Origin of the sequence: Spirosoma validum, from assembly GCF_014699035.1 — a bacterium.
Lineage (GTDB): Bacteria > Bacteroidota > Bacteroidia > Cytophagales > Spirosomataceae > Spirosoma > Spirosoma validum.
The window spans coordinates 287,495-345,165 of sequence record NZ_JACXAA010000007.1; the positions used below are offsets into that span (position 1 = coordinate 287,495).

Consider the following 57,671-nt stretch of genomic DNA (forward strand, 5'->3'; position numbering starts at 1 on the left):
CAACTGTATGAATGCCGTTCCCCAAGTTTGCCTCGTAGATGATACCGCTGATTACCGCTTTCTGGTGGAATCGATCTTTGAGCGGTACATACCCGCCTATTCGTTACGTTTGTTCGTGAATGGCCAGGCTTTTTTGGATACCTTGCCACTAATGGATGAAAAACCTAATCTAGTACTCCTTGACCAGCATATGCCCCAGTTAAGCGGGTATCAAACCCTGGTTGCCTTAAAGCATCAAACCAACTATTGGTCTATCCCTGTGGTGATGATGAGTGCGGATGCGTCTCATTCGGAAATCAGTAGTTTTTATGAAGCCGGGGCAACGAGCTTTTTGACAAAATCTACGGATTTTAATGCCCTTACCGAGACGCTATTAGCCGCCTGCCAACATGCCAGCAAATCCTAATCGTTTACAATCCTGCAAGAGTAATTGTATAGCGTATAATAGATTGCTTGCGGCTACGTCCGGCGTGTGTTGGTTATGTAAGCCGGGTTCATGTTGCCAACAGGTAGCTATCGGTACTTACCCACTGTCGGTAATGCTTCAAAAAAATGCTTGGCCTAGTGCTGGATTCTGTTGAAGTTACTTGCCGAAGCGATTCCTAGCCGCCCTCATTGTCCTATTTTGGAAAATTTGGTAGATAGAAGAGGCAGAGATGCGGATGAGACCCAGCTTCCAGACAATAAAGAAAGGCGATCATGCATGGTATCTTTAGCCCATGGTCTGGTTAGTTTAAATCGCAACATCGTAAAATCTGCGTTCTATGTCAATTCAATCCGAAGAGCTGACGCTTAAACTGCCTGGGGGATATATGCTCGATTGAACGGAAGGCATTGCTAAAATGCGTTAGGCTGTTGAATCCTGATTCGTAGCAAGCATCTGTAATACTTTTAGCGGGATTACTTAGAATTGCCTTAGCCAGACGAATGCGCTCAGTCAGAACGAATTGCACCGGCGATACACCCAACTCGCTTTTGAAAAGCCGGAAGAAATGGGATTTAGACAAGCAGGCTTTATCGCAAAGCTCTTCAACTGAAAGTGCCCGAGTCAAATTCTCGCGAATGTAAGCGACTACGTAAGCCAGCCGGTTCTTCGTTAGGTGCTGGCTTGTCTGCTGGAGTAGACCCGTACGTACCTGCGTTTGCGAAAGCCGGACAATCAACTCACGAAGGGTATTCTTGACAAAAAACGGCTTAAACGGATTATTCTCGCGAAACAGACGAATCAATTTATCGATAAGTGAGCTTATCTCAGGATCGTTTTGTAGTAAATAATTATCTGTATCCAGCTGCCATTGGTCGGACGTTTCAACGCGGGGTACCTGTTCGTTGAGTTCGGAAACGACTTCCTGAATGAACTCGTCCGAAATTGTCAGCGCCAGACAGCGGGTAGGATCTTCGAACGTAGCGTCGGGAAAATCGATCTGCATCAGCCGATCTGAGGGTAACAGCAGTGACTCACCGGGTTGATAATTAAACGGGGCCATCTCCCGTAAATGCATCACCTTACGGCCGCTTAACATGCTGGTCATTACGGGCGCATTAAAACGCAATTGAATAAGTTGAGCTTGCTGAAACGTCTCGTACAGGTGCAATTCGGCTTCATCATGGGTCAGCGTTAATTTATTCTCAACAAGCGTATCCAGGTGGGCGCCCCAGGCACTAACAGCTTCATTCTTAACTACTTTTCCTGCTTTTTTCATTCGTTAGAAGATAAGACGATTTCGCAAGTATTTAAGACTATAACGCAACTATGTTTGTACAATTACAGCAAAATTTGTAAAAAAACCTATTACCTCACATAAACTTGTTTCACAAATGCAGACTGCAGAAGCACCGAGCAAGATTTTGCCCCGTCCAATGTTCAAGACCCAATATGAAAACTACATTGGTGGCAAGTGGGTAGCCCCGGTCGACGGAGAATATTTTGCGAATCATTCGCCGATGGACGATAGTTTGATCGCTAAAGTACCTCGTTCCAAAGCGGCTGATATCGAATTGGCACTCGATGCCGCTCACAAAGCGTTCCCTGCCTGGTCGCGCACGTCGGCAACCGAACGGAGTAACATGCTATTGAAGATTGCAGATGTCATTGAGCAGAATCTGGAGTTCCTGGCCCGCGTCGAAACCGTTGAGAATGGGAAAGCCGTTCGCGAAACGGTGGCGGCCGACTTGCCGCTGGTCGTCGATCACTTCCGCTATTTTGCCGGTGTGATTCGAGCTGAAGAAGGCAGTCTGGCTGAATTAGATGCCGATACAGTATCACTCATTGTTAAAGAACCCATTGGTGTCGTTGGGCAAATTATACCCTGGAACTTCCCGTTGCTAATGGCTACCTGGAAACTAGCGCCTGCGCTGGCGGCTGGCTGCTGCGTAGTGATGAAGCCAGCCGAGCAAACGCCTACGTCTATTCTGGTTCTGATGGAAATCCTCGAAGGATTAATTCCGCCAGGCGTGGTCAACATTGTCAATGGATTCGGCCCTGAAGCGGGTAAGCCGCTGGCCCAGTCGAAGCGGGTTGCAAAAGTTGCCTTTACGGGCGAAACCACGACGGGCCGGTTAATTATGCAGTATGCTTCGGAAAACCTGATTCCCGTTACGATGGAGCTGGGGGGCAAATCGCCGAACGTATTCATGGAGTCGATTGCCGATGCCGACGACGAGTTCTTCGACAAGTGCGTAGAAGGTGCGGTCATGTTTGCCTTGAATCAGGGGGAAATCTGTACCTGTCCATCGCGATTGCTGATTCACGAAAAAGCATACGACCGGTTTATTGAACGCGTTATCCAACGTACCAAAGCCATTAAAGTCGGACACCCGCTCGATCCCGAAACGATGATGGGAGCCCAGGCCAGCAACGATCAGTACGAGAAAATCCTGTCGTACATCGACATCGGCAAAAAAGAAGGGGCTGAAGTACTAACGGGCGGTGGCGCTTTCAAACAGAACAGTGGCCTCGAAAACGGTTATTACATTGAGCCGACCATTTTCAAGGGTAACAACAAAATGCGGATTTTCCAGGAAGAAATCTTCGGTCCCGTGGTTTCCGTCACTACGTTCAAAGACACCGACGAAGCGATTGCCATGGCCAACGATACGTTGTACGGTCTGGGTGCAGGTCTGTGGACGCGTGATGCCCACGAGCTGTATCAGATTCCCCGTCAGATCCAGGCGGGCCGCGTATGGGTCAACTGCTACCACAACTACCCAGCGCACGCACCGTTTGGCGGCTACAAGAAATCAGGCTTCGGACGAGAGAATCACCACATGATGCTCAACCACTATCGTCAGACCAAAAACATCCTGATTTCGTACAGCAAGAAAAAACTAGGATTCTTTTAATTAATTGGGAAGAGAGGGAGGAAGGGGAGTAGAGGGACGAAAGGGAGAAAAAATTTAGATTGTTTTCCTCTCCTCCCTTTTACCCCTCTACTCCCCTTCCTCCCCTCCTATCTATGGATCGTATCGACCTTACTCCGGCGGCTGCCGAGGTTATTGACAAACTCCGCCAACAGCATGGGCCACTGATGTTTCATCAGAGTGGCGGTTGTTGCGATGGCTCCTCGCCTATGTGCTACGCGGTCGGTGATTTCATCATCGGCTCGTCGGATGTGTGGCTGGGACAGATTTATGGCTGTGACTTCTGGATGTCAGGTGATCAGTTCGAGTACTGGCAGCATACGCATCTGACCATCGATGTAACGCCCGGACGCGGGGCCAGTTTCTCGCTCGAAATTCCGATGGGTGTTCGGTTTCTGATTCGCTCGCGGTTATTCGAGCCGGAAGAAATGGAAAGTCTGACACCGGTGCATATCGGCCCGCTGGAAGAGGTGTAAGCAAAAACCCCTAAATCTCCTAGAGGGGACTTTGTCTACTTTTGAGCAAAGTCCCCTCTAGGAGATTTAGGGGTTTGTTTTACTTGGCCGTCGCTCCCCGCCCGCACAAGTCCATAAACTCTTTGTCATTCTGCATGATTGTCTGCATGTCGGACCGTAGGCCAATAGCCTGTTCTCTGGCCTGGTTTGCCTCCGACGATCTACCCATCGCGCAATAAACGCGGGCTAAATCAAAATAAGCCCATGCATAGTTAGGGTCTGCTTTTGTCGCCGATAGAAGCGTAGTAACAGCCTGATCATATTGTCGGAGCTTGAACTGCGAGTATCCTTTCAAATTCAGTACGTAAGCATTATTTGGGTTATTCGCCAGAAACTGATCATACAACGTAATGGCTTCGACGTATTGACCGCGTCGGTAGGCGTTAATGCCGTTTTGTAGGGTTTCGTCTTTCGTATTCGCCGATTCAACTCGTAAGTTATCCGTTGCCGACTGAATGGGTGTCTGCACGGCCATATTCGTCTGACTTATATTCGGGTTATAATCATTTCCGGTCGGAGCCGTTTGCTGTAAAGGGTTTGCTTTAGCTGCTTTGCTTTTGGATGGGTTAGGTGGTGTATACCGGCTAAAACTCGCGCTTTGAACGAGTTTGTTGAAATAAACCTGCCCTTGTGACCCATTGAGTTGGTTCGTATTCAGGTCAACAATGGCTAGATTGCAGGAAGTACGACCAACGCTTCGAAAAACAAGTGTCCTTCCTATACGACTTGCCAGATTCACTAAATACACACCATTGGATCGACAGATACTTTCAACACTTCCAAGCTGCCCTTGACCAAGTGCGCTGGAGCCAATTGTAGAGTTAATGGGAGACTCGGCGTTCATAGTGACCATATTTCCTGAAACGTAAAGCGTATACGTATATCCATTAACTCCCGCCTGCCATCCATTAAATTGATTAACCCAACTTGTTGAAATGGTTTGACACGTGAACCGCTGCGAAGCAACGCCATTATTCACCCACACCTCCAGATGAGTAAGGGGTGAGCGTTTGTCTTTCGTTAGCTGGGTGCCTACCGGTATTCCCAATGCCCGACTGGCCCGTAAAGCCAACGCCTGTGCTGCGGGCTGGTCGCTGGATCGGAAATAACGAACCTGCGAACGACCGGTAAAAATGGCTGGCTTCAGAGGTCGTATAAACTGATACGTAGTGTCAGCCTCTAACGAGTTCATAAACGCTTGAATTCTGCCGAAATTAGCTGCAGTCGGATTCGTATATTCTACCGAGACCCGGAGTCTGGATGTAGTAGCGCTGGTACTGGTCGTGTTGGAAACTACCGTTGCTGGTACCGGGCAAGTTATTCGCACCTGCAACGTATCGCGCGTTAATGGCACCGATGTAGTTTGCTCCCCTCCTGTTGTATCTTTTACAGTTACACTTGCGCGTAAATGGGTTACGCTTGTTTTGCCGTCAAAATCTGTGAACATGCCCGACGCCAGATTATTGAGCGAAAATGAGCGCGTTGCGTACAGATTGCTGATGCTATAAAGCGAATCGTTGAGAAAGACTGTCCATCGAGGCTGGTCGGTAACGCTCGTATTCCGAGCGGTTATACAGGCATTCGGTTCAAGAACAATGGTGATAGGAATCGACTGATTCACGTCCTGAACCTGGTTTTGCGGTTGAGACGATACGTACCACACACCTGCCAGTGTAAGTAACGCCAGCAAAATTGCTCCCAGCAAATATATCCGCCTGGGATCGCGCTTGATCGGTTTATTAACAGGTTGGTCAGGTTCGTCTGATTGGGAAACTGACAGATTATCAAAGTACGACTGAAGCGATGTGCTCTCAGGTGATTTTGTGGTTATCGACTTCTTTTCGGCAGGGAGCAGTGTTGTCCAGTTATTGTCAGGATTTTCGAGGTAACGTAGTGCGGCTCCATCGGGGAAAAGTCCCTGTTCGTAGAGTTTTTTAAACGCTTCCTGCGCAGGTTGGTAATCGGCGAACGTATCGGCGTTATGGGCGTAGAGCGTGAATTGATTAATGGTTTGAAGCAGGTATTTCTCGCCGTCATAAAAGCGCTCGCCCGGAAAATACTGTTCTGCGTATGTAAGCATACGTAACAGCGTCTGTCGGGCTTTCGCTTCGTTTTCCGGACGTAATGCTTTGAGCAGTTCCAGCCGTGTATAATCAGGAAAACTGCCCTCATGCATCCAGCTGATACGGGCCAGCTTAAGCAGGTTTGTGAAGTTAACCGCTTCCGGCGGCAGAAGCGCCCGTCCCATTTCAACAACAACTTCCCACCGTATCCGAGGATAAACGGCTACCGCTGCCAGCCACTGAAACAGATCGTCGCCTAAGTAATCACGCAGCTCGTCTATTTCCTGGAATTCAACGTATTCCGTCGAATACAGCTCATCTTTTTGCTGACTCAGATACGAATTTTGATACGTTTGTTTTTCGTTAAGCGCCTGAATCAGCCGAAGTTGGCCGGTCAAATCAGCGGGCAGCAATAAAAAATCGGTCTGTAACGCCCGTTCTTTTGATCCCCAGTCAGCAAAGGGAATGGGCGTCAGAATAGCCCGAGACTCCCAGTCGGTCAGCGCTTCCCGAATGGCAGGTTCCACCACGGGATAGGGCGGGTACAGCAGCGGATATCCATTGCTCCAGATGATCAGTGTATGCTGACGATACGTATTGGCCAGTTGACGTAACGTTAGGCCCTTTGTCTGCTTTTCATTGGTAAAGAGGTCAAAAGTTTTCTGGAAGAAGAACCGCTCGACACAAACGTTTTCCTGGACAAATGTCCGAAACAGGTAGTCGAACAAAGCCACCTGCTGACTACGTATCTGGCTCCGATCAATCAGGAACAGGTATTCCGTTTCCATCATGTGGGGCTGAAAAACCAGCGTCGGGAAGCCCCCTTCGCGCATGGTTGCCTGCATGGTCCGGCTAACGTGCAACCGCTGGATTTCACCTTCGGTCGGTTGGCGAAGCGTACGTACTAGTTGATAAAACGACTGATCACGGGTAATTAAGTCAGCATCGCGGTTTTCGAGCGGGATTTCTAAAGGCGGCTTGTCGCTGGTAAACCGCGCCAATGGGTTGTCGGGATCGGGTGATTCAGGCTTTTCGGAATCTTTATTCATCCGATCACGAACAACCATCCAGAGGTAGTAGCCGATTAGCAGAACGATTAGTATACCCAGTGCCCAGAGCGCCCAATAATATCGCCGGTCAAGCTGTGTTTGTGGAACGATTAATTTCCCTGTCTGCCGCACATCAAGTGTAAAGGGCGGTTCGCTTGTCCCCAGAATGCCAACCGTCAGTTTAGCTTCTCCAAAACAAAGTCGTTGCGACGTATCGGGAATGGCTTCAAAACTTATACCATGATAAACAGGCGTTTTACCGATCGAAAAGGTACGTTCCCATTCCGTCTGGTTTTGAGCAACTACACTTCCATCAAACCGCCATTGTGTGAGTTGAACCGCCGATGATGACTGAACTATCCGCGCCCTGAACCGGTAACTAGCCTTACCCGATGGGCTCTTTAACCGGACACTATCAATCTGAATGACGGGCAGTTTATCGCAAATCGGATGCTCCACTCCGCGCAGGCTATCCGTCCAGGTCGTGAGCCAAAGGCCCGTACCGCGCTGGCTTCGCAGATTTACCACAAGCGGACCGCTACGTTGGGCGATAACGGGCAATTCCGGTTCGTTCGCCCGTGGGTACGGTTTGCCATCCGGCATTTCCCATTGCCAGCGCGCCCTAGGTCCAGCCGCCTGACGTAAAGATGAATCGACGCCGAAAACAAGCGTATCACCTACCTCGATAGGTCCTGTCGATTCAGAAACCAGTCGTATGTCAGACCGGAACGCCGGGCCAGGCCAGAGAAACGCTACGTATACAGCAATCAGCGAACTTAGCAGCGCGACTGCTACCCAAAGCCAGGGGATGTTTCCTTCGGGCTTAACGTTTTCCGGTTTCGGTTCAACAGCATGCGGTTTTAGGCCTTCCTGCTGCCAGACCTGCTCGAAAATCCGATCAAACTTCTCCTGCTCTTCATCGCTAACGACAAGCAGGGGAGCAATCAGCGCCTGTAAATCTGTATGTGACTGGGGTTGAAACGTATTGAGCACCTGAACAATTTCCAGGTAATCATCAGGGCGCAGTTGAAACCCTTCCCGGCGTAAAGCCTCGAAGAGGTCAGCCAGCGGCCAGACCGTTACGTTTCGGTTGGTTTCGGCGGGTATCACGCCAGTAAGGGATTGGTTTTATCCGTAACCGGTCCATCCTTTTGGAGAACCACCAGCGACGATTCGTAAAGCGCCCGATTGGGGTGGGTCGGTGCCGGGGGAAACGTACCATCGGTTAGCACTCCATCGGCATTAAGTACGCGCAGCCAGTCAAGAAACTCAGCTGTAGACGGCACCCGGCTCGACGCTTGCCGCGCCTGGTCGCGAAAAGCCCGAAAACGACGCAGTGCTTCTCGCACCACGGGCGACTGACTAAGTCCCAGCCGTAGGTTGACAATGTCTAACAGCTGGTCGTCGTCGGGAAATGGGATGTGATAAAACACGCAACGTCGCAGGAAAGCATTGGGCAAACTCTTCTCAAAATTAGAGGTCAGAATCACCACAACCCGCGCGTCGTTTTGCGCTTTTTTCAGCGAAAAATCGAGTTCCCGAATCCGGAACGCCCCTGATTCCATCTCGTTAAGTAAATCATTCGGAAACTCGCGGGGAGCCTTATCGACCTCATCAATCAGCACGACACTGCTACGTGGTTTGTCGTCTAATCCAACGCAGCGATCCAATAACGGCTGGATACGTGGATTACGTAGCGATACACTGGTACGTCCGTGCGCCAGTACCCGGGCACGACCCAGCGCGGTGAAATCCATAAAGGCACTGGTGTCGGTCAGCTCTTTGCTTCGAAAGTGACTCACCGCATCATAGGTATAAAATAAATCCGTTGCCGCCGAAGTCGATTTGGTATAAAACTCAATTGGTTCGGGTAAGAAAGCCGCTTCGGTTCCCTGCGTCTGTTCGGCCAGTACATGTGCTACGTGGCGGGCCAGCTGCGTTTTGCCCGTTCCGGGTTCGCCACTCACCAGCAACGGTTTGTCCAGGGCAATGGCCAGCTCTACCGCCCGTTGCAGACGGCTATCCATCAAATAATTCGATGGGTTCAGATCAACAGGAATACGGCGGAGTGTAATCGGCATCGGGTTTATTGGGTTTCGGAATGGAATAAAGTCATCAGGACTTTACGGAAATAAATCCAGTAAAGGTTTATCGTTCGTTTTGCGCCGGAAGTTGAAGCGGTTGATAAATTCTCTGATTTGTTGCTGTATCTGACGCATCGTAAAGGAATCCGTATTGAGCGTATCCGGGAAGCAGAGTTCCTGCAAATCCAGCACCGTTCCGTCGTCGCTAGTTATGTACGTACGGAGCCAGTTCTCAATGTCGGTCCCGGAAAGCATCGTCAGTTTAGGCGCCAGAACGATCTCTACTGATTGTACTTGCTGTTGTAGAGCATCCGGTACGTCGATTACGATAAACCAGTACACCCGTATGCCCCCGACAGCCAAACAGGCTTGTCCGAACTCCTGAAGAATTGTATCCAGAAATTGATAACCCGTTTGCCATTGCAATGTATTGCTCACAATCGAGACCAACGCCAGCGCTGACGTGTCATTCGATTTGAGTCGGGTCAGTAAACCAGCCGGGTCCGTCGGCAAGTCAGGATCGTTGGGAACCAGTCTGTCGCAAAGCTCATTGATCAATCGTCGGCGGAAGTTCACATACGACGCATCACTAATGAATTCGTGGTAACTCACCAGCGTCGGATCAGGAATACCGAGGTAATATTTACTCAGACGATCCACCAGGCTTCGGCCCAGGTCCATCCGGTTTCCCTGAATCAGAAACACATTGAGCGGCTGTTTTTTTCGGATCAGGTCATAAAAATCATACACCTGATTGGCCCGGTCGCAGAAGATTTTTCGATCTTCCGGAAACTCCCCGTCGAAATCGACCTGCGGACTACGTACGAGAGCTTCCATGACTTGCAGAGCCAGGTGATATTCCGACGTAAAGCCCTCGGGAGGGATCAGATACGTTTTGCCAATAGCTTCTTTCAGCGCTTTCAGCCTGAGTTGTTTGTCGGTCGACGACGGTTGGTCCGGTTCATCGGCATCGGGAGGAAATCGTCCATCGCGATTCTCGGCCTGAAAAATCAGGATTACCTTGCCCAGACTCTTCGCTTTCAGATATTCCAGATGAGTTATCGACTCCGTTTGCCCATTGATGACGTAGCCATACCGGTTTGCCAAAATGAGAATATAGATGTCGCAGTCAGCCACATCCTGCAGGCACCGATCAAGTGGCTGGGCATCTTCGGCCGTATAATATTCCATACCAACGACCTTAAAGTTAGGCACCTTATGCAGCGATTCCATCACCGCTTTTCGGTACGGCGCCAAATCGCGAAAGGTCGATGAGATATAAACGTTATAGAAGGCCACGGCAAAAAAGAGAATATCGCTTAAAGTAGCCGCCCACAGACTAATAATCAAGTTTTAGGTCTGAGTTTTTAGAAAACGGTTAGTTATAGACGATTCTTAACCTCCTGCCATAATCCTGATCGCCTATTGTATAGTCCAACAAACAAGCACCCGCGTCTGCATGAGATAAGCTAAACCGGTCGAATAACAGCGCTTTAAAACCGGATGCAGACCGCTGAAAAAAGCAAAGCGACCAATCAAGTAACAGCCTGACATTCAGCTTGCTTTTCACAAAAAAGAGAACTACATTCGGTTAGTCTTTTCTAAACACTTATAGCCATGAATGTTTTACATCGTATTGAGCATTGGGGCGACACGCATCACCCCGCCTGGACGGATGCCCTGCGGATTATGCTGGGAATTATTCTGGTGCTAAAAGGAGTCAGTTTCATTAGCGATACGGCCTATCTTCATAACTTGGTTGGCGGTATACACTTTGGTTTGTTTCCGGTGATGGCTGTTCATTACGTCGCCTTTGCACACCTGATGGGCGGTTTTTTGATAGCGCTGGGTTGCCTCACCCGGTTGATGTGCATTCTGCAATTACCGATTCTGATCGCTGCCGTTTTCTTCGTCAATATTCGCCAGGGGTTTTCACCTCTGAATTCGGAGTTGTGGCTGTCGCTTATTGTGCTGATCCTGTTGTTAACCTTTATGGTGATCGGCTCCGGACGCTTTTCAATGGACGAATATGTTAAACAACACGCTCGTTGATGGGTTATGCATCCAGTGATTAACTAATCAACGTTATGGCGAACAAAACCTTAGAAAAAGTCGAAGAAGAGTACAAAGACCAGAAGGTCGGTTCCGGCGATAACGGCACGGATCATGGTAGTACAGGTACGGGTGGCAGCTCAACCTCGCACAAGAGCAGTAAAAAGTCGAAAGGCTCAAGCAGCGCCGGAAGCTCAACCGGCGGCAGCAAAGGCGGACATAGCAACTAGTCCTAACAAGCAGGGGCCGTTACGTAGCGGCCCCTGCTTGTTAAAATATATACCGAATCTGGCACCAGGGAATTTCTTCCCTTACCAGACCCTCAAAGACTTCAATCATTTTACGCTTCATTTGATGGTTGTAGCGAATATTCCAGCCGCCAAACTGGCTGACTTTACTCTCCTGCAATTCCGGCACCCACAATAGCTCTTCCGCTTTTGGGTTGATAGCCAGGTTGGCCTGATGCTGCCACTGGTTATGCGTCAGAAAAATCACTTCACATTTAAGCTGTTCTCTTACTTCAGGACGTAACGCGGTATCAAGCTGTCGGAACAAATCCCGGTAGTCGTTACGCCACTGCTTTCTACCGTAGACAATTACTGGCGAAAAATTCACGTGTACTTCGTAACCCGCATCGTAGAAGTCGTTAATGGCCGCAATACGTTTCTCAATGCTGTCCGTACGCACATCAACTAATTTACTTACGTGAGTCGGCATTAAACTAAGCCGAATACGGATTTTCCGCTGCGGATCAAATTTCAGCATGGCCGGATTAACGAACTTCGTAGCAAAGGTGGCTTTCGCGCGTGGATGAGCGCGGTAAAATTCGAATACCTGCCGGATGCCATCCGTCAGGCTATAATCGATCGAAATATCTGAGTTACAGCCAATGTCGTACGTGTAGAACTCGGGATCAGTTTGATTGGTCGCCTTGGGCCAAGGCAAACTCATTATGTGTCGGTCAACGGAGGCTATGTTCTCTTCTACGTTGGTAAACAACGTAATAGGATTCACATTTTTGTGCCGATCGACGTAGCAGTACGCACAACCGCCAAAGCAGCCATTGGCCAGACTGGGGGCGATATAATCGGCGCTACGTCCACTCCACTTGATATCCTGTGTTTTGAGTCTGCCTAGAACCAGTACGTCGGATTTGATCTTAAAGTGATTCATGCCCAGCTCAGGTAGGCGGTTGTGCTGCTTCACTTCAAGCGTTTCGGCTTCCGGGAATTTCGACAGAATAGTCTCCCCTCTTCCGTTAAGCGCGTCGGCCGTGTAGAGAATTAGTGACGGATTAAAATCGGGCATGAATCAGACGTTGAGTATACACTAAGTAAACGTCTACCAATACGTCTTAGTTCAAATAAAATCCTCCACAAAGAACTCATAATCAATTTGATACATAATAGTAGTGACAGTATTTTGTCATCCCGACCGGTCCGCCGGTGCGGCAGGAGGGATCTCAATATGATGCATGAGATCCCTCCTGCCGCACCGGCGGACCGGTCGGGATGACAAAATCAACGTGATTATTTTATTCAATCAGCGATTTTCAGCCAGATTCGTCGAATCAAAATTATCCTCGAAAACAACCTTGCCGTCTGGCTGTGTAAAGCGAACGAAATCGACGGAGCCGGTCCCTTCGAAATCGTAGCTGATGCCAATAATATCTTTGGCCTCCGTTGGCAGAACGGCTTCGTACGCCTTTTTACCTCCGACAAATAACTGTGCTTTTTTATTCCGAACGTCGCAACGCATGTCTACCCATTTCGATAAATCAGCGCCAAAGCCCGATAAATTCTTGGTTTTAGCTTCCGCAAAATGTCCGGCCAGATAGAGATTCAGATCCCCAACACACCCTTTCGCCGACAGGGGAATGGCGAAATACTGATTTTTGCAGAGGATCATGATCGTAACATGCTGGCAAACGGATGATCCCTGTTTAAAGTCGCTCTTCACGCGCGTTTCCAACGTAAAATTATCGTTACGCAGGCCGTCAAATTCCTGCACGTAGCGATACTGAACCATTGGCAGTTTGGGCTGCATCGAAATATTCTGGTGCTGAATCAACGTAACGGGTATGCCCAGTGAGCCATTGTGAATTACCTCCTTCGGTTTAACGTAAACCGGCACAGGCTCCTGCTCGATGGCTACGTTCCAGCCTTCTGACGGAATCAGTAAATCCTGCTCCTGAACGATTTGCTTGCCAACAACCAGTTTCGCCCGGAAATAACCCGGATAGTAATAAATAGAGGTGTGCTCATGACCCTCTTTCGGAACGAGCTGCCGACGTCTTGGGTCCCACGATTGCTGAATAAAGACCGAATCGGTTGGTGAGGCTGTGGCGTCGTAATGAAATACCACTGAGTTTGGAATTCCTTTCGCTACGTACTGACTGCTGAACGAAAACAGTTCAGGTGAAAGTGGCCGGTGATTGACGTAATTCAGAAAAAAGACCGATAGACCAACCAGCCCGACCAGAAGACCCGCGCCAATCCACCAACGACGTAATACAGGTTTCTGGAGAGGTTCTGGAGCAGATACCGTAACAACGTCAGGAGAAATACCCGGTGCTACGTATTGAAGCTGAGACGTCGTTTTGAACTGTTGCCAATTTTCATAACCCGCAAACTGAACCAACGTATTTAACGTCGTTGTCGTGGGTGCAGAATCGTACTTCACCCGCCCCCATACGCGCTTAAGTGTCGTTATGCTCAGCGATACGCTCGTTTGTTGGGCAATGAGTTCGCTTAGTCGTTCAAAATCCTGCGTTGCCCAGCTCTCGCCACTTCCCCACCCTACTTTTTCCTCGATCAACTGGCGACAGCGGGCAAGTTGACGATCTTCCTGTTGACTTATCATTTCTACTCTCTATCAGTCCATTACGTATTTGTACAAACTTGAATGCAAGTTGAACGCGCTTGAATCATTCAGCTAGTTGCCAGATCACAACTTTGTTTCTGTTCGATCAAATGTACTGAAACAAACGATGAAAAACTGGCTGTTCATGTTCGTCTGCTGGCTTATTTCCCAGGCTGATACGGCCCGGGCGCAGTCCAAAATTCCTTACGGTAACAATCCGAAAGCAGGTCATTACCACAACGTAGGAGACGACACTATTTATTATGAACGCTACGGTCAGGGAAAGCCTGTTGTGCTGCTGCACGGCGGTTTGTTTGGCTACATTGATGAATACGAATTTCTGATTCCCAGGCTCGCCCAGACGCACGAGGTAATCGCTATTGGTACGCGCGGTCATGGTAAATCAGCGATTGGCACAAAAGCGTTTTCGTACGAACAACTGGCTGAAGATGCGTATCAGGTGATTCGGAGTATCACGAGCGATAGCGTACTTGTCATTGGCTTCAGTGATGGCGGCATTACGGGCTATAACCTCACGGCAAAACATCCCGAACTGGTCCGAAAACTTGTTGCCATTGGCGCGCCAAGACGCCCCTCCGATCGAACATTGACTGCGGAGAAAGAAGGCAAAATGACCGCCAAACGTCTGGACAAGATGGCACCCGATTTTGTGAAATTCCGAAAACAGATTATGCCTGACCCGAGCCGATGGCCTGAATTTCTGGATAAACTGGACGTATTGTGGAATCAGCCGACGTTCATTTCCGACGAAGCCATTCATCAGTTCAAATGCCCCGTTCTGTTACTGGCTGGCGATCAGGACCCGTATTTCAAGCTTGAAAAAGTGACGGAAACTTATCGGCTTTTCCAGCACGGCCGACTTTCATTAATTCCGGGCTGCGGACACGTAGTACTCTACTGCAATTTTCCGGCAGTCTGGGAAGCAATCGCTCCATTCATCGACTAAATTCTCAAACTCACTATTCCATGAAATCAATACTGCTTACCTCCGGACTTTTCGCCACTCATTACATTGCCGCGCAAACGACAGTTCCTTTCGATACTTCGCATTGGGAAATCACGGGCAAGATGGAACACGAAACCTTCCAGGGAAAGGCTTGTATTCGCTTACTGGACGCATCGCTTTACCTCAAAGACACTACGTTCATGAATGGGATCATCGAATTTGACATGACCCTGTCGAAAGATCGTTATTTTCCCGGCTGTGGTTTTCGCCTTCGGGATAAGGAAAACTTTGAACAAGTGTATGTACGGCCGCACCAGTTGGGCAACCCCGACGCGATTCAATACACGCCGGTTTTCAACATGCAGGCCGCCTGGCAGCTTTACTACGGCGATGGGTATTCAACAGCCGTTACGTATCCGCTGGAGGAATGGGTACATATCAAACTGGCGGTTCGTGGCACACAGGCGGAGGTGTACGTGGGCGACCCAAACAAACCTGCCCTGGTAATTCATCAACTCAAACGCCCTGTAAAGCCGGGACGTATTAGTCTGGATAACCGAGGTCCCGTCATGACGCGCTTCGCCAATTTTCAATACACGAAAACAGATAACCCAACTTTACTGGGTACGTTTAAACCGGAAGCGCCACCAAAACCAGGAACCATTATGCATTGGGACGTTTCCAATACGTTTGACGAAAAGCGGCTTGACAATAGCGTTACCATTCCACCCGATTTGGCCAGCCGATTAACCTGGACGACACTCGCTGCTGAAAAGTCTGGCCTTGTTAATTTCTCCCGGATTAGCAAACTCGGCGACGGCAGCAACGCGATTTTTGCCAAAGTGACGCTGATGTCCGATAAGCCCCAGATCAAAAAACTCCAGTTGGGTTTTAGCGATCGGGTCAACGTGTACGTCAACGGAAAGCTGGTGTATGGTGGGCAGGACGTATTTATGTCCAGGGACTACCGGTTTTTAGGAACCATCGGCTACTTCGACACTATTTACCTTGACCTGAAGAAAGGAAAAAACGAACTCTGGCTGGGCGTATCGGAAACCTTCGGCGGCTGGGGAATCCAGGGTATGATTGCCGATCCAACTGGTATTACGTACTAGCGAAAATAATGTAGACAACGCCCTAAAGATTCTACGAGATATATTTAGTTACTTAGAGAACGGCGAATGACCGAAAAATCAAAAGAGTTGGCTGCTGAATTCGTTTTTAGCTATTTTTCTTGAAAGTCGCCATTTATGAAGCAAGGTCCATTACTAGTCTCACTCCTATTCGCCTGTAGTCTATTTCTTGCAGTAGCTAGTTATACAAATCGACAGGACGGTGAGCGTGCTAACCAATCGATTCCGTTCAGACCTGACATTCCACGCACCTGGGACAGCACAGCAATGGCTGATTTTGAGATGCCGCTGGCAACGGTAAAAGCTTCCCCTAAACACGTATCAACCGATTATTATTATAAACTGCCGGAACGGGTCATCTACAAAAGCTATCCCGTTTATGCGCCGGGCCGTGAACCGAAAGGGTACTGGGAATGGCTGCAAAAACAGGAGCCAGAGGTAGTCTTTGATCCATCAAAACTCAAAACAGAAGCCGACTGGATTAAGGCAGGCGAACTACTTTTCGATGCGCCTATCGACATTGATGGGGCAATCATATCGAACGACGATGTGCGGGACCCAGCCTTTTATAAATACACCAACATGCCGTTGACCAAGGACGGAGTGATGCCGTATGCCCGTTACGTTGTTTCCCAAAAAGGAAAAGTTCTGCTCGGCAATTTGGCTTGTGGTATGTGCCACACCCGGGTTAATCCAGACGGGTCAGTACTAAAAGGGGCTCAGGGTAACTTTCCAGGCGACCGGGCAACAGCCTGGCTGGTTCGAAGGGCTGACTTTCCGGAAAAAGCTGCACAGTTCTTAACAGGCGCTTTGTTTAATGCGCCTTTTGTGAAAGATGATCCCAATAGTCAGCTTAGTCAACGATCAAAAGACGAGATCGCTAAAGCGTTTGATGCTGTTCCACCGGGTACGTTTGGTCGTCAGGGAACCAGCATTTTGTTTCCTCCCTCGGTCCCAGACCTGATTGGGGTGAAAGACCGTACCTATCTCGATCATGGTGGTCTGGCTCGTCACCGAAACATTGGCGATATGATGCGTTACATCGCGGTCAACCAGGCGCTGGATTTTCTGGGTAATTACGACGGTTACATTCCGGTTGGCATCAACAACAAAACTTTACCCGAAGCCGGTAAAAGTCGCTTTGTCGGTACGTTCGATCGGCATAGTGAAGCGCAGTTGTACGCCATTGCTAAATACGTGTATTCGCTGAAGCCGCCCGTTAATCCAAATAAACCCAACGACGTATCGAAGCGTGGGGAGACGATTTTCATTGAGCAAGGTTGCGTGAGTTGCCATACGCCACCGCTCTACACCAACAACATGCTGACGCCCGTCGATGGCTTCACGGTGCCCGAAGACCATCCTAAGAAATACGACATTTTCGATATTTCCATCGGCACCGATCCGGGCTATACCCTGAAAACCCGGCGCGGCACGGGCTACTATAAAGTTCCGTCGCTGAAAGGGCTCTGGTATCGAGGTCCTTTTCTGCACGATGGGTCATTAGCGAAACTAGACGATATGCTTAATCCGAAACGCCTGCGCGATGACTACGTACCAACCGGCTTTAAAGGTGCCGACGTAACAACGCGGGCGGTTCGGGGGCATGAGTTTGGTCTGGACTTATCAGCCACCGACCGGAATGCTTTGCTGGCGTTTCTGAAAACCTTGTGACCCGTGATGAAGCTGCTACTCTGGTGTCAATTGCTCTACCTATTTGTCAATCCAATCCTCGTTGGGCCTAAGGTAGAGGAATCGGAAATTCGCTTCCAGATCGTTAATGCCGGACTTACTGTCAACGGAACACTGTCGGGCATGGAAGCCGATATTCTGTTTGACCCTCAGCATCCTGAGCAGGCTTCTATTCGGGCGTCGGTGCCTGTTAAGACGATCCAAACGGGAATTTCGCTACGTGATAAACACCTCCAGAAACCCGATTATTTCGATGCAGAGAAAAATCCGACGATTACATTGACCTCAAAGACAATCCGAAAAACGGGGTCCGGCACCTATGAAGGGATTTTTTCTCTGACGATGAAAGGGATTCAGCACGATGTAAAGCTACCCTTTACAGTTTCTCCCAAAAATGAGTTCATCGGCAATCTGAAAGTAAATCGGCTGGATTATAGTCTTGGCAAATCCAGTCTGATTCTGGCCGATGAGGTTGCAATTACCATTCGTGCCAAACTGGCTGAAGGTTCCTAATTTACTTTATTTTGGCTGTACCTGAATGGTTTCCGGGAGCCACCTGTATCAGATCACCTACATTCCACTGCTCCCAGTCCGGATTAGTGGATTGCAATTTCATCGAAGCGGTTTCAATAAGCCAGTGCTGCTGATTTTCATCGTACTCAATCCGGATAATACGTTCCGACCCGGTCAAATAGGAATTTGTACTACCGATTCGTTCGTCCGATTCAACGCGTCCCTGCACAAGTTGGATAACCCGATCAGCTAAAGCCTGAACATCTATTTCGTGATGGCTAACCAGCAGTGTCGTTGTTCCCCAGCGTTGATGAAGTTCAAGTAAAACTTGACGTAACATCTGACTGGCTTTGGCATCCAGCGCAGCGAACGGCTCATCCAGCAACAAGAGTTGAGGCCGACGAACCAGCGCCCGCGCAAGCGCCACCCGTTGCCGTTGTCCTCCCGACAACCGAATAGGTTTTTGATTCACGAACGACTCCAGACCTGTCGCTTCGATCAGTTCATCCACAAGCGTTTGCTGGTCTTTCGGAGCGGCATACTGAATATTTTCACGAACGGTCATATTTGGAAACAGGGCTGTGTCCTGAAAAACGTACCCAATCGATCGTTGTTGAGGAGAACGATTTATACGCCGATACGTATCTAACCATACTGATTCGCCAACGACAATACGTCCCTGACGAGGTATTTCTAGACCAGCAAGCAAGCGTAGCACTGTCGTTTTCCCCGAACCAGATGGTCCTACCAAAGCAGTTAGACTACCCGATTGAAGTTCAAGTTTAACTTGAAGATCACTGGCTCCTTCCGTAAACAAACGCGACATAACGACGTCGATCTGAATCATACCGTTACGCGTTTGTTAATGGCATAGACCAGCAAAAGGATGGCAAACGACAAACCCAGTAGTAGTACCGCATAGGCATGAGCCGTTTCGAAATGCAGTAGTTCAACCTCGTCATAGATGGCAATCGACGCGACGCGGGTCTGTCCCGGCAGGTTTCCGCCAATCATTAACACCAGTCCGAACTCGCCAATGGTATGCGCAAAGGTTAAGACAATTCCGGTTAGTAATGCTGGTTTGCAGTTGGGTAATAAAACCCGCCACAGTGTTTTAGTAGGTGATTGTCCCAGCGTATAGGAAGCTTCGCGCCAGGAAGTGGGTAAATTTTCTACCCCGGCCTGAACAGGATGCACCATAAACGGCAGGCTGTAAATCAGCGATGCCACGACTAAGCCTTCAAATGAAAAAACCAGTTGTAGATTAATAGTACGTAACAACCAGGCTCCCAACCAACTCGTTGGACTAAACGTTAGCAATAAATAAAACCCGACGACCGATGGTGGCAGCACCAGCGGCAAGCTGATAATTGCTTCTACAATCGGTTTAAGCCGAAACCGACTCAGCGCCAGCCAACCTGCCAGCGGTACGCCAATCAGGAGTAGCAACAGTGTCGTAATTCCCGCTAAACGTAACGTTAGCCAAATCGGGTCCCAGTCGATGGGCATAAGAGTAAAGGAGAAACGGGAGGAAGGGGAGAAACGGGAGGAGAGGAAGAAAATTGACGGGTCTGTTATTCCCCTTCTTCCCTCTCTTCCCGTTTTTCCCCTTCCTCCTAATTATTTATAACCAAATTTCTGTAAAATACGGCGCGCGTCTGGGCTACGCAAAAATGCCACAAACTGTTGGGCTGACTTGGCCTGCGTAGTACGTTTCAGCACAACAACACCCTGCGCAATCGGCGAATAACCTGTTGTCGGCAAATCTACCCAGTGGCCACGCTTCGTAAGGCTGGGATCAAGCACGACCGATTTGGCCGTAAAACCTATTTCAGCGGCACCTGACAATACGTATTGATTTACCTGCGAAATGCTTTCGCCATACACAATTTTAGGCTGTACCTGCGCCAGTAATTTTCTGGATTTCAGAAAGGCGACAGCCGCTTCGCCGTACGGAGCTGTGGCTGGGTTCGCAATCGCTACGTGCCGAACCGCCGGATCAGACAATATCTTTAAATCGGCCGATACAGGCAAGTCGCCCGCCGTCCACAGCACCAGCGATCCGTAAGCATAGATGGCGGGCGCAGCCAGCGTTAAACCTGCTTTATGAAGCGTTTGCGGGTACTCCATATCGGCCGACAGAAACACATCATAGGGTGCTCCCTGCTGAATTTGTGTGGTTAGCTTTCCCGACGAATTCACAATAGATTCGACTGTTGTGCCCGTCTTTTTCTGGAAAGCCGTTTTCAGTTGCTCCATCACAAACTGCGCATTGGCTGCCACCGCTACGCGCAGAGGTTGGGCCAGAAGACTCAGCGGACAAAGGAGTAGGAAAAGAAGTAGTTTTTTCATTGCTGTTAGTTAGCTACCCGAACGTCAAGCACATTAACTTGCCGAACCCAGCGGGCCATTTTTTTCTCACCTGGCACGACTACTCGATAGGGCCCAACATCTTTTGCTAACGGTTGCCCGTCAACACTGTCAACTAATAGAATGGTACGTGTCGCGAATTCGGGATCTAGTTCGGGGAGTGCAAAAACTGCTTCGTAATCATCGCTGGCTTTAACAACCAGGTATTTACGTAGATTCTTACCCCGTAATTGGCTGCCCAACGTAACACCGGCCTGTTTGAGCAATTCCGATAAGGGTACTCCCGAATACCGGTGTTCTTTTTCGTCATGATCTTTCGCCGTTACGTCGGTATGAGGCATCCCTTTCAGATCAGCCGCCTGCAAAGTCAACGGTTTGGTTACCTCACCGGAGATAGTCAGCACCGTTTGCGCCTGACTATGCAACGCCAGTAAAATAAAGCAGAACGTTAGAGCAGCGGCTATCTGACTGACTGAATTGATACATTGTTTCAGGTTGTTCATCGTATTCACTGTGAGAAGCGGGTGTTTTCAAAAAAGCCAGAGCGCTATATACACGCAAATATAACGTTCTCCTCTAAATTAGACGTACCCGTTCGTAACATACGTATTGACGTTGATGACTACCTTCGCCTGGTAGATTCAGTCAGCTTTCAGTTATGACGAGTAGTAACAATACATCAGTAGACCCAAAAGAGCGCAGGCGATTCTGGACCGTGCAGATTATTTATCTGGCGGCAAGTAGTCTCATCCTGTTAGTAATTCTCTACCTACCCAGAAACCAGAATTGGCTCACAACCACCGTTGAGCGATTCTATACACAACACTATACACTGGGCAAACAAATCGACATAGCCACCCGTAGACGAGAAGGTTATGAGCCAGCGTATGCCTATATTGAGCTTATTCAGCAGCGTTGCCAGCCAAACGATTATTTCCTGATTCCACCCCAACAGTATCTCATTCGGAATGCGTACCAGGCTGGTAAGTCGACGGGCTACGCCTGGACCTATCCAAGCGTTCTATATTATTACCTTGGAAAATCGGTTCATTTACTGGACATGACCGCCCCTGACTCGCTGCTGCAACGGGCCACCCACACATTCTGGGCGCTGGATAACAAGATTTATTTGTTGACGTTCAAGGATCATAACCGGCCGCTGGTGATGGGAGAATTCAAGAAATACGACCCGCATTTTTTCGCGTATACGCCCCAACAGGCTAAGGTATATTATCAGTCGAAGCCATGACCTTAGCCATTACGTTCGTAATTCTCGCCCAATTTCTGATCGGTTTTGGCTTCGTTACACGTCTGCGAGCCGCTTCAAATGGCTTTAGTTTGCTGGGCCTGTCCATGCTGGCCGGTTTGGGTATTTCCTCTGGGCTACCATTCGTACTGGAGTTCATTCATGCATCGATTGCCATCGCCCCTATGATGATTGGGCTAGGTACTCTTGCAGGCTTATCGCTATTGCTACTCCGTGGTCGATTGGCCTATCTGCGCGAGATTTTTGCCTGGCAGCGGCTTTCACTTCGCCTGTGTGAATTACCCTTTTTAGGTTTTTGGGCCTATTTGTTGTTTATCAGCGCCTGGAAAACAGCGTGGTACCCGAATCTGCCGTTCGACACCATCGTCGGGCCGGACCTGGTCGCTACGTTTGCCGTTCGGGAGCATACACTGGTTTCGTCGGTCTTTACCGAGCATTTGCCGTCGGTGTCTATTTTCAGCAACCAGCCGTTTTACGCCCCGTTTACGGCCATGCAGCAAATCATGTATCTGCTGGCTTCGCATGGTACCGGACCGTTTGCGTTTGGGAAGATCTGGCTTACGATTCTGGTTATCGCCTTCGGCTTATTTCTCTATGCTGAACTTCGGGAACGTACTCATCCGCTGTTAGCGGGGCTACTCGTTACGTTACTGGCTTGCAGTCCCGAATTGTTCGCGTATACCTTTCTGCTCCAAACGGACTGGGCCAATGCAGCCTTTTTTGCGGCTGGGGTAATCTTACTACAACGCCATCTGGAGTCAGAAAAACAAGGTATGTTCATTGCCAGTACGTTGTTCTTTGCGCTGGCCTGCTGGACACGTACTGAAACGATTTTATTTGTCCCTATTGCTTCATTGCTCCTGCTCATCAATACGTTACGTTCCTCGCCGAAGAAAGCCATTGTCCGGGCGGGCGCTTTGTTTATCACCTGTCTCCTGCCCTTCGTCTTCTGGAATTACATCTTCCTGCGTGGCTATGTAGCATTGCCCGCTAACGCTCATCTGGGAACGTATCACCTCATCGTGAATGATTATTTCAGCAAGCTATTGGCAACTTACACAAGCATGAATGAGCAGGTCGTTTTCGATACCGATTACTGGAATTACTCAGTTTACGTATTTCTTGCTCTGGCACTACTGAACCTTATCCTTTTCCGCGACAAACAGGGTCTACCAATCTTAGTCTGGATCTTCGGTACGTATGTTTTGTTTGGCTTGCTCATTCTCCATGTCGACGGGGCGAATATTGCGTATACCTTCCGGCGGGGTTTCTTTAAGATTTTACTCCTCATGTATTTCTATTTAGGCTCAACCTCATTGTTTCAGTGGCTATCAAATTGGCTCTATCGATGGGAAGGTCAGTCGACGAGTTTCCATAAAATTTACTGATAGAGCCATTTTGCAACAAGGCGCACGTAGCGTGGCATAATGACAAACGTCATGAGTCCGACAATGATCAGGCTTGTCATAAACGCTTTAATCAAAAAGGGCAGCGTAGAAAAAACGGGAGCGAATAGCCAGGGAACAAGCATGGATAGCGGAAAAATGGCCGACAACGTAATCAAAAATTGTTTATAAGGCGGTGCCACTTTCTTAGTCTCCGGCGGAGTAAACCAGAATTCAAGCCCGGTTTTCACCTCGATCTTTTCGTCTGTATCGAGGAAAGGCCGCACCTTCTCGATCATCATCCGGCGCGTGTCGGACTCCAGCCAATTACGCAGGTGCGCTTCCGAATCGAAATGCAGCACGATTGTGTAGGTTTGGTTATCCCCGTGAGGCCGAATAACATTCACCCCCCGATGCCCGTCAGCACCCTGCGCCAGCGGAACCATATGGTTTAACCAGTTTTCATAGGCCTGAATCTGATCTTTGTAAGGTCGCTGAACGATAATGGTTGTAACAGCACTGTCGATGGCGATGGGAAGATTTTTTGGCATAGATGCGTTAGGGAAACGATTCATTATTTCGTTAAAATAGTTAATAGATTTCAATCCTGTGGTAATCTGGCACGTTTGGGCGGCATCTGACCTTTGACAAAGTTCTAAACTTTGTCAAAGGTGATTTGGACTAATAAAAATGGGTAGAGAAACGGCAGAAGTGATTTACTTAAGTTTAGCCATCTCGAATATGATTCAGCTTAAGCCATTCGGTCGAAAGACAGTCGTTCTTTTTTTAGTTCTTTTCTCGATCGAAACCGCGTTTACACAAGCGCAACGAACTGGTGCAGAAAAGCCACTACGTTTGTTTATGATTGGGAATAGCTTTTCGCAAAACGCATCGAAATATTTACCCGAGTTAAGCAAAGAAGGGGGTCATGTGTTAGTGATCGGACGTGCCGAAATTGGCGGAAGTTCATTGCAACGACACTGGGACCACGCCGAAGCCGCCGAACGGAATCCCGATGATCCAAACGGTAAACCGTACGGCGGAAAATCACTGAAGTCGCTGCTCTCCGAAGGTACCTGGGATGTGGTTACGATCCAGCAGGCGTCCATCCTTTCCGGAAATGTGGAAACGTATCGACCCTACGCTCGGAAACTGTATGAGTACGTAAAGAGACTACAACCCAATGCCAGCGTTATTTTTCACGAAACCTGGGCTTACCGCGTCGATTCAAAGGATTTTAGCCAGATTACCAAAGGTGATTCGGCTAAGAGCGCTCACCAAATGTGGGAGAATTTAAAGGGCGCTTATCACACTGTTGCTGACGAACTATCGATACCAGTCATTCCGAATGGAGATGCCTTCTGGCGTATCAACTCAAGCGGAAAATGGGCGTATCATGCAGCTAACAACTTCGACGCCCGACAGGCGAAATCACCTACCCTACCCGATCAGACGCATTCGTTACATGTGGGTTATCGCTGGGACAAAGACAAACTGACTTTTGATTCACACCACGCCAATGCTGCCGGTTGCTATCTGGGCGGATTGGTCTGGTATAGCTTCCTGTTTGGCGAATCGCCCGTCAAGCTGACGTATCGCCCGGAAGAGGTGGACGAAGATTTTGCCCGTCAGCTACGAAAGACTGCCTGGAAAACGGTAAAAAAAGAGAAAAAGAAGTATCGGTATAAAGTTGCTCTCTGACCCCTGTTCTTTCTGATTAGTTCATTGCTCGCTTTACTACGTATATAAGTTGAACTATATACGTAAACGGATTAAGCAAAGTGCGCTGATTTTATGCAGATTCAGGCATCAGTCTACCGAAAGCTAAAAAGATATTTCGAAATTAACCTGCTGACCATCAAAGAATTAAATTTATAATTATTTAATTCTTTACACTGATTAACTGGTCATGAAAAATTCATTACAATGGCTGATCCTATCGTTGTTCAGCTTACTATTGGCCTGCCAACCCAGACAAAAAGCTGCCGAGAACGTACCGGTTTCTCAAATAATCTGCCGGACAGAGCCGACCGATAAAGCCTGGTATAGCTCAGGCCAGAAAGCACCTCTTTTTGATAGTCTGGGCAACATACATTTCCCCATCACCACCAAAAAGGAGAACGTTCAGCGCTATTTTGATCAGGGACTTATGTTGTCCGTTGGCTTCAACCATGCCGAAGCCGCGCGTTCGTTTTTCGAAGCGACCCGCCTGGATTCGACCTGTGCGATGGCCTACTGGGGATTTAGTTACGTATTGGGGCCAAACTACAATGCCGGTATGGAACCCGATAATTACGAGCGAGCCTATCAAGCCATTCAACGGGCGCAACAACTCTCGGGAACGTGCACAGACAAAGAGAAAGCCCTGATCAATGCATTGGCAAAACGCTATTCAGCAAAACCCGTCACCGACCGTAAGCCCTACGACGTAGCGTATTCAAACGCCATGAAACAGGTGCACGATCGGTTTCCAGACGATGGCGATATTGCCGCGCTTTACGTCGAATCGCTAATGGATCAGCACCCCTGGGATTTGTGGGAGAAGGACGGTCGTCCGAAACCCTGGACACCCGAAATTGTCGCTACACTGGAAAAGTTGATGGCGCACAATCCGGATCATATAGCCCTGAATCATTTTTACATCCATGCCGTAGAAGCCTCTAAAACGCCGGAGCGGGCGCTGAAAAGTGCGAATGTACTGAGTAAAGCTGCCCCAAATTCCGGTCATCTTGTGCACATGCCTTCGCACATTTACATCCATACGGGTCATTATCACGAGGGAGCTGTAGCGAATCAACGAGCCGTGGAAGTCGACAGTATATATTTAAATGGCATTCACGCGCAGGGTATTTTCCCTTTGAGTTATTTCCCTCATAATTACCATTTTCTGGCAGCTTCTGCTACGTTGGAAGGCAACAGTCAGTGGGCCATGCTGTCGGCGCGGAAAATTGCCGAAAACACCAAAAAGAAGCTGATGAAGGACTCGGCCTGGAGTTCGCTTCAGCATTATTATACCATTCCGTACCATGTTGCGGCCAAGTTTGGCAAATGGGATGATATACTTCGCATGAGTGAAACTGATACCGTCCTATTGACCTACCCGACAGCCATTCGCCATTACGCCCGCGGCCTGGCATTCGTTGGTAAAGGACAGTTGCCACAGGCTAAGCAGGAGTTGCAGCAACTCGAAAAACTGGCGGCTGATCCGGCCATAGCAAAGTTGACCATCTGGAACATCAATTCGATGGCGGCTATTCTGGAAATTGCCCGTCGTGTGTTAAAAGCTGAACTGTTAGCGCAGGAACGCAAATTCCCAACCAGCGTTACGTTGCTGCGGGAAGCGGTGGCACTGGAAGACAAATTAAACTACAGCGAACCGCCGGACTGGTTCTTTTCAGTACGTCATATTCTGGGCAATGTTCTACTCAAAGCCAAACGCTACGCGGAAGCCGAAACCGTTTTCAACGACGATTTAAAGCTGTTTCCACGTAACGGATGGGCATTAGCCGGTCTTCATAAAGCGCAACTGGGTCAGGGTCTCACCGACAAAGCACAACAAACACAGGTCTTATTGACGCAAGCCTGGAAATGGGCCGATAAAGACGTTAAAGCTGGACCAATGAGCGGATTATAGATAAGCCACCAAACCCAGACGTTGTCACTACTATCTTTGACAAAGTTCAAAACTTTGTCAAAGATCCAATCTTTAACATAACGTGAACAATGGGATATATATACTGATCTACAGTGCCTTATATACTAAAATATATAGTGTTGATTTGTAGTGCTGACTGTCCCGGTCGGTACTACAAATCCAGAGATATTGAGCCAGCATAAGCCATTATTCACGTCAACGTAGCACAGTCACTCGTAAGAAATTGACTGATATAGATGTGCTATTCTTATCGGCACTTTTGTTTTGACGGGCAAACAACTCCTCTAACTCACGCTGCAGATCCGAAGCCTTGCCGTTCTTTTCGGCAGCCTCAAACGCATTCATGGTCGGGCCGTAATAGGTTTTGAACTTGCTGACGAATTCGGTTGGTGGATGGGGCGTGTTAAACGTAAACGTATCCTTAAGGAACGTAATGTTTTCTTTTGGCACACCCGCAGCCTCAAAACGTTCGATAACGTGACTCTCTACGCCCCACAGCATTGGACTAATAAACCCTTCTGGCGGTGGCGGTGTGTAAGCCGCACTAATCTTTAAGATTTGCGCAACCAGCGTAGGATCGCCCGGTATCCAGTTTCCCATCACGATTCGTCCACCGGGGCGGGTAACCCGAACCATTTCCTTCGCTACGTCGTAGGGTCTGGGGGCAAACATGGCTCCAAAAATACTGACGACCAGATCAAAAGACGCATCTTTCAGATCGTGTAAATCGGTTGCATCCCCTTCCTGGAACGTGCAATTGGTCAGTCCTTCCGCTTTGGCCCGACGGTTACCCGCTTCAACCAGATTCCGGGCGATATCAACCCCTAAAACGGTTGCGCCAAGTTTGGCTTCTGGAATAGCGGTAGTGCCATCCCCGCAACCGAGGTCAAGCACGTTTAGGTCTTTGGTAATTCCTAGCTGAGCAACCAGTGCCTGACCACTTTCGCGCATGGTTTCGGCAAGCTGGGTGAAATCTCCTTTTTCCCATAAGGCTTTGTTTGGATTCATCACCATATCTGTTTAGCCTGTTGAATAAACTGTATAACAGACTGAAAGTAAGCGCTTACCCTATAGCCAAAACGATTTATTGAGCCAATGGCAAGAAGCCTTATCGAACGTTAATTATGAACAAACTGTACAAATTCAGGGCTATCATAAACGTTACGCAATCGATTGCCTCAGGCAAATTCAATCAGAAACTCGGTCCAGCCGTTGGGGTTGGTTTTGAGTGAGAACACGAACTGGTGATTCAGTAAAATTTCGCAGGTGAGCGTCAGCTATCAGCTCAATATTTTCATTGGTTAACTATCTTTTTGAGATTATCATAGATTGGCTATTGCATCGTTTGAAATAAGCATTTCAATAAGATCATTATCTTCTTCACGTATCCAAGCCTCTTTAGCTATCAGATTGTTAATGATATTCTTGTGATTGTTACTTAAATTCTCTTCTGATATATTATCAATCCACGTGCTGTCCAGCTCTTCCCAATATGAATGATGATTAGGAGAATCAGCAAGATTAATAGCATTAGAAATGGGAGTGAGTAACTGAATCGTAGGAAGCCGACCTTTAACATCTTGATAGATTTCTAAACCATCATGATCCCAGTCGCAAGAATAATAAATAGGTACATCTAATAGGGTTCGCTCGTATTCTAATTTTGGCGTATTACGTCCTCCAGCATACCATAATTCTATTTGATATTTACGAGGTCGGGTAGGGCGACGTAAAAAGTCTAAATTTTCACATAAAACAACCAGCTTACGATTCGGTATTGTAAGTTTATAAATCCATTGCTCACCTTTGTCATTAGCTAACTTATCAATATCTAAAACCCTTTTCAAAGCTTCAACTAAAGACTTTTTCTCATCCAAATATTTTTCATCGTTAAAAAAAAACATTCTTGATACTCCACGTATCGATTCTTCACGTTCAATAATTTGCTTTCTTATCTCTGCGACAGATCCATCAGACATCTGCTCATCTAACTTTAGTAAGACAGCTAACTCATCTTCCTCATATCTAACTTGCACTTTCTTACGTCCATTCTTGTCTGTAAGCAATTTATGCTTATCAAGTAGTGCATTGTATCTCTGGTACTTAGGCAAATACTTTAACTCATAGTATTCTAGAAACGACTCTTCCCGGCTATTATTTACTATCACATTTCTACCATCAATACACAACTCACCTGTAGTATTAATAAATCCTTGGATTGTAGCATCACTAACAAACTGATCTGTCGAAACAGTGGACTTGTTTGTGTATAGTTGGTGTAATTTTGTAGCTGTTAACCAATTCACGACGGTTCTGAGGTTTGTAGAACTGATTGATGTCCAGCTTTTCTAAAGTAACTAGCTACTTCAGGATGATTAATATCTGGGTCTGCATTTCCAGGAATTAGTTGGTGCAGATACCATTCATCAGACGAACCAATACCATAAGGTTCTGGTGTCATTGTAATAATTTGGTAACCGAATTCGGCAGCAATTGACATTACTAGAGCGAAATTATCTTTATCAATATTAGCGGTCTCTTCTAATAGTACGAATTTTATTCCTTCACCATTCTGACTAATGACTGACAAACGGCCAATTCCTAAAAGTATAATTGACGTGTAAGATTCGCCTGTACTACCAGATACTTCGTTTTTATTGTCATCTAATAAACGAATCGATAGATTAAAATAACTTTTAGGATCGAGTAAGTCTTGAACACTTTTCGACTGTGTTTCTTTGGTAATTTGCTGATAAAAGTCTTCAATAAATTGATCTACGGTCTTTCCTAAATTTAATTCATTTGACTCGAACACTGAATCTTTTTCTTTATTTAGAGCATTAATCCATTCAATCATGAACTGCCCATTGGATAACCTTTCTTTGACAAATTGAACATCAAAGTAAAAACGATTACTTACTTTCTTTGAGCTAAAGAACATATTCAATGCGCGAACGGCTTCCTGGCAAGATTCATATCTATTTATTGTTTTAGAAAATAAGTTTTTAATCTGATCATAAATAGTACGGCGGCAATCCATTCTCTGTTTATTCAAAAGAAGTAAATGTGTTTCGACATCTTCTAATAGGCCAACGCCTAAAAGCAAAGCAGCTTCTAAAATTTTAAAAGAGTAAATGCCCTCTCTTACTTGTTCATCAATCTGAGCGTTATAGTAGGGTGAGTCTTGTGTGCAATAAAGACTTGCTAAAAGGGTATATTCATCATGATATTTTTTAGTAGTACGTAAAAAGTTTTCTTCTACCGAATCATAGTTAAGGGTCACATTAGTATTATGGGCCAAAATTTCTGGATGTTGGTCTCTAAGCTTCTCAATGAAATTATCATGATCCTTTACAGATTTATCCAGCACATCTTTACTATACTGTATATCTATTTGGAGTTGAGCTAGCTCTTTCTGCTTTTGAGGAAGCGTAGCTCTTAAAGTTAAAGTTTCGGTATTATAGCTATTTTTGCAATCAGTTAAGCAATTTAATCTGCTAGCTCGGTTAGCATAAATCTTATCCCATTTTTCTAATAGTGAAGGAATTTGCGTAACAGAAACCGATACAAAATAAGCGCTAAGCTTGGCTTGAAGGTTTTTATTAAGCTTTTCTTTACTCAACGAAATAGTATTAAGCCGTCCAGAAATGCTTTGAGCTTGTTTGATGCTCAGTTCTATCTGTGTTAATTGGTGCTGACTTACCAATCTTGGGTCAATAGCTGATGGTAACTGCAAAGGATCAAATGATTTCCCGTTTCGAGCGCTCTCAATAGCATCTTTTTTATTCTTTAATGTAGCTAACCGTTTAGTAAAGTCATCTTTAATGATTTTCTGAGCTACTTGCATTCTGTCAACATCATCCAGTAATTGTGGATCTGATCGGCGACTAATTAGTTCATTTAGATGACCTGCTACATACCAAAATGAATCTACTAAGTCAGGTTCGTTCTCAATAGAATTAGTGTCCAATGCTGCAAGGTGTGAAATATATTTAGCTCCTTTTCCTGTATGTTTAACTGTAGTCCACCCCTGACCAAGTAGATGGAACAAAACTGTCTCTTGATCAGCGTTGAGTGGAGTACCACGCTTTATCACCTCAGCAAACAAACCACTTTCTTTAATTTGGTCCACTATTTTTAAAGAATTGACTACTTCATCAATGTACTTATTGGTTTCATCAAGCCATGTTTGTAGCAATAATTCCTGATCTTTAACCTTGTTCTCGATAGCTTGTAAAGATTGAAATTCAGCCAACAAAAACTTTAATTCTTCTATTTTTATACATAAACTCTCAATTGTTAAAACTTCGGGCTCAGCAATAGTATTAGGTAGGTAAGGGGTTAGATCAGGCAAATTAAGTATTTGAAGAGCTTTTTCATCGATATCAAGTTTCCCATATTCGTTTAATAAACCAGAACACTGATCTAATACTCTTTGAATATTATAAGCTTGATTAGTTAAACTTGTAGCCGTTGGAATTAATTGACTTACTAATCGATCTACTTTTTTTATCGACTGTTGTAGTTTCTCTTTTTGTCCTTCAACTATAACAGTTAGTATTTGCAAATCTTGTTCTTTTCTTTCAACTTCGAAAGCACATTTCGTCACATTTACCCTATGCCAGTTAAGCTCGGCCTGAAGCAAAGTAGTTTCCACATCCTTCAGAGTTCTTAATCTCCGTTGATTAGAAGTAATTTCTTCACTAATCTGATTTAAGTCTTTGTACCGCTTCAACTGATCAGCCAGATCAGCTTGATACTGCCTAAACTCCTTTGTGTGATCATCGCCGATCTCGTCAAAAAGAAAATTCTTAAGATTTTTAGGGTCTGTAGGATCAAAATCTTTAGCACGAGAAAACGACTGAATTACTCGTGCTAATGCTTTCAAATTACTATCTACAGTCAGATTAACGGGCAGTAGATTGAACCTCTTCAAAAAGTGATGATACTGCCTGACATCTAGTCTGGTTAATGCCAAGCGAAGTTTATTACGAACGTGAATTGCTAAATCTGGAATTGCTACCACACTGTCGTCAACCAACAAATGATTACTCTTGACAAGTCTGTCTCTACTAAAAGAAATATCTTTGATAGTTGCTTTATTAATATCACTTTGATTAGTAATGACAAATGGCTTTAAAGGAATTTTGGTATCATTTGGTATGCACACTCCTACCACTATGAACTGATTCCTGTCAACCTCAATAGTCAGATATGCGTATGCTTGATGATGTAAATAAGGAATTTTTTCTATAGTTCTTGATCCTTTTTTAACACCATCAGTACCAAATCGAATAAGACTCCGATCTTGTACAAAGATTAGTTGAATTAAATCAGCAATAATTGATTTACCAATTCCGTTTCTACCAGCAAAATCAGTTCTGTTTTCATGAAGCATATAATCCTGATGATAGTGCTTCCTAACGCCGATAGTTGACAGCATATGAATTTTAGGATATATCTTCTCCATTGTTTTCGTCTTTTTTCTGCTTGGCAAGTTGATTAAATAAGGCGTCAGGATCTTTTAATTCTTCGCGGTACATATCCTCCAATCGGCGAATACTTATATTTATGATGAAGCTAAAATCGCTTTCTGTATCAGTTGAGCTGACCCAACCTAGCTCATCAAAAATCTTAATCATTCGTCTAAATAAACTTTTTAAGCTGCCTAATTGAAGTTGAGTATAATTATCTTGTACTGTACCAAAGAAGACCCGCTTATAATCTTCCTGTCGTTCACTATGTAGTATAATATTTTGAATATCAATCCAACTTACTTGTTTTACACGCTCAAAAAACTTTTCGTAATACATGCTAAGTATCATTAATCCAAATTTCGTTTGCGGTGCTGTTAGTGGGGTACCCAGCTCATCTCCAGCTAGTTCACTTCGGCTTCCATCTGAAAAATCAAGAAAAAAATACGTATCATAAATACCGAATTTTCGCCTGTTTAATTCTAAACCGTATAGTTGCTGATAAAAGAATCGTAAATGGTCAAAATATTTAGGTTGCTCTAACAGATTATGCTCGATTGGGTCTGTACTCGCTTGAATATGGCGCCCTCGAAGTAGTTTGCTATTTAGCTTAGCAAATCGCGTTTTAATTTCATTAATTGCTAGAAAACTATACGCTGATGTCAAATCTTCGTTATTGTCATTTGCCATATTCCAATTAAGTTATCAAATGATGATTGCAATGTTTTGTCAATCTTTATAATGCACTCCTTTTGTATGCTAACTATGTTTATTACACTAAAACACGTCTCTACCGCCATTTCTAAGTTTTCATTCTGATCATAAATTTGCCAAAAATGTTTAGATAAATCTAAATACCCTTCTTTACTAAGGGTATTTAGTAGATCAGATACGTAGTTGCTTATTGATTCTTGTTGCGCTAATTGTTGATGTATTTTATTTTGTTGCCAATTGAAGTAGGTGGCATCTCGAGCGGGAATAAATATAGACCTTGAAGTTTTTACACCAAAATCATGTTTTTCAACTTCAATGAACCTATTTTTTCCATTTATCAGATCCTTAGCAGGAATACCCATAGTGAAACGAGTATCAAAATCTTTATCATATTCACTGTAGAACAAAAAATTATTCAGCAGTTTTCTCAAGTTTATACGAAATCGAGCATATTCTCTAAAATTTCCTTGTAATTCGGTGAGTTTCTCTTCGGCAAATTGAATTTTATCAATAATAAGACTAAGCCTATCTTCTATTTGATTAAAATAGTTACGCACTTCGTCCCTAATATTCTTAGCACATTCATATGCCGTTTTTTTCGTCATTAGCTGATCTGAGTCTGCTTGCTTTGCATTATCAAATTCATCATAAAAACGATCAACAATGATTGTAAGTTGAAAAAACAAATTATGACGAAGCTGGAGAGTTTTTTGCACATCAAGAGCTTTAGCAGAGAAGTGTTGAAATACATCAACAAAAGCCCCAATTTTATTACCAATGGTCTGTTGATCATTTCGTAGTATATCTGTCAGTTGTTTCAAATACTCTTTAAGTTGAGCGTTTAAACCACCAACGTGATCGTTGATTGTCTGGCTAGCTGAATCGCTAAAACTAAGTTGGTACCAACATTCCAGTTCATCATATGTATTAATTGATTCCGCATTTAATTGAGCAAACTGATCAAAACTTTCAGCTAATGAATATTTATTACGCAAATTATTTAGCTGATTGAAAATCAACTTAATAAAAGTATTAGCATAATGAGTTAATGTATATCTTTTACCATCGTATCGTTTAGGTGATGCTTCTATGAACTGGTCTAGGAGTCCTCTTAATATATCTTCTACTCTAACTAAATCTGATTCATAAACTTCACGGACTACTTCTTTAAAAGTTTCATGAGTAAAGTATTTTTCTATTTGTTTAGCTTCAATTCGTTGGTACAGACTCAATAGTATCACGCATTCCCGTTCTGAGGGCACATAAGTTGAGTAAATGTCTTTTAGTTGGTATTCCTTCATATAATGGGTAATAAAGAATAATAGGCTGATAAATAGTAATATATTATCCACATTTCATTTTTTCACCAAACTACTGTTTTGACCTATAACTTCCCAGCTTCATTTATTTTTTGGTAATATTCTTAACGGCAAGATCGTCGGCATTATAAGATGCAACCGTCTTATTGCTGAAAAACGAGGTTGCTTTCGTAATCGAGCAGCAAGACCCATTATGCAAATTCAATCAGAAACTCGGTCCAGCCGTCGGGGTTGGTTTTGAGCGAAAATACGAACTGGTGATTCATCAGGATTTCTCGGGTGAGCGTCAGGCCGATACCCTGACCGTCGGGCTTCGTGCTATAGAATGGATTGAACAGGTTCATTGCTACGTCGTCGGGAATGGGCTGGCCGTTGTCGCGGATAAGGACGTATTGGCTGGTGCTGAAAACTTCGATACGTTGTCCCGGCTCGCAGGCTTCGAGCGCATTTTTCAGGATGTTTAGCAGCACCTGCTCAACCTGCTCGACATCGACCAGCCGAACGTTGGGTTCAGCCGTCAGATAATTCAGCGCCACGCCACGGCCCTCCGCCTGCGACTGCATCAGTCGAACCACGTTACGGGTGATTTCGCTAATATCCGCCGACCGTTTCTGAGGCTGGGGAAGACGCACAATATCCGCAAAACGGCGCATGAAGAGATTTAACCTATCGTTCCGTTCGATGGCGACCCGAACCGCGTGTTGCACGTCGGGTTCACTTACGTAGGATTGCGTGACATCCAGAATCGAGTTAACGGCCCCAATGGAGTTGTTGACCTCATGCGCCATCATCCGAATCACCTTGCTGTACGCTTTTTTCTCGCTGGCCAGAATTTCAGGAGTCAGTTCTTCAATGATCAGAAACGACCGCCGGAAACCCCGATCCATAAAATTCGAACGTAGCACTTTGTACGTTTCCAGACCGTTGGGTTTCATGATCCGCGACTCGCCATCGGCCAGATCAGCCATTTGAGCCAGCAGCGAAAACCCGAGTTCATCCAGTTGTTTGCCCACTACGTCCTCAGAGGTCACCGACAGCAGTTGACTCGCTTGTGGATTAACCGACGCGATACGTCCGTCGAAGTCAAAAATCAGGATAGCAATCGGAGCCGCTTCGATGAGTTTCTCCAGAAAAAACTGCTGTTCCACCTGCTTGGTACGTTCATGCCGAAGTTGGTCGATCATGAGGTTATAAACGGTTATCAATTCATCGACTTCCTGGTTGCCAGTCGGCACGAATTTGACGGTAAAGTCTTTATCCCGAATCGCTTCGATGCCCGATGAAATAAACTCCGACGGTTGCTGAAACGCCCGATAAATGCGCACCGCTACGTATCCAGAGATCAGAATCAGAACTTCCGATGCAATGAACAAAACCTTCTGTTCACGTAATACCCAGCCAATCAAGGCAATCAGGGCAAGATGAACGACAGAAATGTAAACCAGGTAACGCGTTCGCAGGGGTAGGTTCATTCCTCAGTTGTATACGGAATGCCAAATTTCTCTAATCGCCGGTAGAGCGCAAAACGCGTAATGCCCAATGCCCTGGCTACTTTCGATACCCGGTTTTGATGGAACGTCATGGCCCGCTGAATCATCTGGTATTCCATCTCTTCCAATGTCATCGTGCCAACTTGGGGCAGGGAGCCAAGAGCATAGGGTGCGGACGTTGGCGTTTGGGGGAGATTCCGTTCGAAATCGTCAGGTAGTAGTTCGTCGTTGGGCGACAACAGAACGGTCCGTTCCACTACGTTCTTCAACTGGCGAATATTACCGGGCAACGGCAGGTTTTTCAGCCATTTCTGTGCCAACGTACCAACGCGCAACTCAGGTCGATTGTAAATCGTTTTCAGATTATTGACAAAGTAATTAACCAATAACGGAATATCGCCGGGACGTTCACGCAGGGCGGGTAAGCGAACCGTAATGAGGTTGATTCGGTAAAACAAATCTTCGCGAAATTGCCCTTTACTGACCATCTCTTCCAGATTTCGGTTGGTCGCGCAGATAACCCGCACATCGACCGTTCGTGACTTGCTGCTGCCCAGCGGCTCGAACGTCCGATCCTGCAACACACGTAGCAACTTGACCTGGCTGGATGGGTCCAGATCGCCGATTTCGTCTAAAAAAATAGAGCCTTTGTTGGCCAGTTCAAAACGGCCGACGCGGTCGGTTTTGGCATCCGTAAAAGCGCCACGTACGTGTCCGAAAAGTTCGCTTTCGAACAACGTACTGGAAATACCGCCGAGGTTAACTTTCACGAACGGATTTCGTTTGCGTCGGCTGTTCTGGTGGATGGCTTCGGCAATCAGTTCTTTGCCCGTGCCGCTTTCGCCCGTGATGAGTACCGGCGCATCAGTCGGTGCTACGCGTCCAATAGTCGTCAGGATGTCAAGCAGGTTCGGATCTTCGCCGATGATGTTATCGAACTGAAACTGCTGATCGAGTTTCCGGCGATTGGGTGACGCGGGAGCGGTCTGCGCCAGATTCAGGGCCGTACGGACCGACTGCACGAGGTAATCGTTCTGCCAGGGCTTCGTAATAAAATCTTTCGCACCCGCTTTCATGCCTTCCACGGCGAGGTCGATACTGCCCCAACCCGTAATCAGAATAACCGGTACGTTGGGCAACCGTTCCCGAATCCGACGTAACAGCCGTAAGCCATCGTCGCCGGACGTATCGACCGAGAAATTCATGTCCAGCAGAATAGCTTCCGGCGTTTCCTGCTCCAGTACGTCAAACGTCTCGAACGGCCCATCCGCCACACGCACAGCAAAGCCTTCTTTCCGAAAGAGTAAGGAAAGGGAAGTTTGAATCGCTACGTCGTCGTCGATGATGAGGAGCATGGGGTAGGGAGCATGGAGCACGGAGCGGGGAGCGCAGGCAAGGATTCTGTGTTTGTGAAACCTGCCCCGTACTCCCCGCCCCTTGCTACGAAGGCAATAGTGCTTTTTGGAAACTATGAATTTTTCGACTCAAGTGTTCAAGTTTATCGAATAAGCTTTGCTTCACTTCTTCGGTAATATGTTGCCGACGCTGAATAACGACCAGAATATTAGCACATTCGTAACACGAACGACGGGCATAATTCAGAAATTGATAGAATTCTTTTGACGATACTGAACCTGAGCCTTCACAAATATTATTGGAAATGCTCCTCGCAACTGCTCAGCAAAGCGATATAATCGTTTTACTTCTAAGGCATCGGCAATATCGAATAGGCTGTCGCCTAGTTCGATAGCAAATTGCCAAATGTCCAGGTCCTCAAATCGAAATTGTTTCCGTTTCATAAAAAGTATACCATAGCACTATTTAGGCGACAATATACAGTTTTATGGAGAGTAAGACTTAGTATACACATAATGAAGGTCCATAGCTGCATACCTTGCCCCAAGCTCCCTGCCCCATGCTTACTCATTCCTCATGCAACGCCGTCGCCGGTTGAATCGTGGCTGCTTGCCGACTCGGGAATAAGGCGCATAACGTAACGATGGCGTAAATAATCAGCACTGCAATAATAATGGCCGTTACGTAAATTCCCGACTGCAGGTCGAATACGTTTAGCAACGGAAACTGAGCGGCAAAGAGTAAGCCGATTAGCAGAGCAAACGTAGCCAGCACCCAGATCTCACCGATAAACTGCGTTGAAATTCCACTTCCGGTGGCACCCAGCGCCCGACGAAGACCAATTTCGCCCCGACGTTTGGCAATGCTCAGGTTCAGTACGCCGAACAGACCCAGCGCTACGTTAATAAGCAAAAATCCACTGACAATCAGGGCAATAATAACGGGAACCAAGACCAGGTTATGCTGATTTTTTCGCGAATTGGTCAGGTAATCAACCTCTACGCTCCAGCCGGTCAGCATAGAAGCAATTTCTTTCACGATTTTGGCTTCAAAAACCGCGTCGGTTCCGGGTTTTACTTTAATCAGCACGGTATCATTCCAGGGTTGGCTTGCCTTCACCAGCTCAAAATAAGCAGGCTTATCAGCCATAAATTCACCCTTCGCTTTGAACGTATTGACTACACCCACAACCCTGAACTTATCGCTTACAATTTTTCCCAGCGGATTTTCATCCTCGAACAAGCCTTCTTTTGCCTTCTGATTGATAACGATCGGCGTGTATTTGCCTACGCTGTCACGGTTCCGGTACCATGAGCCAATGGGTACGGGAATATCGAGTGTTTTCGCGAAATCCTCGTCGGTTCCATACGTCTCAGCAAGCACATTCCGCTTCTTGTATTCGATGCCGTTGTTCATCTGGTTCGCCGAAAACGGAAAATTACTGCTCATACGAGAGACCGAAGCCACTTCAGGATAGGCCTTTAGCCGATCAACTACCCGTTGTAATTTGTTGGCTACCTCGATAGTGTCCCGATTACTTCTCAACCCGACGGCCCAAACGTTTTCGTAGGTAAAGCCCAGCGGCTTTCGGTAATTTCCTACGTTAACAACGATGAGCGTTGCCAGCCCAAAGAGCACCATAAACGAAGCCCAGATTTCGACAATCAGCAGCGCGTGGGCCTTCTTCTTGTTCCAGATTAATTTAAACAGATGTGAGATCATGATGGAAAGAGTTTATTTGCGTGGAGCGTGGGGCAGGGAGCAAATGGGGCATTTACCTACCCCACTCCGTGCCTTATGATTTTAACGCTTCAGCGATGGTTAGTTTCGACATGCGGAGAGCGGGCAATACACCTGACAGGAGACCAAAAATCAGGCAGACGACCAGACTTATCAGAAAGACGTTCACGTTGATCGTCAGGTCGGCATAAGCAATCCAGCCGCTGGCGTTGATCAGATGGATGACAACAGCCGTCAACACCAGCGCAATAGCACCACCGATGAACGTAATGAAAATGTTCTCGACGATGAATTGCCAGACCAGCGTACGTACGGGTGCTCCGAAGGCTTTTCGGATGCCAATTTCCGAAGCCCGTTCCATAATTCGGCTAACGTTTATATTGACTAGGTTGATGGCTGGCAACCCTAACAACATGAATAGAACAAACCCTATTATCCCGAAAAAAATAGTTGCCAGACCAGGTCCGCCATCCAGAATCGTACCGATAAAGTTTTCGACATAGGGTTCCGCTTTTACGGTCAGCGTAGCGTACTTGAAGCCTTCCTGAATACCAGGCAACGGGATACGACTGATATGACTTTGGAATTCATCCTGAACGGTTTTTAAATCAGCTTTATTCTTGGCCAGTATTATCGCTACGTACCCACCCCGCATACTACTTTTCTGATAGTTACTCTTGGGCGCCGTGTACGGAAAATACACGTCCGAGTACGTAAACGGCCGGGTAACAGGACCACCCTTCACTACGCCAATTACCTTATAATGAATGTTTTCTATGTCAATATCCTTACCGACAACCGATTCGGTCGTGTTGCCAAAATACTGCTTTTTAAGATCGTCGTTGATAACCACTACGTAATCTCCGTTGGCAATATTCTGCTCGTTGTAGGGTTTCCCTTCCAGAAAATCAAACTGGGTTACGTGCCAAAAATCGGCATCGGTAAACTTGGTATTAAGCTTAATTTTCTGAGAACCCACATACGCATTTGAGCTATTCACAAAGGTGCAGATCGTAACTCGTTCGGCTGTTTCTAATGATTTGGCATAGTCCGTCAAAAACTTAAAACTCATCGGACCCGATTGCCGGGAGGTCAGGCTCGAATCGCGTTGTTCCATCTGCATAATGTACAGCGAACGGTCTCTCCGGGTTTCGGGGTAATGGCTTCCGAAGAGGTGGTCAAGAAACGAAGTAAGCACCATCAGCACAGTCAGCGTGAGGCTGATGCCGAAGAGCGTAATGAAGGTATAAAACGGATGCCGCAGCAATACCTTCCAGGCGATTTTTATGTAGTTCAGTAGCATAACTTGAAGGAGAAAGGGAGGAAGAGGGAGGAGAGGGAAGAAAGGGATAGAGGAGGAAATTCCTTTTCTCCCTTTCTTCCCTCTCCTCCTTTTCTTTCTTTATAACACTTGCGTTCCGTCGAATAGGCGAATGAGTCGGTGGGTACGTTTGGCCATTTGTTCATCGTGCGTGACCATGACGATGGTGGCGCCGTCGTCGTTGAGTTGTTGCAGGATGTTCATGATTTCGTTGCCCATTGCGCTGTCGAGATTGCCGGTTGGTTCATCGGCCAGAATGATATCGGGATTGCCGACAATGGCGCGGGCAATGGCAACGCGCTGTTTCTGACCACCCGACAACTGTTTCGGGAAGTGTTTCATGCGATTGCTTAGCCCCACTTTCGTCAGTGCATCCTTGGCGTAATCCTGCCGGGGGCGTCCGTTTTGCGACCGGTATAACAAGGGAATCTCTACGTTGTCGAGCACCGTCAGGTCGTTGATCAGGTGGAAGCTTTGGAAAATAAAGCCGATTTTCTGATTACGGAGTCGGGCCAGTTCTTTGTCGCGGTACTGGGTAACAGCCTGACCATCGAGTTGTACGGTTCCTTTCGAGGGTTCATCCAGCAAACCCATTACGTTCAGCAGCGTACTTTTGCCGCAACCCGATGGCCCCATAATCGAGACAAATTCGCCTTTCCTGATATCCAGGTTGATGTTGTTGAGCGCCAGCGTTTCGATGGTGCTGGTTCGGTACACTTTTTCGATGTTTTGTAGTGTGATCATAGTTTTAAGAGAGAAAGGAGGAAGGAAGAGAGGGAGGAAAGGAGGAGAAGAAAGTTCTTGGACAAACAACTGATTGTTCATATACCAATCCTTTCCTCCCTTTCTTCCCCTTTTTCCCTTTCCCCCTTCATTTTAACTTCTGGTTCGTTTCAAAATCGTATAAAGTCAGTAAGCGAAGCGTGTAATACGCCTGCCAGTAGTCACGTAGCGCCAGGATCGCATCGCGACGGGCGCGGTCTTTGTCCTGCGTAGCAATTCCTAAATCCGTCACGCTCAGATCGCTAAGCTTAAAGCGATCTTGCGCAATCTGATACCGGTTCTGGGCAATCTGGTCGGCTTTGGCCGTAAGCGTCACCTGCTGATTCAACATTTGCAGCAGTGTTACCTGCGTAAAAATCTCCTGCTCAAACGTCAGCTTGTCCTGTTCCACGGTTTGTTGCGTCAGTTCACTATTTGCTTTGGCCGTTTCCACAATGGCCCTTGTCCGGCCCCAGGTCATAATTGGAAGCGTAAACTGCAGCGATACGTATTCACGATTCTGCGGACTTACATACACCTCCCCTAATCTCGCTCCCTGATTGGATAGCCCATAACCGCCGATTAACGTAGCATTCAGACCGTTGTTTTTACGCGCTTTTTCCAGATCGCGGTTGGCCTCCAGCATCCGTCGTCGGAAACCAATCGCTGCCGACCGATTCGAACCGGCTTCATCGAGCGCTCGCTTCACGTCCACGGCAAAAACCGGAATCTGGTTTGGTATCGCCAGTTCGAGCGGACGGAATTGACCGTTACTCTCATCGCGATAACCGATAAACGTTTTTAGCTTTAGCGAGGCCACAGCCGCCATTTGTTGGGCCGATGCCAGATCTTTTTCGGCATTCAGTACGCTCAACTGTAGTTGCAGCAAGTCGTTCTGCGAAATCTTCCCGAGTTCGAGTTTGTGCAACGCAATTTTGTAGAGCGTGTCGTTGTTAACTCGGTTCGTCTCGGCAATCTGTAGATTCACCTGCGCCACCAGCAGATCAAAATACAACGTAGTGGCCGACACCGAAACCTGTTCAAGATTTTCGATCAGTTGCTGATTTCCTTCGGCAAATAATAGCGGCTGAATCCGGCGATCCCAACGCATGGGATTGAATCGAAACAAAGGCTGCGTTAGTTCGATGCCAAATGGAACGACATTGTACAGGGTGTTATTCTGGATAAAATTATCAAACCGCTGAAGTTGCGTCTGAATTGATATGGTTCCTCCGGTTGGCGCAATCGTCTGGCTCAGCGACAGACTCAGAATCGAGTTGTTGTACGATACGGGTTCGAACTGGATATTGCCGTCGGGTTGCACGACTTGTATGTACGACCGCGTGAAGTTGGGTAACGTACCGTCCAAACTCAGTTGTGGTTTATACTGCGCCAGAAACGAACGGTATGACCAGATGTTTGTGCGTTGTTGCGTATTCGCCCGTTTGGCGGCCACTGATTGCGCCTGCGCCAGTTGCAGTACGTCGGTCAATGTCATTGTCTGCGTTTGCGCCAGGACTGGTCTAGTCAGCATCAGCACTATAATCAGTATGGTATAAAAGCGCGGCATACGTATTCTGATCAATGTAATTTTCGGTACCACGGGCTGGGCCGCGTTCGGCTTCAGCCCGTATTTTGTACCCATCCAGGTACGGGCTGAAGCCCGTGGTACCGGTTAATGGTTCGTTTTCGACTCAATCGTGATTTCCTCTAAATTCTCGTACTCGCTCAAGTCAGTCAGAATAACCTGTTCACCTGGCTGGATACCCTGCCTAATCTCAACAAAGTCGAAGTTGGAAAGCCCAATCGACACTTCCCGACGGTGCGCTACGTTACTCCCCTTTGGCAATACATAGACGTACTGCGTTCGCTTACCCTTAAACGTCGGCCCGTTCGCCACTCGAACCGCCTTTGCTGTGCGGTCCGTCACGACAAATACGTCAGCTTTCATATTGGGACGTAATGAGGTATGGTGATTGTTCTCCAGTTGGATTACGAACTGAACAATCCCATTTTTCACGGCGGGTTTCACCTGCGTAATCGTTCCGCGCAGGTTCGTTTCGTTTACTTTCACGATTACCGGCAAACCCACTTTCACTTGTTCAGCGTACACATCGGAGCAGGAACCTTCAACCCGGAAACTCGCCAGATCAGCCAGTTTCGCCAGCATTTCGCCTTCGTTGACCGACGACCCGATATTTTCATTGACCCACGTCAGTACGCCCGGCCGGTCGGCGACAATGTCAGCCTGTTTAAGCTTATGCTGTAACTCTTTCTGGTTTTTCTCTTCAATCTGTGCCTGTAAGGTCGTTTCGCGCAGGCTGGCCCCCATCGACTGCCGGTTGTACGAGAGATCATTTTCTAATTGCTTCTTCTCCAGCTCGGCCACACGTAGCGCGTTTTCCGCACGAGTTACGTCTTCGCCCGTACTTCCCCCTACCTTCTGCAAACGTCGGGTGCCCTCCAGATCGGCTTTTAGTTTATTGATGTTGAGCAACTTGATCTGGTCATTCACTTCCGCATCGTAGAGACTTTTATTCAACTTCATTCGCAACTGATCGATGCCGTTACGTTTCAACGCCAGTTGGTCGTCTAGTTTTTCCAGTTCGATTTCAGACAGCGATTTATCGAGGTCCAGGATGGGTTGACCGGGCTTAACAGACGTACCGGGTGTGAGCAGTACGCGCCGGATACTGGCCCGAATGGGGCTGGTGATGATTTGTTCGAAGGCCGGTATTACTTCTCCCGTTGCGTTAAGCGAGTTTTCGACGGGTCCAATCTCGGCTATTGACGTCCGGATTCGGGCGGCTTCGACGGATGTTTTGAGGGCATTGCGAGCCCAGGTTAGCATAGCAACCAACGCAATGACAACCGTTGCTCCAATGAGCAGGGTTTTATTGCGGGAGCGATTTGCTAGTTCGGGGGCAAGTTCTTTGTCCATTTTCTGTGTAGTATCTCACAGATAATTAAGCCAAACAACGTGCCAGCAGGCAAGATTCTATATTTCAGTACGTTACAAAAATCATTTACTTAAAATTTGTGCGATTCCGCACACTTCTATGCAGAATCGCACAATCGCACTGGTTTAATCAGTATACGCTACCATTACGCTCTGGTTTCACCAATTCTCCGGGGTTTGCAACAGGGCATGGTTATACGTAGTGGTGAGCTAACTAAAAGTCCGAAGACTCATATAGTTTCCCTACTTGCTTCGTCAAACAGACGCATGGCCATAAGACCATTGCCAACGGCACCACCTGCCCGAAGGGCTGCCGCAATGAACACCGTTTCGGCGATCTCTTCGCGGGTAGCGCCAGCCGCAACGGCATTGTTGATGTGTGATTCAATACAGTACGCACATTGTGTTGTCAGAGCAACGGCTACCGACATCAGTTCCCGGTATTTTATGGGAATGACGCCATCCTTTCGTTCGGCTGTGTGTTTGAGATTCATGAAGGCGGCAGCCTCTTTGGGAGCAGACTTAAGAAGGCTGTCGGTATACGCACGGTCTTTTGGAGTTTGGTATTCAGACATAAGGGTTTAGAAATAGTAGTGAACTAATTAGTAAACAACAGCAACGGTACGTATTCCAGGCGAGCAGGTACGTACCTGAGAATGGCATGCTCTATCACGGAACTACCAGCCTTTACGGCCTTTCTAGCTCATGCGCTACGTATAACAAACTCACGAATCTCGGCGGCTAAACGCTCTGGCTGCTCCATCGCAGCAAAATGTCCACCCGCTGGCAGTTCAGTCCATCGCTCCACTGTAAAATACCGTTCAACCAGTTCCCGGGGCGGAGTACCAATGTCTTTCGGGAAAAGCGCAAAACCAGCCTTTACTTTGGATTTCTTGCCCGTTTTGTCGAAAGGATTAAACTTTATCAGCGGATTGTATTTAGCCGCCATAATAGCCTGAATCGCTTCGTAATACAGTCGAACGGATGAGTTGATGGTTTTGGTTGCCCAATAAATCGTAAGGTTCGTCAGCAGCTCATCTTTCGTAAACGCCTTGTCCAGATCGCCGTCGTTGTCGCTCCAGGCGTAGAATTTTTCGACGATCCAGGCCGCCAACCCCGCTGGCGAATCAGTAAGGCCGTAGGCGAGGGTTTGCGGCTTCGTGCTTTGGATCATCGAGTAAGCCCCTTCGGTTTGCTGCCACTGCTGTATTTTTTCAAAGAACATCTTCTCCGCACTACTGGCATCGTCGGGCTGTTCCAGCGTATGATGAAACGGCAGATCGGTCAGGTGAATGGCCAGTAAATCATCGGCATGATAGAGAGCCAGTTGTTCGGTGATGGTGCCGCCCCAGTCTCCGCCATGAGCGATGAATTTGTCGTAGCCGAGTTCATCAGTCATCAGATCGGCGAAGAGGCTGGCAATTTTCTTTGGATTCATACCTTCTTCGGTAAAAATGTCGGAGAAACCATAGCCCGGAATGGAAGGGACAACAACGTCGAATGAGAAGCCATTCTCATCCGCTTCCGTCAGCAGCGGAATCAGCTTCAGAAAACGAACAAATGAATCAGGCCAGCCATGCGTTAGAAGTAACGGCAACGATGTTTTCCCCTTCCCTTTCTGATGAATGAAATGAATGCCAACGTCATCAATCGTTGTTTTAAAATGCGAAAAGGTGTTCAGATAGGCTTCTTGTTTTTTCCAGTCGAACGTCTGTTGCCAATACAGACATAGCTCCCGTAAATAAGCTTCACTGGTCCCCATTTTCCAGTCTGCATTGTCTAGTTCATCGGGCCATCGGGTTTTCGCCAATCGTCGGTTCAGATCATCCAGCGTTGCCGGATCAACGGTTATTATAAATGGATGTGCCATTTCAATAGGTTGTCGTTGATTGAGGTGGTCATTGATTGAGTTGCCAACCAGCTTAATGAAGCTGACTAACAAGTAAATGACAGTTTCCCTATGAATGTTTTATTAATTTAGTTAACTCATCCAACAGCAGTGTCTTACGGCATACAGATCGACAAAAATGCTCTATTCCCCGCCCAACGTTTACGAGCAAACTGGTTTTGGGTCTATCTTCGGGCAAACGATTTGTCTTCATGAAAGTCTGCCTGCCGATCCTCTTTCAATTCCTCAGTTTCATTTCCTTCGCTCAACAGAATCTTGTCTCCTATGTTCATCCGCTGATTGGTACCGAAAAAATGGGGCACACATTTCCGGGCGCTACGGTGCCGTTCGGGGCGGTTCAGTTAAGTCCGGATTCCGATACGTTGTCGTACGAGTTCAATGGCAAGTACAATGGTGATGTCTACCGGTACTGTGCTGGCTACAAATACGAAGACAAAACGATTGTTGGATTCAGTCATACACACTTCAGTGGTACGGGTCATTCCGACTTGGGCGATTTTTTGATCACGCCGACACAGGGCACTTTGCAACTCAATCCGGGCGTAGCATCGAACACCAAAACCGGCTATCGATCCGCATTTTCGCACGCGAACGAAGTGGCCGAAGCGGGGTATTATAAAGTCAAACTGGATGATCATAACATTCTGGCGGAGCTGACAGCTTCTAACCGGGTTGGCTTTCACCAGTACACCTTTCCCAAATCTGACCAGTCGCATATCATTCTGGATTTGATGCATGGGATTTACAATTACGAGGATAAAGTTGTCTGGACGTATGTGCGGGTCGTGAACGATACGTTGATTACGGGTTACCGGCAAACCAATGGCTGGGCCCGTACCCGAACGGTGTATTTCGCACTGTCGTTTTCAAAACCGTTCAAATCATACGGCCAGAAGAGTGAAGATAAACTACAGGTATACAAAGGCTTCTGGCGGAAGTTCGACCAGACGAAGAATTTCTCGGAGATAGCCGGTAAGAAGATTCGGATGTACTTTGATTTCGATACGCAGGAAGGTGAGAAAATAAAGTTAAAAATGGCGTTGTCGCCGGTGAGCCAGGAAAATGCTCTCGCCAACATGCAGGCCGAAGTGCCGCACTGGGATTTCGATCGGGTGAAAACGAAAGCGCAGGCCGACTGGAATAAGGAACTAAACAAGATCCAGATCAACGCTTCAGAGAATGACAAGATAAATTTCTACACGTCGCTTTACCACTCGTTCATCAACCCAACAACCTACATGGACGCCAACGGCCAGTATAAGGGACTGGATCAGGGTGTTCATCAGGCAAATGGTTTTACCAATTACACGACGTTTTCGCTGTGGGATACGTATCGGGCGTTGCATCCGTTTTTCAACCTCATGCAGCCCGCTCGTGCAAACGACATGGTCCAGTCGATGCTGCATCACTATGACCAGAGTACGTTGAAAATGTTGCCGATCTGGTCGCATTACGCCAACGACAACTGGTGCATGAGCGGCTATCACAGCGTATCGGTACTGGCTGATGCCATCATCAAAGGCGCATTCAAGGGCGATGCGCAAAAAGCGCTGGAGGCCTGCGTTGCTACGTCGAATCATCGCGACTACGAAGGTATTGGCGAGTACATTGACAAAGGCTATATACCGTCAACCAGTAATAGAACCTCCGTATCGAACACGCTGGAATATGCGTATGACGACTGGTGCATCGCGCAAATCGCGAAGAAACTGGGCAAGCAGGATGTATATGCTACGTATCTGAAACGCTCCGAGAACTGGAAAAATGTCTACGATACGTCCATTGACTTCATGCGGCCCCGCCTGGCGGATGGTTCGTTTAAAAAGGAGTTCGACGTACTGCAAACGGATGGGCAGGGCTTTATTGAAGGCAACTCCTGGAACTTCAGCTTTTTCGTCCCGCACAATCCAGCCGCACTGGTTCAGCAGATGGGTGGACCAAAGAGATTTTCGGCCCGGCTCGATACGTTGTTTTCGATGCATTTGCCCGACAAGTTTTTCGCTGAAACCGAAGACATTACGCGAGAAGGTATTATTGGCGGGTACATTCACGGCAATGAACCGGCTCACCACATTGCCTATTTATATAACTGGGCGGGTCAACCGTGGAAAACGCAGGAGCGCATCCGGATGATTCTCAACATGCAATACAAACCTACTCCCGATGGGTTGGGCGGCAACGACGACTGCGGCCAGATGAGCGCGTGGTATATGTTTTCGTCGATGGGTTTTTATCCAGTCTCGCCCGGCTCTGAGGCCTATTCGCTGGGTAGCCCATCGGTTAAGAGCGCGAAGTTGCAACTCGAGAACGGGCAGACGTTCACTGTTGAAGCGATCAATCAGGGCGACAAAAATGTGTATGTCCAAAAGGTATTGCTGAATGGAAAACCATTGACTCAGCCAATCATTACGCATTCCGATATTCTAAAAGGCGGAAAACTGACGTTTTACATGTCGGCCAAACCGGTGAAGAAATAATCTACCTTGCTTTGATCAACAGCCATACGCAAACGAGCGTATGGCTGTTGATCAAAGCAAGGTAGCTACTGCTGGAAGTATTCCATTTTATCGGCATCAATGTTGTTAATAATATTCACTTCACCACCACTGCCTCCTTCCATCGTAGCGCTTAGGGTCACCATTCCTGTAGTTGAACCTGTACGAAGCGTTCCAGTCAGGCAAATACTCAACGGCTGATCTTTTGTAATGGGTTCGCTTGTATTCAATACGTAATAATTGGGGTTCGTGCTATCTACGCTCCAGACCTGATTCCGCACAGGTCTGCCACCAACATTGGTCGCGCTGGCATCGAAGTTGAGTTGGAGTCGAGAGTCTTTACTGAGTCTGACTTTAATCGGGCCGTTCGATGTTGTCGACGTTATGTCAGCAACCGTAATCACTACGTTAACCGGGCTCGTGCCATAGACCGTTGTGGGGCGAGCATACATGATCGGCACTAAATCCGGAGCGGGTGGATTGACGATAACAGTACCAAGGGCCGTCAAAACCACTCCCCCTGGACCGAGGGCCAGGAAAGGTAATCCAGCAGGCAGGTCGTCATTTTCAGGCTCTATGACAACGTCTTCGATTATTTCGCCCTCTTCGTTTGTTTTGATTACGATTCCATCTTCCGGAAAATTATCCTTCGTATAGGTCACCCCGTTGACAATAATCCGAATAACATTGGTCGGGAATGTTGGAATACGTATCCCGGTAATCGGCAGGGGCGGCAGTACAATGGGCGGTATGAGTATAGGCGGTATAACAATCGTAAACGTCGTTTTCGGCAGTTCGATCTCCTTAGAATCATTCTTATCCTCATCTTTGTTCTCGTCCTTGTAGAAGGTAGCAGTAACTATGGCAGCATCCGATTCTACACCCGCGTTATCTTTAACGGAATAGCTAAATGTGGCAATCGTCGAACCCGTTGCCGTGGGGTCCAGCGTCAGTTGCGCTGGATCAAAGTTGGTTATGGCCTGCTGCCCGCTAACGTCTATGTTTTGATAATATAACGTACCGCCAGTCGCCGGGCTTAAACTCACCGACCGCCCTCGGAGATTATTGGGATAAGATCCATCTTCCAGATCGCTCCCCGTAAAGGTACTGGCATAGACCGGCGCCCGATTCTTTCCTTCTGGATTCGGCTGGAGCGGCATCACCGATGTAACAACCTGAGGCTTCTGATCAATGCCAAAATTAGCTTCGCCCACATTGGCCGTTCCGACCGTGACCTCTGTCAGCCTACCATTCGGGCTGGCGTCGCTACCCGGACCAGTACCCAGATGCTCACCCGTATTGTCCCAACTCGTAGGCAGCGAAGGCGTGATGCTTCCCTGGGCGTTGCTACTCAACACCACCGAATACGTATCAGGGGCTACGTTGGTGAACGTGTAGGTACCGGTGCTGGTGACGCCAACGGTAGCCAGAGCCGTTGTGCTATTCACCAACGTAGCATAGAGCGCCTGATTACCCGGTGCGACCAGGTCGATGTCGGTCCCGTTGACAGCGACCCCATTGACCGTATTGTCCGTCTGCCCGTTACCATCATCGAATACCCTCCCCGAAAGGCTGGGTAGCTGGGTAAAGGGCACCGTAATGGTAGCCGGTTCCGAGTTCACCCCGGCGTTGTCTTTAACTCGATAGCTGAACATAGCGGTTGTACTGCCCGGAGCGGTAGGGTCCAGACTGACTTGGGTCGGATCGAAGCTCGTAACGGCCAGGCTCGTACTGACGGCCGTAGTGCTGTAGTACAACGTACCGCCGATAGCCGCACTCAGACTCACGGCCCGACCCGCCAGATTATTCGGGTATGTACCATCCTCGCGGTCGGTAGCCACAAAAGCCGTCGCCGAAATGGGAACCTGGGTTGTGCCCCCGGGATTGACCTGGGCCGTCAGCGTCAGTGAAGTACCCACGGGTTTCTGGTCAATGCCAAAGTTGGCGTCGGTTTTGCTCCCGCTGCCGACAAGCACCGACAGCACTCCATCCGCGAAGCCATCATTGCCCGGCCCTGTGCCCAGGTACTCGCCCGTGTAGGTCCAACTGCTGGGTAGCGAAGCAAACGAACCAGCACCCTGTGGGTTGGTTGTCAACACCAGTTGATAGCCTATACTGCCACCCTGTACGGAGCTGAAGCTAAATACTCCACTGCTGCTCACTGGGACGGTCGAAATGAGGTTACCCTCGATGCTCAAACTGACGAACAGCGGCACCGGGTTACCAGAAGCCGGTGGAACGGCTGTTCCGTTGACAGCGACCCCATTGACCGTATTGTCCGTCTGCCCGTTACCATCATCGAATACCCTCCCTGAGATCGAAATCGGAGCCAGACGGAAGGGAAAACTAACCAGAGAGGGCGTCAGGCCAGGATTTGAGGAAACCCCGGCATTATCACGTACCGTATACTCAAACGTAACGGTAGTTGATTGGGTTGACGTTGGGTCGAGCGACACCTGCGTGGGGTCGAAGACGGTAATGAGCTGCGTGGCCGTGACAGGAGCGCCCTGGTAATATAACGTTCCGCCTGTGGCCGGGCTCAAACTCACCGACCGCCCCGCCAAATTGCTCGGGTACGTACCATCTTCCAGGTCGCTGCCCGTGAATGCGCTGGCTGGTATGTTGGCCCGATTAGCCCCGCCGGGGTTGGTCTCAGCAGTCAGCACCACCGAAGCTCCTTCGGGCAAGCGGTTTATTCCGAAATTGGCTCCATTTACATTGGCTGTGTTCACGAAAATGCCCGTCAGCCTGCCGTCAGCGGTTCCATCGCTGCCTGGTCCGGTGCCCAGGTTTTCGCCCGTGTAGGTCCAGCTGACCGGCAGCGAAACTGTTGTGCCACCCGCAGCATTCGTATTTAGCACCACCGAGTATGTACCGGCCGCTACGCCTGAGAAACTATAGCTGCCCGTGCTGGTGACGGGCACTATGGCCACCACTCCGTTGGTTGAACTCACCAGCGAGACGTAGAGCGGCTGACTGCCCGAACGTAGCGGGTCGATATCCGTGCCGTTCAGTGGATTCGGACCCGCGCCCGTCTGGTTCACCAGATTGTCGGTCAGGCCATTGCCATCGTCGAAAACGTTGCCCGACAGACTATAGTCAACTGGCAACATGCCGACACCAATAGCCGAAATACCCGCCACCATCGTGCCCGCCAAAAGGCTATTCTCCGTATTGCCGCTGGCGTAACTGGTTCCACCCAGATACGCCTTGGCCCCCGTGCTCAGGTTAATCCATCGAGTGCCATCCCAGCCCACCAGCCGTAAGCTCACCGCCGATTCAAACCCTGTCAGGTCGGGAATCGAGACAGTGATGGTCAGTCCGGCTCCCGTACCGCTCACGGCAATCCAGTCCCACTGGCCTACCGGGCTAACAGCACTCAGACTGGCTCCGTCGAAACTGCTGATGGGATGCAGGGCAGGCGTTCCCGATAGGTCGGTCGTGCTGGTTGGGTCGCCTACGATCCAGGCCACGCTGTATTGATCGGTGGCGGTAGCCGGCGCACTCATCGTGAGTGATCGGACATCGATACCGCTGCCGACGGGAAAGGTGAAGCTGGTACTGCCGATTTTGCTGACGTAGCCGTTGACATGCTGGGCATCAGTATTACCTCCGGTATACGTAGCGGTTGCCTCAAACCGCAACGCCCCGGCCGTAGTAGTGCTACGTACCGTAGTCGTAATGCCGTTACTGAACGTAGCCTGGTTCCGTACATTGACCCCATCGGTGTTGGTAATGGCGATGGGCTGGTTGGCCCCATTGAGCAGTTGGAGGTTGAAGAAGTAGGGACGTACCGTACCGGCAATTTCCTGAGGTCCGGGTTGACCGCCTGGTCCCATGAATTTGTCGGTATGGCCTTCGGTGGCATTATAGACGCCCTGATTAGTCAACGTCTGCGCCGAGGGGCCTTTGTGTTCAAATATGCCCTCCTTACTGCCGTTGTAAACACCCTTATCCGTCACAATCGACGGCATCTGCACGTTACTGATCAGATTCTTGGTGTTGCTAATCAGACCATTATTGTAAAGCTGGGCGCGGGCCGTAACGGCCAGCAGCACCACGAGTAGAAGAGTTAAACGAAGTCGGTTCATAGCCAGAAGAAGAAGTAATTTGGGATGCTGTGGTGTCGGGTTCTCAAACCCGACATTTCGCGCCAGCCAGTGTGTCGGATTTGAGAACCCGACACCACAGGATAAAGCTGAGCGCGGGCCGTGACGGCCAGCAGCGTCCCAAATCAGGTTAGGGTTTGAACGTAACGGACCGGTTGGCGGATGGCTCGGTGAGCAGGGCTTCGATTTTAGCGAGCCGGGCCTGTACGTTCTTCTCCTGCTGGTGTGCCGAGTCCAGTTCAGCTTTAAGCTGCTGATTGTCGGCTTTCAACTGTTCGACTTCCTGAATCAAGGCTTTGATGGCAATCAGGTTGACACCGTCGAAATCGGCCTGGTTGATGGTTTTAGCCTCACCGATCGTACCGACAGCATCATGGCCGAAGGCCGCAAAGAAATCCTGGGCCATGGGGCCATAATGACGGTAGAGTTTGGCATCCTGTCCTTTGTAGTTCCAGCTACCTAAGCGCATCTGGCTGATCTTCCTGAGGAAAGCTTTTCCATCGGTTGTGCGAAAGTTTTCTTTGCGGGTTGAATCCGAGAGTGACTGCCAGGCGTTGCCAAACGGTGCAAGTGAAACACCAACGCTAGACGTCTGAGGACCCACGCCGGTGAAGAGATACATACCACCCGCAAAACGCATAATTAGTTGATTGTCGGCTGTACTGGAGTAAGACGACACACCAACGGCATCGCCAACAACAAAGGCCCCCGCCTTCCCATTGGTAGAAACGAATGAACCCAGGGCGGTGGAATTATTGCCACTGGCCACCGTATTTAGACCCACAGCCAGGGCGTTTTGACCGCTTGCCAGGGATGATAACCCCATGGCTAAGGCATTCGCACCACTGGCTGTCGTAGACGTACCCAGGCTCACGGCGGCATTTCCACTGGCTATGGTATTTATGCCCGCAGCTATAGCATTCGATCCAGAAGCTATCGTAAAGCCACCCATGCTCACGGCGGCTGCTCCTATAGCCCGCGTGTTGTTACCCATTGCCATTGAATAGGGACCTTCGGCCTGTGTCATCGTTCCGGAAGCCATCGATGCACTCCCCGAAGCCCGCGTGTTATCCCCCATTGCCGTCGAATTCGCCCCGCCAGCGATGGTCCTTAACCCCATCGCCGTTGAGCTAGTGCCGTTTGCGGTGGTCGACGTACCCAGGCTGATGGCCGATTCACCAACAGCCACCGCCTGGTTACCCATGGCCATTGAATAGCGTCCATTGGTTCTGGTTCGGTAGCCTAAGGCCGTAGACTGGCCGCCCAAAGTTATCGTTTCCCTGCCCAGAGCCATCGACTCTGGCGCATCGGCTATCGAACTATATCCCATACTGATAGAATATTCACCTAACGCCTGGGCATCTTTCCCAATAGCCGTTGAATACCGTTGATCAGCCAGTGTGCCATTGCCTAAGGCTGTCGAATACGTCCCCTTCGCTTCATTATACGATCCCAGTGCAATGGCCAGCTCTCCACTGGCTTTTGTCCGATGGCCCAGCGTATTGGCATTTCTACCACTGGCGATGCTCCACTGGCCCAGCGCTAAAGAAGCCTTTCCGCTGGCTGTGGTGTAATAGCCCAGTGTGTTAGCGCTGTCGCCAATAGCCCGACTCCACTGGCCTAAAGCCATATTACAGGGCCCTTGAGAAGTAGCCTTAAAACCTATTGCCACGGAGAACTGAGCGCCTTCAACATCCACAGGGTTTGTAAAATCCGGAGGCTTGGGACTTGCGGGATCGCCGGTGTAGGCTTCTCTATAAGCTATTGGAGAAAGCGTGGCGCTCCCGAAGCCAATAGCCACCGAATACGGACTGCTGGCGTAGGAATGGTTACCCAGTATAACACTATTGGTTCCGGACGCTATACTGCCCGACCCAATACAAATGGCAAAGTTACCACCGGGTACCTGGTCAGAACCGCTGGTTTGAAATTCCTTATCATACTCACGAGGTGCGCCAGCCATACTGTAGTTTCCAACGACGAAGGACAAGTCGCTGACAGCCCAGCTTTTGTACCCCATAGCAGTCGAAAAATGACCAAGTGCCTGGGTCTGGTAGCCCATGGCGGTCGAGAACTGACCACTGGCGCGGGTGTTGGCCCCCGACGCAAACGAAAAATCGCCGATGACGTCACGTAATCTCCCCGGTGCATTATTCAGACGTGGCTTATAAAATTCGGAGTTATCCCAGAATCGGTAGAATGACAGGCTGTCATAGGCGATCAGTTTAACGAAATCGTTCGGTACGTTTTCAATACTGAAGAGCGACAACGACGACGCGGTCAAATATTTGACTGGAAATCTGGATGGGCCACTCTGGGTACGGGGTTTAGGGTCGGGCCCTGTATAAACGCCCCCGGCCCGGAAAGCACCCTTGTTACCATACCAGATCATTTTTGGCTCTATCGGCTGATTCAGGAACCGAAGCGCACCGTCGGGTCTATAATTAAAATCAACTGATCCGGGTGCCGTTCCAGTTGGGTTCGAGCCGTATTTATCAATGTACTTAACGGTGGGTCGGCCTTCGCCCCCGGTGCTGTCGACACCAAAGAGTACCGTACGCTTGTTCACTACATTAAGGAACGCTTTTGGCTGGTCGGTGCCAACGCCCACGGTTCGCTCATTGAGCTGTTGTAACGTAAAAAAGGGTTGGGCGTACCCATGAGTCGGGAGAAGAACGTAACCCATGAGGAACAGAAAACCCAATCCAAGTGTATGTCGATACGCTGACGTACTGATGAGAAAGCTGGTTACCCGATTGACTGAGAACCAGTGGCGACTGGACTTACTAATCCGGGAAAGAATGAATAGAAGAGAAAACATAGCTGGAACGAGTTAAGGTAAAAAAGAGGTACAAAGCTGGTTTTCAATCCGTAGACAGTCTATCACGCATGTTCCATTTTTAGCACCATTGTTCCATTTTCCTGATTGCCAGCCGTTTTGTATCTTTGATTACCTCTTGATTTATCCTATCCGGCTACTCTTTATGCGTTCAGGTCTAGTAAGCCTGCTCTACGTTATGTTCATGGCGTCCTGTCTCCAGGCCCAACAGGTCATGCCCCGGTTTGTCCGACGTATTACGCCCCCGGCTACCATCAACTTCAATACGGTTGGTGTCACCCAGGACGCCCGGGGGAACCTCTGGTTTGCAACCAACGAGGGCGTCGTTCGCTTCGATGGTCGGCAGTTCCGGGTCTATCATGATCCGGTGCTGGGCCAGGGCGACGATTACTTTCATGTGATCCCCTCGCCCGACGGTCGTATCTGGTGCAAGCTCGGCCGGGGGAGCGTCCTCTCCTACGTCGATCCGCACCTGGACCGCATCGTGCGCGTGCCTGACTCGTCGCGGCTGGTGCGGGACTATCTTTCGCAGTGGCGGAGTAACTACGTATTTGCGGATGCGGATGCAAAGCTCTGGATCGGGTTACGACGGCGTGGGCTGGTTCGATTCGACCCGCGTACCTATGCCGTCGAAAAGGTGTTTGATAAAGAAGGCGAAGCCGTTCGCTGGATCACGCAGGACCGGCAGGGCAACATCTGGTTTACAACCAATGATGGCGTTTATGCCTATCACCCAAATTCAGGCCTCCTGAAGCACTATCGGGATGAATTAGGTGCACCCGATCGTCGACCCAACAACGAGACGTTTGCCTTGGGTATTCATGCCCGCCAGGACGGCACGGTTCTGGTTGGACTGACCAACGAAGTGGATGTCATTCACCCGGTCACTGGTCAGATAACACATTTGGCCCTGATTCCAACCAAATCGTATCCTGACCAGGCCGTGCATGATTTCTACGACGACCCTCAGGGGAATACGTATTTCTCCACGTACACGGCCTGTTACCGCTATACCCGCTGGGGTGAGTTGCAGCAACTCGAATTCAGCGGAATCAGGCATCCCGTCAAATGTGTGTTTCCCGACCGGAACAATCGGCTCTGGGTTTCGACCAATGAGGCCCTGTTTGAATACGATTTATCCCATATTCGCCCGGTACCCGCCCTGAATTTAGTCGATGTGTTGATCAACGGCACCCAACTGAATGTACCCACTGATGAGCAGCAACTGGTACGGGACTCATTGGGGCTCCCAACGCTGACCGTTCGGGAAGGCGACCTGATTACCCTTCACGTCTCGCCCTACGTAGAAAATATAACGCGGGCATTCCGCCTTCGTCTGGATGGCTATGACCGCCGATGGAACGTCGTCGAAGATGCAACCAATACCGTCGCCTACGAGTTACCGGCGGGCTCTTACACACTGTTACTCAACCAATTCAATAATCCGGCTGGTTGGGAGAAAAACCCATCGAGGCTCAGCGTCGTTGTTCGGCCTCTGTTCTGGAAAACCGGCTGGTTCCGGGGTGTTGTGCTGACCATAGTCGTTAGTGCCGCGATCGTGTTGTTGCGGGGATGGAGTCGACGGCGCAAACTCCGGCGCGAACTGGTCCGTCGGGAATTCGAAGCCGCTACGTTGCGCGAACTCGATGAGCTGAAAAGCCGTTTCTTCACCAACATCACCCATGAACTACGGACACCCTTAACCATCATCCTCAACGGCATTGACCAGTTGAGCCATGCGCCCTTAGACGAGCCAAACCAGAAGCAACTGCAATCCGTTCAGCGCAGCGCTCAGCAACTGATGCGGCTCATCAACGAAACGCTGGACATCGCCAAACTCGATGCCGGGAAGCTCGACCGCCGGGAACACGTAGGCGAACCGGTCGATTTTGTGCAGCAGGTAGTGGCGCAATTTACGGACCTGGCCACCCAGCGACAGATTGACCTTCGATGGAAGGGAGACGTACCGGCCGATACGTCTGTCAACGATGAAGCCAGCCAACGCCTTTACGGCTTCGACGATGATAAACTGGAGAAGATTACGTATAACCTGTTATCCAACGCCCTGAAATTTACCCCCGCCCACGGACAGGTGATCGTCGATACCCGAATAAGTTCCGACCATAACCTGTTGTTACGCGTAACCGATACGGGCATCGGCATTCCAGCAGACCAATTGCCACGCATTTTTGAGCGATTCCACCAGATCGACAGTTC

General features: G+C 48.2%; 44 protein-coding genes (1 of these 44 cut by a window edge). 15 read left to right on the forward strand and 29 right to left on the reverse strand.

Features of this window, described 5'->3' with window-relative positions:
- Positions 1–7 precede the first annotated feature (7 nt).
- The gene (locus IC230_RS19815; protein WP_191040775.1) at positions 8–406 is read left to right on the forward strand and encodes a response regulator; all 399 of its coding nucleotides are present in this window, start codon (positions 8–10) and stop codon (positions 404–406) included.
- 361 nt (positions 407–767) lie between these two features.
- On the opposite strand, the gene IC230_RS19820 is transcribed toward IC230_RS19815, so the two are convergent.
- Positions 768–1,703, reverse strand: a complete 936-nt coding sequence (locus IC230_RS19820; protein WP_191040776.1) for an AraC family transcriptional regulator — start codon at positions 1,701–1,703, stop codon at positions 768–770.
- Between the two features lie 115 nt (positions 1,704–1,818).
- Between IC230_RS19820 and IC230_RS19825 the strand changes: the two genes are divergently transcribed.
- Positions 1,819–3,342: an aldehyde dehydrogenase family protein gene (locus tag IC230_RS19825; RefSeq protein WP_191040777.1), complete on the forward strand. Its 1,524-nt coding sequence runs from the start codon at positions 1,819–1,821 to the stop codon at positions 3,340–3,342.
- Positions 3,343–3,455: 113 nt separating this feature from the next.
- Positions 3,456–3,836, forward strand: a complete 381-nt coding sequence (locus IC230_RS19830) for a DUF779 domain-containing protein (protein ID WP_191040778.1) — start codon at positions 3,456–3,458, stop codon at positions 3,834–3,836.
- Positions 3,837–3,915: 79 nt separating this feature from the next.
- Here IC230_RS19830 and IC230_RS34665 read toward each other — a convergent pair whose 3' ends face one another.
- Genes IC230_RS34665 through IC230_RS19845 form a run of 3 tightly spaced genes read right to left on the reverse strand, consistent with a single transcriptional unit; the run spans position 3,916 to position 10,421 of the window.
- Positions 3,916–8,097, reverse strand: a complete 4,182-nt coding sequence (locus tag IC230_RS34665; RefSeq protein WP_191040779.1) for a tetratricopeptide repeat protein — start codon at positions 8,095–8,097, stop codon at positions 3,916–3,918.
- Complete coding sequence (locus IC230_RS19840) at positions 8,094–9,068, reverse strand: AAA family ATPase (protein WP_191040780.1); 975 nt, start codon at positions 9,066–9,068, stop codon at positions 8,094–8,096. Before IC230_RS19840 ends, IC230_RS34665 begins: the two co-directional genes overlap by 4 nt.
- Positions 9,069–9,110: 42 nt before the next feature.
- Positions 9,111–10,421, reverse strand: coding sequence for a DUF4062 domain-containing protein (locus IC230_RS19845; RefSeq protein ID WP_191040781.1), 1,311 nt, complete (start codon positions 10,419–10,421; stop codon positions 9,111–9,113).
- A 267-nt stretch (positions 10,422–10,688) separates the two neighbouring features.
- Between IC230_RS19845 and IC230_RS19850 the strand changes: the two genes are divergently transcribed.
- Together IC230_RS19850 and IC230_RS19855 are read left to right on the forward strand one after the other, a co-directional pair.
- Positions 10,689–11,123, forward strand: a complete 435-nt coding sequence (locus IC230_RS19850; protein ID WP_191040782.1) for a DoxX family protein — start codon at positions 10,689–10,691, stop codon at positions 11,121–11,123.
- Between the two features lie 35 nt (positions 11,124–11,158).
- Positions 11,159–11,353, forward strand: coding sequence for a hypothetical protein (locus IC230_RS19855; RefSeq protein ID WP_191040783.1), 195 nt, complete (start codon positions 11,159–11,161; stop codon positions 11,351–11,353).
- A 40-nt stretch (positions 11,354–11,393) separates the two neighbouring features.
- On the opposite strand, the gene IC230_RS19860 is transcribed toward IC230_RS19855, so the two are convergent.
- Both IC230_RS19860 and IC230_RS19865 read right to left on the reverse strand, forming a co-directional pair.
- Positions 11,394–12,431, reverse strand: coding sequence for a spore photoproduct lyase family protein (locus tag IC230_RS19860; protein ID WP_191040784.1), 1,038 nt, complete (start codon positions 12,429–12,431; stop codon positions 11,394–11,396).
- Between the two features lie 234 nt (positions 12,432–12,665).
- Positions 12,666–13,985, reverse strand: a complete 1,320-nt coding sequence (locus IC230_RS19865) for a hypothetical protein (protein ID WP_191040785.1) — start codon at positions 13,983–13,985, stop codon at positions 12,666–12,668.
- A 127-nt stretch (positions 13,986–14,112) separates the two neighbouring features.
- Here IC230_RS19865 and IC230_RS19870 point away from each other — a divergent pair, with 127 nt between their 5' ends.
- The 4 genes from IC230_RS19870 to IC230_RS19885 all read left to right on the forward strand — a co-directional run bounded on the left by IC230_RS19870 (position 14,113) and on the right by IC230_RS19885 (position 18,290).
- Positions 14,113–14,952: an alpha/beta fold hydrolase gene (locus tag IC230_RS19870; RefSeq protein WP_191040786.1), complete on the forward strand. Its 840-nt coding sequence runs from the start codon at positions 14,113–14,115 to the stop codon at positions 14,950–14,952.
- A 20-nt stretch (positions 14,953–14,972) separates the two neighbouring features.
- Positions 14,973–16,067: a hypothetical protein gene (locus IC230_RS19875; protein WP_191040787.1), complete on the forward strand. Its 1,095-nt coding sequence runs from the start codon at positions 14,973–14,975 to the stop codon at positions 16,065–16,067.
- 135 nt (positions 16,068–16,202) lie between these two features.
- Positions 16,203–17,759, forward strand: coding sequence for a hypothetical protein (locus tag IC230_RS19880; protein ID WP_223860725.1), 1,557 nt, complete (start codon positions 16,203–16,205; stop codon positions 17,757–17,759).
- Positions 17,760–17,765: 6 nt separating this feature from the next.
- Positions 17,766–18,290 (forward strand): YceI family protein, encoded by a 525-nt coding sequence (locus tag IC230_RS19885; RefSeq protein WP_191040788.1) that lies wholly within the window; start codon positions 17,766–17,768, stop codon positions 18,288–18,290.
- A 1-nt stretch (position 18,291) separates the two neighbouring features.
- On the opposite strand, the gene IC230_RS19890 is transcribed toward IC230_RS19885, so the two are convergent.
- The 4 genes from IC230_RS19890 to IC230_RS19905 all read right to left on the reverse strand — a co-directional run bounded on the left by IC230_RS19890 (position 18,292) and on the right by IC230_RS19905 (position 21,163).
- Positions 18,292–19,137, reverse strand: a complete 846-nt coding sequence (locus IC230_RS19890; RefSeq protein ID WP_191040789.1) for a sulfate/molybdate ABC transporter ATP-binding protein — start codon at positions 19,135–19,137, stop codon at positions 18,292–18,294.
- Complete coding sequence (modB, locus tag IC230_RS19895; RefSeq protein WP_191040790.1) at positions 19,134–19,799, reverse strand: molybdate ABC transporter permease subunit; 666 nt, start codon at positions 19,797–19,799, stop codon at positions 19,134–19,136. The genes IC230_RS19890 and modB overlap by 4 nt, the downstream gene beginning before the upstream one ends.
- Before the next feature lie 111 nt (positions 19,800–19,910).
- Positions 19,911–20,642: a molybdate ABC transporter substrate-binding protein gene (modA, locus tag IC230_RS19900; protein WP_191040791.1), complete on the reverse strand. Its 732-nt coding sequence runs from the start codon at positions 20,640–20,642 to the stop codon at positions 19,911–19,913.
- 5 nt (positions 20,643–20,647) lie between these two features.
- Positions 20,648–21,163, reverse strand: a complete 516-nt coding sequence (locus IC230_RS19905; RefSeq protein WP_191040877.1) for a molybdopterin-dependent oxidoreductase — start codon at positions 21,161–21,163, stop codon at positions 20,648–20,650.
- Between the two features lie 155 nt (positions 21,164–21,318).
- On the opposite strand from IC230_RS19905, the gene IC230_RS19910 reads away from it, so the two are divergent.
- Positions 21,319–21,909 carry a hypothetical protein gene (locus tag IC230_RS19910; RefSeq protein WP_191040792.1) on the forward strand — a complete coding sequence of 197 codons (591 nt, stop codon included), beginning with the start codon at positions 21,319–21,321 and terminating at the stop codon, positions 21,907–21,909.
- On the forward strand, positions 21,906–23,315 hold the full coding sequence (locus IC230_RS19915; RefSeq protein ID WP_191040793.1) for a glycosyltransferase family 39 protein: 1,410 nt from the start codon (positions 21,906–21,908) through the stop codon (positions 23,313–23,315). Before IC230_RS19910 ends, IC230_RS19915 begins: the two co-directional genes overlap by 4 nt.
- On the opposite strand, the gene IC230_RS19920 is transcribed toward IC230_RS19915, so the two are convergent.
- Positions 23,309–23,863 carry an antibiotic biosynthesis monooxygenase gene (locus tag IC230_RS19920; RefSeq protein WP_191040794.1) on the reverse strand — a complete coding sequence of 185 codons (555 nt, stop codon included), beginning with the start codon at positions 23,861–23,863 and terminating at the stop codon, positions 23,309–23,311. The genes IC230_RS19915 and IC230_RS19920 overlap by 7 nt on opposite strands.
- A gap of 190 nt (positions 23,864–24,053) precedes the next feature.
- Here IC230_RS19920 and IC230_RS19925 point away from each other — a divergent pair, with 190 nt between their 5' ends.
- Together IC230_RS19925 and IC230_RS19930 are read left to right on the forward strand one after the other, a co-directional pair.
- Complete coding sequence (locus IC230_RS19925) at positions 24,054–25,013, forward strand: DUF4886 domain-containing protein (protein WP_191040795.1); 960 nt, start codon at positions 24,054–24,056, stop codon at positions 25,011–25,013.
- Between the two features lie 208 nt (positions 25,014–25,221).
- The gene (locus IC230_RS19930) at positions 25,222–26,946 is read left to right on the forward strand and encodes a tetratricopeptide repeat protein (RefSeq protein ID WP_191040796.1); all 1,725 of its coding nucleotides are present in this window, start codon (positions 25,222–25,224) and stop codon (positions 26,944–26,946) included.
- A gap of 216 nt (positions 26,947–27,162) precedes the next feature.
- Here IC230_RS19930 and IC230_RS19935 read toward each other — a convergent pair whose 3' ends face one another.
- The 16 genes from IC230_RS19935 to IC230_RS20005 form a co-directional block, all read right to left on the reverse strand.
- Entirely contained in the window at positions 27,163–27,975 is an 813-nt protein-coding gene (locus tag IC230_RS19935; protein ID WP_191040797.1) for a class I SAM-dependent methyltransferase, read from the reverse strand.
- Positions 27,976–28,289: 314 nt separating this feature from the next.
- Positions 28,290–29,273 (reverse strand): hypothetical protein, encoded by a 984-nt coding sequence (locus IC230_RS19940; RefSeq protein WP_191040798.1) that lies wholly within the window; start codon positions 29,271–29,273, stop codon positions 28,290–28,292.
- Entirely contained in the window at positions 29,270–32,437 is a 3,168-nt protein-coding gene (locus IC230_RS19945; protein ID WP_191040799.1) for a hypothetical protein, read from the reverse strand. The genes IC230_RS19940 and IC230_RS19945 overlap by 4 nt, the downstream gene beginning before the upstream one ends.
- Positions 32,418–33,131, reverse strand: a complete 714-nt coding sequence (locus tag IC230_RS19950; RefSeq protein ID WP_191040800.1) for a condensin complex protein MksE — start codon at positions 33,129–33,131, stop codon at positions 32,418–32,420. The genes IC230_RS19945 and IC230_RS19950 overlap by 20 nt, the downstream gene beginning before the upstream one ends.
- A complete protein-coding gene (locus tag IC230_RS19955; RefSeq protein WP_191040801.1) occupies positions 33,104–34,456 on the reverse strand; it encodes a hypothetical protein in 1,353 nt (450 codons plus the stop codon). The genes IC230_RS19950 and IC230_RS19955 overlap by 28 nt, the downstream gene beginning before the upstream one ends.
- 209 nt (positions 34,457–34,665) lie before the next feature.
- The gene (locus IC230_RS19960; protein ID WP_191040802.1) at positions 34,666–35,946 is read right to left on the reverse strand and encodes a sensor histidine kinase; all 1,281 of its coding nucleotides are present in this window, start codon (positions 35,944–35,946) and stop codon (positions 34,666–34,668) included.
- Positions 35,943–37,319 (reverse strand): sigma-54-dependent transcriptional regulator, encoded by a 1,377-nt coding sequence (locus IC230_RS19965; protein ID WP_191040803.1) that lies wholly within the window; start codon positions 37,317–37,319, stop codon positions 35,943–35,945. Before IC230_RS19965 ends, IC230_RS19960 begins: the two co-directional genes overlap by 4 nt.
- 85 nt (positions 37,320–37,404) lie before the next feature.
- The gene (locus IC230_RS34055) at positions 37,405–37,626 is read right to left on the reverse strand and encodes a four helix bundle protein (RefSeq protein ID WP_317171808.1); all 222 of its coding nucleotides are present in this window, start codon (positions 37,624–37,626) and stop codon (positions 37,405–37,407) included.
- On the reverse strand, positions 37,563–37,763 hold the full coding sequence (locus IC230_RS34060) for a four helix bundle protein (RefSeq protein WP_223860726.1): 201 nt from the start codon (positions 37,761–37,763) through the stop codon (positions 37,563–37,565). The genes IC230_RS34055 and IC230_RS34060 overlap by 64 nt, the downstream gene beginning before the upstream one ends.
- A gap of 124 nt (positions 37,764–37,887) precedes the next feature.
- On the reverse strand, positions 37,888–39,042 hold the full coding sequence (locus IC230_RS19975; RefSeq protein WP_191040804.1) for an ABC transporter permease: 1,155 nt from the start codon (positions 39,040–39,042) through the stop codon (positions 37,888–37,890).
- 73 nt (positions 39,043–39,115) lie between these two features.
- A complete protein-coding gene (locus tag IC230_RS19980; RefSeq protein WP_191040805.1) occupies positions 39,116–40,363 on the reverse strand; it encodes an ABC transporter permease in 1,248 nt (415 codons plus the stop codon).
- Positions 40,364–40,462: 99 nt separating this feature from the next.
- On the reverse strand, positions 40,463–41,125 hold the full coding sequence (locus IC230_RS19985; protein ID WP_191040806.1) for an ABC transporter ATP-binding protein: 663 nt from the start codon (positions 41,123–41,125) through the stop codon (positions 40,463–40,465).
- 127 nt (positions 41,126–41,252) lie between these two features.
- Positions 41,253–42,713 (reverse strand): TolC family protein, encoded by a 1,461-nt coding sequence (locus tag IC230_RS19990; protein ID WP_191040807.1) that lies wholly within the window; start codon positions 42,711–42,713, stop codon positions 41,253–41,255.
- A gap of 105 nt (positions 42,714–42,818) precedes the next feature.
- Positions 42,819–44,084, reverse strand: a complete 1,266-nt coding sequence (locus IC230_RS19995) for an efflux RND transporter periplasmic adaptor subunit (protein ID WP_191040808.1) — start codon at positions 44,082–44,084, stop codon at positions 42,819–42,821.
- Between the two features lie 248 nt (positions 44,085–44,332).
- Positions 44,333–44,677: a carboxymuconolactone decarboxylase family protein gene (locus tag IC230_RS20000; protein WP_191040809.1), complete on the reverse strand. Its 345-nt coding sequence runs from the start codon at positions 44,675–44,677 to the stop codon at positions 44,333–44,335.
- A 128-nt stretch (positions 44,678–44,805) separates the two neighbouring features.
- A complete protein-coding gene (locus IC230_RS20005; protein WP_191040810.1) occupies positions 44,806–45,972 on the reverse strand; it encodes an epoxide hydrolase family protein in 1,167 nt (388 codons plus the stop codon).
- A gap of 230 nt (positions 45,973–46,202) precedes the next feature.
- On the opposite strand from IC230_RS20005, the gene IC230_RS20010 reads away from it, so the two are divergent.
- Complete coding sequence (locus IC230_RS20010; RefSeq protein ID WP_191040811.1) at positions 46,203–48,488, forward strand: GH92 family glycosyl hydrolase; 2,286 nt, start codon at positions 46,203–46,205, stop codon at positions 48,486–48,488.
- Positions 48,489–48,553: 65 nt separating this feature from the next.
- On the opposite strand, the gene IC230_RS20015 is transcribed toward IC230_RS20010, so the two are convergent.
- Together IC230_RS20015 and IC230_RS20020 are read right to left on the reverse strand one after the other, a co-directional pair.
- The gene (locus IC230_RS20015) at positions 48,554–52,597 is read right to left on the reverse strand and encodes a beta strand repeat-containing protein (RefSeq protein WP_191040812.1); all 4,044 of its coding nucleotides are present in this window, start codon (positions 52,595–52,597) and stop codon (positions 48,554–48,556) included.
- Between the two features lie 148 nt (positions 52,598–52,745).
- The gene (locus IC230_RS20020; RefSeq protein WP_191040813.1) at positions 52,746–55,436 is read right to left on the reverse strand and encodes a tail fiber domain-containing protein; all 2,691 of its coding nucleotides are present in this window, start codon (positions 55,434–55,436) and stop codon (positions 52,746–52,748) included.
- A 163-nt stretch (positions 55,437–55,599) separates the two neighbouring features.
- Here IC230_RS20020 and IC230_RS20025 point away from each other — a divergent pair, with 163 nt between their 5' ends.
- Positions 55,600–57,671, forward strand: the 5' portion of a protein-coding gene (locus tag IC230_RS20025; RefSeq protein ID WP_191040814.1) for a hybrid sensor histidine kinase/response regulator transcription factor. 1,042 nt of this gene lie beyond the right edge of the window; only the first 2,072 of its 3,114 coding nucleotides appear in the window; the start codon lies at positions 55,600–55,602; its stop codon lies beyond the right edge, outside the window.

Bases quoted from the DNA above. Each gene is read 5' to 3' on its own strand.
- IC230_RS19815 (WP_191040775.1), top strand. From the start codon at position 8: ATGAATGCCGTTCCCCAAGTTTGCCTCGTAGATGATACCGCTGATTAC.
- IC230_RS19820 (WP_191040776.1), bottom strand. From the start codon at position 1,703: ATGAAAAAAGCAGGAAAAGTAGTTAAGAATGAAGCTGTTAGTGCCTGG.
- IC230_RS19825 (WP_191040777.1), top strand. From the start codon at position 1,819: ATGCAGACTGCAGAAGCACCGAGCAAGATTTTGCCCCGTCCAATGTTC.
- IC230_RS19830 (WP_191040778.1), top strand. From the start codon at position 3,456: ATGGATCGTATCGACCTTACTCCGGCGGCTGCCGAGGTTATTGACAAA.
- IC230_RS19840 (WP_191040780.1), bottom strand. From the start codon at position 9,068: ATGCCGATTACACTCCGCCGTATTCCTGTTGATCTGAACCCATCGAAT.
- IC230_RS19850 (WP_191040782.1), top strand. From the start codon at position 10,689: ATGAATGTTTTACATCGTATTGAGCATTGGGGCGACACGCATCACCCC.
- IC230_RS19855 (WP_191040783.1), top strand. From the start codon at position 11,159: ATGGCGAACAAAACCTTAGAAAAAGTCGAAGAAGAGTACAAAGACCAG.
- IC230_RS19860 (WP_191040784.1), bottom strand. From the start codon at position 12,431: ATGCCCGATTTTAATCCGTCACTAATTCTCTACACGGCCGACGCGCTT.
- IC230_RS19865 (WP_191040785.1), bottom strand. From the start codon at position 13,985: ATGATAAGTCAACAGGAAGATCGTCAACTTGCCCGCTGTCGCCAGTTG.
- IC230_RS19870 (WP_191040786.1), top strand. From the start codon at position 14,113: ATGAAAAACTGGCTGTTCATGTTCGTCTGCTGGCTTATTTCCCAGGCT.
- IC230_RS19875 (WP_191040787.1), top strand. From the start codon at position 14,973: ATGAAATCAATACTGCTTACCTCCGGACTTTTCGCCACTCATTACATT.
- IC230_RS19880 (WP_223860725.1), top strand. From the start codon at position 16,203: ATGAAGCAAGGTCCATTACTAGTCTCACTCCTATTCGCCTGTAGTCTA.
- IC230_RS19885 (WP_191040788.1), top strand. From the start codon at position 17,766: ATGAAGCTGCTACTCTGGTGTCAATTGCTCTACCTATTTGTCAATCCA.
- IC230_RS19890 (WP_191040789.1), bottom strand. From the start codon at position 19,137: ATGATTCAGATCGACGTCGTTATGTCGCGTTTGTTTACGGAAGGAGCC.
- modB (WP_191040790.1), bottom strand. From the start codon at position 19,799: ATGCCCATCGACTGGGACCCGATTTGGCTAACGTTACGTTTAGCGGGA.
- modA (WP_191040791.1), bottom strand. From the start codon at position 20,642: ATGAAAAAACTACTTCTTTTCCTACTCCTTTGTCCGCTGAGTCTTCTG.
- IC230_RS19905 (WP_191040877.1), bottom strand. From the start codon at position 21,163: ATGAACAACCTGAAACAATGTATCAATTCAGTCAGTCAGATAGCCGCT.
- IC230_RS19910 (WP_191040792.1), top strand. From the start codon at position 21,319: ATGACGAGTAGTAACAATACATCAGTAGACCCAAAAGAGCGCAGGCGA.
- IC230_RS19915 (WP_191040793.1), top strand. From the start codon at position 21,906: ATGACCTTAGCCATTACGTTCGTAATTCTCGCCCAATTTCTGATCGGT.
- IC230_RS19920 (WP_191040794.1), bottom strand. From the start codon at position 23,863: ATGCCAAAAAATCTTCCCATCGCCATCGACAGTGCTGTTACAACCATT.
- IC230_RS19925 (WP_191040795.1), top strand. From the start codon at position 24,054: ATGATTCAGCTTAAGCCATTCGGTCGAAAGACAGTCGTTCTTTTTTTA.
- IC230_RS19930 (WP_191040796.1), top strand. From the start codon at position 25,222: ATGAAAAATTCATTACAATGGCTGATCCTATCGTTGTTCAGCTTACTA.
- IC230_RS19935 (WP_191040797.1), bottom strand. From the start codon at position 27,975: ATGAATCCAAACAAAGCCTTATGGGAAAAAGGAGATTTCACCCAGCTT.
- IC230_RS19945 (WP_191040799.1), bottom strand. From the start codon at position 32,437: ATGGAGAAGATATATCCTAAAATTCATATGCTGTCAACTATCGGCGTT.
- IC230_RS19950 (WP_191040800.1), bottom strand. From the start codon at position 33,131: ATGGCAAATGACAATAACGAAGATTTGACATCAGCGTATAGTTTTCTA.
- IC230_RS19955 (WP_191040801.1), bottom strand. From the start codon at position 34,456: ATGAAGGAATACCAACTAAAAGACATTTACTCAACTTATGTGCCCTCA.
- IC230_RS19960 (WP_191040802.1), bottom strand. From the start codon at position 35,946: ATGAACCTACCCCTGCGAACGCGTTACCTGGTTTACATTTCTGTCGTT.
- IC230_RS19965 (WP_191040803.1), bottom strand. From the start codon at position 37,319: ATGCTCCTCATCATCGACGACGACGTAGCGATTCAAACTTCCCTTTCC.
- IC230_RS34060 (WP_223860726.1), bottom strand. From the start codon at position 37,763: ATGAAACGGAAACAATTTCGATTTGAGGACCTGGACATTTGGCAATTT.
- IC230_RS19975 (WP_191040804.1), bottom strand. From the start codon at position 39,042: ATGATCTCACATCTGTTTAAATTAATCTGGAACAAGAAGAAGGCCCAC.
- IC230_RS19980 (WP_191040805.1), bottom strand. From the start codon at position 40,363: ATGCTACTGAACTACATAAAAATCGCCTGGAAGGTATTGCTGCGGCAT.
- IC230_RS19985 (WP_191040806.1), bottom strand. From the start codon at position 41,125: ATGATCACACTACAAAACATCGAAAAAGTGTACCGAACCAGCACCATC.
- IC230_RS19990 (WP_191040807.1), bottom strand. From the start codon at position 42,713: ATGCCGCGCTTTTATACCATACTGATTATAGTGCTGATGCTGACTAGA.
- IC230_RS19995 (WP_191040808.1), bottom strand. From the start codon at position 44,084: ATGGACAAAGAACTTGCCCCCGAACTAGCAAATCGCTCCCGCAATAAA.
- IC230_RS20000 (WP_191040809.1), bottom strand. From the start codon at position 44,677: ATGTCTGAATACCAAACTCCAAAAGACCGTGCGTATACCGACAGCCTT.
- IC230_RS20005 (WP_191040810.1), bottom strand. From the start codon at position 45,972: ATGGCACATCCATTTATAATAACCGTTGATCCGGCAACGCTGGATGAT.
- IC230_RS20010 (WP_191040811.1), top strand. From the start codon at position 46,203: ATGAAAGTCTGCCTGCCGATCCTCTTTCAATTCCTCAGTTTCATTTCC.
- IC230_RS20015 (WP_191040812.1), bottom strand. From the start codon at position 52,597: ATGAACCGACTTCGTTTAACTCTTCTACTCGTGGTGCTGCTGGCCGTT.
- IC230_RS20020 (WP_191040813.1), bottom strand. From the start codon at position 55,436: ATGTTTTCTCTTCTATTCATTCTTTCCCGGATTAGTAAGTCCAGTCGC.